Genomic DNA, 57,671 nt, shown 5'->3' on the forward strand with positions numbered 1-57,671 from the left:
CTATTCGCTGGCTGTAACCTTGTAGCTTCTCGCACCGCTTAGACCTGCTAAGCGGTGTGCTTAATGTTTAGTAATTTACTCCTGCCCCTTAAATATTACCAACCAGCCAACTGATTTTTAAAGTAAATAATATTTCTATAGGTATAATCGACACTTTATTTTATTTAAGGATTTTCATGAAGAATTTTGTCGTTATTTTATCTTTGTTGGCCTTGCTAATGACTGCAAGCTTTGATGCACAAGCACGTAAAAAGTTTGGTAGTAGCAAACGTGGTAAAACTCCAGCTACGCAACAAACCGCACAAAAGCAACAAACAGATACCAAGGCAGTTGCGCCTGCGGCAAAGCCAGCATCTAATAAAAAAGGCATTATGGCGGGTGTATTTGGTGGGCTGCTTGCTGGTGGCTTAATTGCTGCTATGTTAGGTGGTGATTTTGAAGGGTTTCAGCTGTTAGAGATGATTTTACTTGCGGGTGCAGCCTTTATAATATTTAAACTTGTTCGTGGCTTTATGCGCGCAAGGCAGTCGCCTCAACTAGCCAGTGCTGGCATGTCACAAAATGCATTTAAACAAGCACCTATTGAGCATGAACAAACAACAAGTACAGGATTTGCTAATAATACTGCACACGGCGACGATGTGCCTTTTAACTTACCGCCTGGCTTTGATACAAACGGCTTTTTACAAGGTGCTCGTGAGCATTACCACACACTACAAAATGCGTGGAACGAAGCTGATTATCACACTATGGCTGAGTATTTAAGCCCTGAATTAGTGGCCGAATTTAAAGCAGAGCGCGAAGCAATTACAAGCGTAGCTACTGAAGTGATGTTTATAGATGCAGAATTAGTACGCGCAGATACGTTGACTGACAAATGGCAAGTAAGCGTACGCTTTAAAGGTAAGTATCGCGATTTAGCAGATAAACAAGAACAACCTATTTTAGAAATTTGGCATTTAGAGCGTTTAACGCTTACTGATGCACCTTGGCTGATTGTTGGCGTTGAAGATTTAATAGACGCATAGGCTCTAAATACGAGGCAAAAATAAACCGCACTAACCTAAGGTTGTGCGGTTTTTTAGTTAAATAATTTAACTAACCTGAGCTCCGGATAATAAACTTATCTCAAGCAGCTGTTTTCAGTGCTAACTGCGTTGAATTTACTTGCAATAGGCCAGCTATTGACGCGTAAATTCGCCTTGTTTTCACTGAAAACCTCTGGCTAGAGAAAATAAAATTAAATATAACGATGATTCAATATGTTAGTAAATCTCTTAACCAGAGTTCAGGTTAACTATTATAATTTACATACGTCGGCAACTGCATTTGCAAAGTATTCAATATTTGCATCACTCACGCCCGCTACGTTTACACGACTTGAGCCAACAATATAAATGCCGTACTCTTTTTGTAAGCGAGTAATTTGCTCTTTATTAATTCCTAAGAAAGAAAACATACCGTGCTGACGCTCAATAAACGAGAAGTCTTGCGCTATGTCTTTAGTCGCTAGTGTTTCTTTAATTTGTGTACGTAAACCATTTATACGGCTACGCATTTCATCAAGCTCTTGATGCCACATTTGCGTAAGCTCAGTGCTGCTTAAAATTGTATTTACAATGTCGGCACCATGCGCTGGCGGCATTGAATAAATACTACGTACAACACTAAGTAATACTGAGTTTGAAATATCAGCAGTTGCGCTGTCTTTTGCAATTAGTGAACAAGCACCAATACGTTCGCGGTAAAGACCAAAGTTTTTAGAACATGAAGAACAAATAATTAACTCTTCAACTGCGTCAGCTAAAATACGCAAGCCACGTGCATCTTCTTCTAGTGAAGAGCCAAAACCTTGGTACGCAATATCAACAAGCGGCGTAAAGCCCACTTCTTTTGCAAGCTCAGCAACTACCTTCCACTGTGCTTCGTTTAAATCCATACCACTTGGGTTATGACAACACGCATGTAGTAAAACCACATCGCCTTTAGGCACTTGCTTAAGTGTGTTGATCATCTCATCAAATAATAAGTCTTTATTTTCGTAATCGTAATAAGGGTATTCTTTTACTGTTAAGCCCGCTGCTTCAAATAAGCTAATATGATTAGCCCATGTTGGCGTAGTTACCCACACTGTTGCTTTTGGATTACAACGCATAATAAATTCAGCAGCAACACGTAATGCCCCAGTACCGCCTGGCGCTTGCGCCGTACGTACACGGTTAGCTAGTAATGTTTTGTGCTCACCTAATAGTAAGCTTTCCATTTTTTGACAGTAATCTAAATTACCCGCTAAACCAATATAAGATTTGCTGGTTTCATTTTCTAAACGAAACGCTTCTGCTTTTTTTACCGCTTTAAGTACCGGTGTATTGCCTAGCTCATCTTTATAGACACCCACACCTAAATCAATTTTATTAGGGTTAGTATCTTGCTTATAGGCCGCCATAAGGCCAAGAATAGGATCTGTGGGTAATGGTTTTAATACTGAGAACATTGACTATCTCTTATCATTATTTAGGGGGTTGGTGTGAGCTTAAGCTTATCATAAAAACACGCTAGGTTGACTAGTGTTATTGGTACAAAAAAGTGAGGAATTTTAATACAGCATGCCATTAATACAGTTAATACCTTGTGCATGCAAAAAATCATTATTAAAAACCTCAACATAGTCTATTTTTGTTATTTAAACTAAAAATTGAGGAATTTTAATACAGCATGCAATTAGGACTGCGAGTACTTTTTCATCAAAAAAATCATTATGAAACGCCTCAGCATCAATAATTCCTACGCATTCACCACTCCTATTAAATAAAGGTAAGCACACCTCAGACTTAACCTTTGGGTCGCAAGTATAATACTCCCCTCCTTGGCTTAAGTATTGCTCAACATTATTAATAATACGGCCCGTTTTAGAGAGCGCAACTTGCACGTTGTTACTGCCCGCGGCAAAATCGGCTGTAAGCGGAAAAAGCGGCCTACTTGGCGCGCCATGATAAGCTAACTTTAAAAGCTGTTTACCCTGTGCAGTATCGTGAGTTTGATAAATACCATACCAATCAACCCCAGTTTGCTGCTGTATGTAGTTTACAATAGCCTGTAAGTTAGCAAGCTTAGTGTGCGTTTGCTCATTGTTAGTTACGTAAGTAGTTAACTTAAACGGTTCATCTTGCAGATAACCAAATAAACTACATGCTCCGCCCTCACCTAACTGTGGAATTTGATACTGCCAGCGAACTTCAGGCAAGCTAGTGCTTGCAAGTGCTTGCTCAAGCGCTGTTAGCTCTGCTGAAATTAAACGGGTGTCAGCACTGAGTTGTGCTTGTTGTAAATAGGAACTAATCATTTGGCCATCCATACTTCTATAGTGTGCAAATATTAGCATGGATTTTTTTACAGTGCTAGCTCAACTTATAACACATTTCAACTTGGTTCCCACTGCTGTTATAAGTCACTCTCTGTGCTATTTCGTCAAGCAGTGACAGCCCGCGACCAAACTCAGCTGCGTCATTAAATAGGGTATCTTGCTGGTGAGTGTACCCGCAGCCGCTGTCGCAAATAATAAAGTATAAGTTCAAGCTATCAGGGCAGTAACTTACCTCTATAGAGAGTTTTGCATTACTAAGTTCTGCAAGTTTTTTTGCGCGCAATTCATAATATTTAAAAAAGCCATCATCTTGAGTTTTTAATTGTGAGTCTAATTTAAGTACACCATGATCAAGCGCATTATTGTATGCCTCCGATAGGAGTAAAAATATATTCGCTCTATGTGCTTTTAAGCCACTAATACTGCTGAGCATATTTACTAAATCATAAACCGAATCGGTGTTTTTTATTTGCTTCGAATCTAAACTCAATGACATATTAAACGCTAATTTAGAAAATGCCTCTCTGGGTTCCGGCTTCACACTTAGTGGTAAACAATTGAGTAACACTATGCTTATATCGTCTTGTTGTTTAGTACCATCAGCAAACTGACTTACGCTATTAACGATGTTTTCGCTGCTGATCATCGGGTTCAATTTTAAGGTTTCGATAAAGCGTTGTTCACTAAAAAAAACACCTTGTTTATTCGTTGTTTCAATTATGCCATCGGTTGCAAGTACAAGCCGTGTTTGCTCATTTACTTCAAAGTGAATAACCTCATGTTCAAACTCTTGATTGTTTAATATACCCAATGCCATATGTTGCGATTCTAGCGTTTTTTTAAGGTTACCTTGCTTATCTATTAAGTAAGTATCGGGAAGCCCGCCTAGCCATGCCGATATACTTTTACCAGATGCACTTAGCTCTATAATAGTTGCAGCGCAAAACATATGTCCGGGCAGTAAATTGTATAATAATAAATTTAATTCGCGGGCAATGTCGTGTACCGCCATGCCTTTTTTAACCATAGTGTAAAACACACGCGATGCAGGTAAAGCGCCTATTGCCGCCGCTAAACCATGACCGGTAAAATCACCCAGCATACAATATAAATTACCTATAGGACTTTGCGCGACTAAAAACATATCGCCGTTAAACATGGTGGCAGGCGATAAATTAAAATCGAGGTGGGTTTTAAATTGATCTTGATTTTCGAGGGAGTTATTAAAAATATGCTCAATAATTTCATACTCTCGCTCACGCTGATTTTGATGCTCCTCAAGTAATATTTTTTGCTGGTTAGCCTTTTTACTTAATTCACGGGTTCTGCAGTGGGCTTTAATTTTGGCGTGTAAAATTACTTTTTCGAACGGTTTTTGAATAAAGTCATCACCGCCAACCGCTAAACAACGCTCAAAGCTGGCGTGATCATCCAGTGCCGTAATAAAAATAATAGGTAAATGAATATCGTTAAAGCGTTGTTTTATTATTTTTGCCGTTTCAAAGCCATCCATAATAGGCATTACTACATCAAGCAGCACAATATCAATTGGGGTTTGCGAGAGTATCTTTAGAGCGGCAACACCATTATACGCCAAAGAAACTGTATAGCCTTCTTGTGTTAATAGCCTTTGCAGTAATATTCGGTTAAGGGCTTGATCATCAACAACTAAAATATGCATCATTAGTTAATATCAAACTTCTTATCAAACCGAGATATTTGTAATATTTTTTTTAATTGTGGTTGGCAGTTGCTGATCTCAAATTTATTGACCTGTGTATCTATGCTTTTTTGCATATTTAGCAGCATACCTAATGCTGAGCTGTCCATGTAATCGGTTTCCCTTAGGTCGATAATTACTTTAGTAATGCTTTTGTCTATTTGCGCATACGCTTGGCGAAAAGATTGCACTAAATTAAAGTCAAACTTACCCTTTATATGTATTGTTAACGTAGCTGCATCGGCCGATATACTTTTAGTTAAACTCATATTATGTCCTATTAATATTCTTTGAATCAAATATAACTGTTTAAAACTAATTAGCAAAAATAAAAACATCAATACACAAATTTGCTATTATTTACGCCATTGTTTGATTCAATTTTTGTATAGGGTAATGATGAGCGATAGTCACTTAGTATATTCAACACAAACGGGGCGAATAGAGCAACCAAAACCAGAGAAAGAAGTTGCAGGTAAACTATTTAAAGACGGGTTTGTGCGTATTGAGCGCCAAACAAAAGGACGCAAAGGCAAAGGCGTTATGCTGGTAGTTGGAGTCGATCCTAAAGAGCATGATTTAAAAAAATTAGCTAAAACACTTAAAAGTAAAATGGGCCAAGGCGGCGCAGTAAAAGACGGTCTTATTGAAGTACAAGGTGATGATCGCGATAAACTAAAAGCTATTTTAGAAAGCTTAACCTTTAAAGTAAAAATTGCGGGTGGTTAAACCCGCAATTTAATTTTATTTTTCGTCCTTCGCCATTTGCTCCAATCGTTCAAAAAGCATGGGTAAATCGCGCTCTGCAATTGGCGGGCTAAAGTAATACCCTTGCACTATAAAGCAATTGTTATTTTTCAAAAACTCTACTTGCTCAACGGTTTCTACCCCTTCGGCAACCACATCGAGTTTTAGCTTTTGCGCCATGGCTATAATTGCCGCGGTTATTGCCATATCATTATTATCATCTGGAATATCTTTTATAAATGAGCGATCAATTTTAAGAATATCCACCGGAAAACGTTTCAAGTAACTTAATGAAGAGTAACCAGTACCAAAGTCATCTATAGAAATAGAAACCCCGAGTCCCTTTAATTCATGTAGTTGTGCTATAGCAGCTTCTACATTGCCCATCAGCATACTTTCGGTTAATTCTAAATGTAGGCTTTTAGCCGACACCTGTGTACTGGCTATTATTTTTTTCAGTGTAGGTAATAAGCTGGCATCTTTAAACTGTCTGGCCGATAAGTTAATCGCAATATTACTCGCTCTACCTTGGCGCTCTAACTTAACTGCAAAATTACATGCTTGGTGTAATACCCACTCTCCCAGTTCAACAATTAAACCGGTAGCTTCTGCAATAGGTATAAATTTAGTGGGTGCAATCGCCCCTTCTGTTGGATGAAACCAGCGTAACAATGCTTCGTAACCCATTACAAGCTGAGTGCGGCTATCAATCTGCGGCTGATAATAAACCGTGAGTTGTTTATCTTTTATAGCTTGGCGTAGCTCGTTTTCAATAAACAAGCGTTCATTTGCAGCAGTATTGAGCTCTTGGCTATAAAAATGAAAGGTGTTACGCCCTTTTGCTTTTGCTTCATACATGGCTAAGTCGGCATGCTTTAACAGTTGGTCTTCTTCTTGGCTGTCGTATGGGGCCATAGTAATGCCAATACTGGCACTAATAATAACTTCGTTACTGCCAAGTTGAATAGGCTCATTAAGGGTTTTTTGAATCGTATTTGCCACTTGAGTTGCATGCTCTTGATGCTCAATGCCACTGAGTAATATAGCAAACTCATCACCGCCTAAACGCGCAATAGTATCTTCGGCTCTTAGGCGTTGCTTTAATCTATTTGCAACTTCAACGAGTAATTGATCGCCTGCATTATGGCCTAAGGTATCGTTAATACGTTTAAATTCATCTAAATCAAAATAAAACAATGCAAAGGCATAATGCCCGCGTTCAGCGAGCGCCATCGATTTACGCAGCTGCATTCTAAAAAATGTTCGATTAGCAAGTCCTGTTAAAGTATCAAAATAAGCAAGCTGTTCCATTTTACGCTGGCTTTCTTTAACAAACGAAATATCCTGCGCAGAGGCTACGTAACTGGTAATTGTTCCGTCATCTTCGCGAATAGGTGAAATACTTAAAGAAACCCAAATAGGCGCTTTATTATTGCTTTCAATTAAGGTGTCGCCACGCCAACAATTACGACTGCGTAAATCAACATCTATATCATCAATTAATATAGCCATTTCGCTTGCAATAATGCTTAATAAAGGCGCTCGATTAAAATGTTCCTCTGAAAAGCTGGTCATTTCAAGCATTTTAGGGTTTACGTATTCAATGACAAAGTTTTTATCGGTGATCACCACACCAGTACCAGAAAACGCCACGGCTTTGGATAGTCGCCTGGCTGCTTTTTCTGCAATTTCTTTTTCAATAATACGCTGGTTAAGCCCATCTATTAGCTTTCTAATTTCAATGGTCATGTCTTTAAATGAGCCGTTGAGAGTGCCTATTTCATCTTTGTTTTCTTTTGGAAATTCTATTTGTAACTGGCCTTGACCAAAGTTTGTAACGGCATAAACCAAAGAATGTATACGCCTAAGTACTAACTGATAAAGTGCTTGATGTAAGAGTAAGGCGACTAAAATGGCATAGAGTATAAATAGCCCAAAAAACTTCATCTTTAAATCTGCTAATGCTGAGAATGTTGAAGAACGTTTTTTATATACCCCTACATACCAATCTAAGCCATCTATTTTATGAATATTAATAATATGCGCTTCATTATTTAATTTGAATGAGTCGGCATATTCAGACCGTTGCATTTTAATCGCATCATCTACAATTACTTGTAATGTGGGATCAATAAAGTCCTCAGGGAGTAGTTTTTTACCTGCTTTACCATATTGTGCATAACTTGATTGGGTTAAATTGGGGTGCGCTAATAACTGCCCTTGGCTGTCAAATACCACTAACTGTTTTTCTTTCCCGCCAATTGGCAATTGCGATATTAATGTTTTTAGCGCGATGTCACTGCCAGTAACACCTAAAAACTCACCCTCTTTATAAATAGGAACCGTTAAGCTAATAGCCCATTTATGCCATATAGTATCGTAATAAACTTTAGACCAAACAGGCCTATGTTGAGGATTAGTAAGCGCCTTAGCGTAATTAAAGCGCGTACTTTGCGTAAATGTATAATTAGCTGGCGCATTTAAAGCCTCGTTAGGCGGCGTTATGCGAATAAAGTTATCTTTAGTAATAAGGTAAAAATTAAAAAAATCTTGAGTCAGTGTTGGCGATATAATTTTCCAGAGCGTTTCAGAGTCTGATATTAATTGTTTATAAAAAGGTGAATAGCTAGTTTGTGGGATAAATGCAGCCGAAAGCCCATCAGTAGAGGCACTGCGTATCGTACCGTCATTATTTAATTGCAGTGTATTTACTTTATTACTTATTAACGATGACTGATCACTAAATAGCTGCTCACCCACAACTATATTTGCTTGCTGAGCAACTTTAATTTTAGTGTTTAGTAAGTTTTTGAATTGTTTTATAAGTAATTCGTTAGATTCTTTTAATACTTCATGCTCTTCAAAAACCAGTTGTTTTTCTTCAGATTTGAGCATTAACGCGGCCGCACACACTCCAGCAATTAAACATATTGCAGAAATCAACAATGACAACTTGACGCTAAGTGAGTTTATCCCGAAACGAGATGGGGGGCGTCGATACACCACAGGCTAACCTTTTTATTATTAATAATTATTATTATTTGAACCAGTAATTGAAATATACCAGATCCAAGATCATATTTATAAATTATTTGTAAACTATATAAAAAAAACAAAGGGAACAAGACAAATTTATGCAACAATCACGGCCTATTACAAGTAAATCCAACACAGTTAACCTTGAAAATAGCCACTAGTGATAGATTTATTTTTCAGAGCTTAAGTTATTTAACAAAAGCGCTGTTGACATTAACAGTAACTCTCCATACATTATCAGCATGAACATTACTTACGCAGTTACTTTTTTTTCGTTTTTTAGCTTCTTTATATAGAAGAGGCTGAACTGTTTGTGAGATAAAATCAATCGAATAGCAAAGCCTCCCAACCGGGAGGCTTTTTTGTTTTTGCTGTATGAACAGCATACTTTTGGAATGAGGAAAGCCAAATGAGCAATGATGTACTAAATACACTTCGACACGATATAAATGAGATAGATTCTGATTTACTGGTTTTACTAGCCAAACGACGTCGTATTAGCCATGGTGTGGTGGAATATAAAATAGCGAACAATAAACCGATTCGTGATGAAGCCCGTGAATTAGCACTTCTAGAAAAGCTGATAGGTTATGGGAAATCGTTAGGGTTAGACGCCTATTACGTAAATAATGTTTTTCAAACTATTTTAGAAGACTCTGTATTGCATCAACAAGCTATGCTGCAAAAAAACCTTAACCCGGATGCGTTAAGCGAAACCCATCGTGTTACGTATTTAGGTGGGCAAGGCTCATACAGCCAGTTGGCCTGTCATAAATACTTTAGCCGTCGCCCAGGTAAGTTAGTTGAAATAGGCTGTAGCTCATTTGACGAAATTACCGGTAAAGTAGAAAACGGCCAAGCCGATTTTGGTTTGCTGCCTATTGAAAACACCAGTTCAGGCAGTATCAACGAAGTATTTGATTTACTACAACATGCACAAGTGTCTATTGTTGGTGAAGTAACGCACAGTGTTGAACATTGTTTACTTGCCAACCCAGATACTGAGCTTAGCCAACTTACAAAAATATTTGCTCACCCGCAACCGTTTGCTCAATGTAGCCGCTTTTTACAAGGCCTTGGTGAGCTGCAACACGAAACCTGCGACTCAACTTCAAGTGCCCTGCAATCAGCACTAAATACGCCAAATAGTGCCGCTATTGGCTCTGCCCAAGCAGGTAAAAATGTAGGCCTAGAAGTGATTAAATCTAACTTAGCAAACCAAAGCGAAAACCACAGCCGCTTTATTGTTGTAGCGCGTAAGCCATTACAGGTATCAAAGCAAATACCCACTAAAACCAGTTTAATTATGGCCACTAAACAGCAGGCTGGTTCACTTGCCGATGCATTAATGATTTTTAAACAACATAAAATTAATTTGGTTAAGTTAGAGTCTCGCCCTATGCCGGGTAACCCATGGGAAGAAGTATTTTACGTCGACTTAGAAGCAAACCTTGCCGACAGCCAAGTAAAAAATGCATTAGAGGAGCTAAAAGAATACACCCAGTATGTACGTATTTTAGGCTGCTATCAAAGCGAAACGCTCCAAGCTGTGAGTGTAAATACGCAATAACGCACAGCTTATAATGTAAAAAGGGCTTAATTAAGCCCTTTTTTGTTTTTCTGTTTTAATCTAGCACTTTTGCGTCATTCGCTTTATTTAACAGGCTGCGACTTTGGGTTAAAAAGTGCGCTGTCGAATCTGAAAAATAAGCTTTTGCATCAGCAAAGGCATCAATAAGCGCGGGCTTATCTCCTGCTTTTAACTTTTTAAGTGTGTCTGCAAAAGTCTGTTGATACTGCGCCAGTAAGCTCTCTACGTTATCAAATTGCGCTAACATAATATCTGAATATAACTCTGGCGATTGCGCAAATAAGCGCCCAACCATCATTAACTCTAATTGATAGATAGGTGATGAACAGCTACGTAACTCCGCTAATGTATGGCTTTGTTTTGCTAAAAACTGCCCATATACAAAGGTGGTTAAATGGCGCATTACCTGAATTATTTGCATTGCTTCGTCATGTTTTTTCGCATCAAGTTCAACTAGCTGGCAACCCCACACTTGCAACTGTGCTAACAAGCCCTGTGCAACATCGTGGTCACGCCCTTCACACACCACCACTGTTTGCTTAACCCAGTGCGAAATATCTGGGCCAAACATAGGATGCAGACCTACAACTGGGCCGCTATGCGCTGCTTTTAGTGCTTTAATTGGCGCTTGCTTAACCGATGTTATATCTACCAATAAACAGCCTTCATCTAACTTAGGTAGTTCAGCAACTACAGTTTCTAACGCATTAATAGGTACACTTAATAGTACTAATTTAGCGCCTTTTAAAATTGCTGCAGCGTTTGCTTGATCTTGCTTATCAAGGGTTTTTACTTCGTAACCAGAGCGCTGAAATTGCTTAGCAAATAATTGCCCCATAGCACCTTGCCCACCCACAATAACAATGGGTGATAAATGCGGTGCAGCACATGCAAGTTTAGCTTGCTGATTCTGATATGCTTCGCGCATCATACGCCTAAGAATATCTTCAACTAACTCTGGGCTTACTCCCTGATTAATTGCTTCTTGGCGCCTTGCAGCTAATAAATCAGCTTCACGATCGGGTGCATGAAGTGGCGCTCCAGTTTGCTGCTTTATTGCGCCAATTTTTTGAGTAAGCGAATTACGCCTTGCCAGCAGTGCCACCAACTGTGTATCACACTCATCAATACCCACTCTTAACTGGGCTAAATCATTTATATCCGCCACTTGCATACCACCTTAAAAAGCAAAAACGACAACTTAAGTTTACATTAAAGTAAACTAATCAATACGATAAATACTAACAGGATCAATAGCCTGATAAAAGACTAAATAAGTAAAAGGTTAAATTGAAAAACAATACTTTGAGAAGCAACGAATACCTTTAAAGTAAATATTAATTATTTACCCTAAAAGCCGCAGTCAATAAAAGTAAATTAGCAAGCTAAAAAGCCTGCATTTGTTGCATAGTAGAGTTATCACGTTTATTCTTATATTATTCATATAGTAATTAAAATAAACAGGATCCATAAAATGGAAGAAGTTTTAGGAACAGATGTAGACGCTTCACAATTAATAGACCAAGCCATATCACTCGTTATGACTTACGCACCAAAATTTGTGCTCGCTATTATTACTTTACTGGTTGGCCTATGGCTGATCAACCGCTTTGTTAAAGTTTTAGATAACCGACTAGGCAAAAAAGATCCAACACTAAACAAGTTTTTATGTGGCTTAATTAGCGCTGTAGTGAAAATTATGCTGCTTATTTCGGTGGCCTCTATGGTAGGTATCGAAACCACCTCATTCATCGCGGTGATTGGTGCTGCAGGCCTGGCAATAGGTCTTGCACTGCAAGGCAGTCTAGCTAATTTTGCTGGCGGTGTGCTGTTGCTAATTTTTAAACCGTTCAAGGTTGGCGATACTATCGAAGCGCAGGGCTTTATGGGCGCAGTCGTCGAAATTCAAATTTTATACACGGTAGTAGATACCTTCGATAACCGCCGCATTGTTATTCCAAACGGTAGCCTATCGAATGCGACACTAGTGAACGTAAGTATTTATGACAAACGCCGCTGTGATATGACCTTTGGTATTTCGTATAACGACGACATAGATACGGCAAAAGCTATCTTAAAACGCCTGTTTGAAGAAGACGAGCGCTCTTTAACAGATCCGGCACCACGTATTTGTGTTGCCAACCTTGGCGATAACTCAGTTAATTTAATGTTTCGCGCTTGGGTTGCAACAGGTGACTTATGGCCTTACTACTGGGATATGCAAGAAAAAGTGAAAAAAGCGTTTGATAAAGAAGGTATTTCTATTCCTTTCCCACAACGCGATGTACATGTTCATAACGTTAAGTAATTTGTATTGTGCATAGGTTCAACTAGCCTAATAACTTAGTCGCGGTAAGGTCGTATAAAGCGCCCTTACCGCAATCCTTACTGCCCATCCAATACCCCTTCAAGTTATACCTAGTTACACTTGGCTCCACTTTTTGAGCTATTTTCATCACCCTACTTCCTTAAATAACCTGAGCTCAAGGTTAAATACTATAATTCATCTGCCAAATTTTTATTTTCTGTGCTTTATTTGGCTTAGGTATATTTAGCTTAAGTTTTGCTTGAGCAAAGTTATGCTCATACTGGCGTTAATTGGGTTATTACGTATTCTGCGGGTAAGTTGAAAAGGTGTTTAAAACACATATTGATAAAAATTTATCGAGGTGCACTTTGTGTTTAGCAATAAAGGAAGCCTAACTATACTGGTGAATATTACGACAGTGCGACTCCTAGTCCGACAGCTGTGGTTTAAGCTTTAGTATTTAGCCTGAAATTTTATGTTATAGAAACCAAAACGGGTTGCAACCCGAAGGATGCAACCCGTTTTTTTGCGTTGATAAACAGCGCGTATTAGTTAAGTTTTTCTCTAATACGTGCAGATTTACCAGAACGCTCACGTAGATAGTAAAGCTTAGCACGACGAACTGCACCGCGACGCTTAACTGTTACGCTATCAATAAGAGGGCTGTGCGTTTGGAATACACGCTCAACGCCTTCACCGTTCGAAATTTTACGAACTGTGAATGCTGAGTGAAGACCACGATTACGCTTAGCGATTACAACACCTTCAAAGGCCTGTAGACGCTCTTTAGCACCTTCTTTTACTTTTACCTGTACAACTACTGTATCACCAGCGCCGAATGCAGGTACGTCTGTTTTAAGCTGCTCATCTTCAAGCGCTTTAATAATATTTTGGTTTACTTTTGCCATTATGTTTCTCACTTTCCTAGGTGTAACTGTCTTCTAGCCACAAGCTTTTTGGTACTCTTGCTGAAATTTCGCGAGTAATACCGCTTGCTCCTCAGTCAGAGCTAGGTTATGCAACAAGTCAGGACGGCGTAGCCAAGTTCTGCCTAATGACTGCATAAGCCGCCATTTTGCTATCTCTTGGTGGTTTCCGCTGAGCAATACAGCAGGCACCTGTTTGTCGTCCAATGTTTCTGGCCGTGTATAGTGAGGACAATCTAACAAGCCATCCGAAAATGAGTCTTGTTCTGCTGATTGGTTATGACCTAATACGCCAGGCACTAATCGCGCTACTGCGTCAATTAATGTCATGGCTGGTAGTTCACCACCACTCAAAATAAAATCACCAATTGACCATTCTTCGTCAACGTATGACTCTATTATTCTCTCATCTATACCTTCATAGCGACCGGCAATCAAAATCAGTTTTTTAGAGCTTGCGAGTTCGCTAGCTCCTTGCTGATCTAGTTTGCGCCCTTGTGGGGACATATAAATTACTTTAGCACCATCACCTGCAGCTTTTTTAGCCTCGGCAATCGCTTTTTTTAATGGCTCAACCATCATTAACATACCTGGTCCGCCCCCGTAAGGACGATCGTCCACGGTTTTATGCTTATCTAAAGCGTAGTCTCGCGGATTCCAGCAGTTAAAATTAATTAATCCACTTTTTACTGCGCGACCGGTAACACCCTGGTCTGTAATAGCGTCAAACATGTCAGGAAAAAGGCTTATCACCCCTACCCATAATGAACTCGTTTGCGTCATTAAAACCCTGGATCCCAGTCTACGGTAATTTCTCTTGCGTCGTGTTTAACTTCGATAATAACTGTATCAGTTAAAAACGGAATTAAACGCTCTGCTTGACCAAATGCGTCTTTACTGTTTGCTTTAACAACCAGTACGTCATTTGACCCTGTCTCCATTAGGTCATCAACAATGCCTAAATCGTAACCTTTATCAGTTACAACCGACATGCCAATGAGATCTCGCCAATAGAACTCACCTTGCGGGAGTTCTGGTAATTGCGCTGAATCCATTGAGATTTCTGCGTGGGTATAAGCCACTGCTTCGTCTCGATCGTTTACTTGCGCAAATTTAGCGATAAAGCCTTTGTTGTGGCGACGCCAGTCGACCACTTCTAAGGTCTGCCATTTACCTTGCTGCCCTATCAACCACGGGCTGAAATCGAAGATCCCTGCGGGATCATCAGTAAATGAATGTACCTTAAGCCAGCCCTTTATACCATACGGGGCACCGAGCTTTCCTACGACAATTATTGATGAGGTGTTCTCTTGACTCATGGTTACACTTACGCCTATTAAGCCGCTTTACGAGCGTCTTTTACTAACTTAGCTACGCGATCTGAAAGAGACGCGCCCTGACCTACCCAGTGTTCAACACGTGGTAAATCTAAACGAATTTTTTCTTCTTGACCTGCAGCAATTGGGTTAAAAAAGCCTACTTTCTCGATGAAGCGACCGTCACGCGAGAAACGGCTATCCGCAACCACAATTTGATAGAAAGGGCGTTTTTTAGCGCCACCACGTTGCAAACGAATAGTTACCATACCGTCCTCTATAAAGATTGACTGTTTTCATTAATAAGATTTACTCCCCAGAATGGGGAGCTGGGGAATTGTACGAGTTTTTAGCAACAATGCAAGTAAGAAGTGATGCTAAAAGCCAGATTAGTAGGTTAAAGCGTGATCCCAACTTTAAATTAGCGTTAATAACGTTTAGCACGCATAATTTATTCAACAAAAAAGGAGCTATTTGCTCCTTTTTATATATTTTATATCGTTACGTTTAAGCTAACGCTAAACTCAACTTTAAAATTTAGGGCCACCGCCACCCATCATTCCCGGCGGTAACATACCTTTCATGCCGCGCATCATTTTGGTCATGCCACCTTTGCCTTTCATTTTTTTCATCATTTTTTGCATTTGGGTAAACTGTTTTAGCAGTTTATTAATTTCTTGTACTTGCGTACCAGAACCTGCTGCAATGCGTTTTTTACGTGACCCTTTAATGATTTCTGGGCGGGCGCGCTCTTTTTTTGTCATTGAGCTAATGATGGCTTCCATTTGAATGAAGGTTTTATCGCCCATTTGGCCTTTAACAGCATCGGGTAAGTTAGACATACCTGGCAATTTATCTAGCATCGACATCATGCCGCCCATGTTTTTCATTTGCTTAAGTTGATCCGCAAAGTCATCAAGGGTAAAACCAGCGCCTTTAAATACTTTTTCAGCGACTCTGGCAGCTTGCTCTTTATCTACTTTCATTTCGACTTCTTCGATCAATGAAAGTACATCACCCATGCCTAGAATACGTGACGCTATGCGGTCAGGGTGGAAAGGCTCAAGTGCATCAATGCGCTCACCCACACCCATAAATTTAATTGGCTTACCGGTAATATGACGAATAGATAAAGCAGCACCACCGCGTGCATCACCATCAGTTTTAGTTAATATAACACCAGTTAGCGGCAGGGCTTCGTCAAATGCTTTAGCTGTATTTGCCGCATCTTGACCTGTCATTGCATCTACAACAAACAAGGTTTCAATTGGGTTAATTGCTTTGTGAAGATTTTTAATCTCATCCATCATGTCGCTATCAACATGCAATCGACCTGCAGTATCGACTAATACCACATCAATAAATTTCTTTTTCGCATGAGAAATAGCTGCGGTTGCTATATCAACCGGCTTTTGCGAAATATCACTTGGGAAAAAATCAACACCAACTTCAGCAGCGAGCGTTTCTAGTTGCTTAATTGCTGCAGGGCGGTATACGTCGGCACTTACTACAAGTACTGATTTTTTCTTGCGCTCTTTTAAAAACTTAGCCAGTTTAGCAACACTGGTGGTTTTACCAGCACCTTGCAGACCCGCCATCATAACAACAGCAGGGGGTTGTGCATTTAGGCTTAGCTCTTCGTTGGCTTCACCCATGGCTTTTTCGAGTTCTTCACGTACTATTTTTACAAATACTTGGCCTGGGCTTAAGCTTTTTGTAACTTCAACACCTACCGCACGCTCTTTAACTTGTTTTACAAAATCGCGAACAACGGGCAACGCCACATCGGCTTCTAAAAATGCCATGCGCACTTCACGAAGAGTGTCTTTAATATTCTCTTCTGTTAGGCGGCCACGGCCACTAATGTTTTTTAAGGTTTTACCTAATCGTTCTTGGAGATTCTCAAACATATTACGGTTCCGATAAGACGTTTATACCAACCCAATTAAAGCGCCTTTAACTCTGTGCGCTGTATTAATAGAATTAATATTATTAAATTTCAATTAAAAGCAGTATACCGTAAATGGTGTCTTACAATACAGTGTTCAAGTGCAGCTTGTTGAGTTTCTTTTTTTAAGGTCTATGCATTTGCTTTGCTATAAAATACAATGGCTATATAACAATCATTAATTATTTGACTCAAATTAAGTGGCCCAAGCACAATGCTGATTATTAGCTTAACTATTATTGCCAGTTTATTTTATGTGTTAGCAACGTCTTACGTGCTCTCACGGTTGTTTCATCAACAAGGCCCTAGCCAAAAGCTAACTATTATATTGAGTACTGTGGCTATTTTGGCGCACATGCTGTTGTTAGTAAATTCGGTTTTTAGAGCAGACGGACAAGATTTAAGTATTGTCAATGTGGCGCTTTTAACCTGCTGGGTTATTGTGATTTCTGTCACTACGGTATCGTTAAAGTTTCCGGCGACCTTATTATTGCCGGTCGTGTACGGCTTTGCTGCACTACTAACTATGGCAAGCTTGTTTATACCACACCATATTTTACTGCAAAGTATTGATGTTGATGTGGGCTTAGTAACCCATATTTCGTTATCATTACTCGCTTACTGTATTTTAATTATTGCTACTTTATATGGCGTACAATTTTACTTTATTGATAAGCGCTTAAAGCGTAAAGATTTAGCTATTGTACACAGCCATTTACCACCACTAATGGTGGTTGAACGCCAACTGTATCAATTGGTTAACTTAGGTACTATATTACTCACTTTGGCACTATTGTCGGGATTTGTATTTCTCGATGGTATGTTCGCTACTCAATTTATCCATAAAACGATATTATCGCTTGTTGCATGGTGTATTTTTGCTGTGATTGCGCTTGGCCATATGAAAAAAGGCTGGCGTGGTAAACCTGTGGTTATTGCTATTATGGTTGCTGCTTTTATTCTTACACTGGCTTATTTTGGCAGTCGTTTTATACAAGAAGTTATTCTAAATAAATTTTAACTTGACTCTACTAACTCACTCTAGCCTAATACACGCTAGTTTATAATAAAAGGATCCATCGTTGGACGCCATATCGACCAGTACCTTGTTTATCATTTTAGGTTTTTTGGTACTTTTTTCTGCTTATTTTTCTGGCTCAGAAACCGGAATTATGTCAATCAATCGTATACGCCTGCGACATCTCACCAAAGAGAATCATCGCGCTGCTAAACGTGTCAGTAAATTACTTAGTCGTCCGGATAGGCTCATTGGTTTAATTTTAATCGGTAATAATTTAGTTAATATTGCCGCTGCACAAGTTGCTACTATTATTGGTATTCGTTTATACGGTGATTTAGGTATTGCTGTGGCAACAGGTGCGTTAACCTTAGTAGTGCTTATTTTTGCAGAAATAACCCCAAAAACACTTGCTGCTCTCTACCCTGAAAAAGTTGCCTTCCCAAGTTCTGTTGTGCTTAAAGGATTACTAAAAATCCTTTTCCCATTTGTCGTTGTTATTAACTGGCTAACCAACGGCATATTGCGGTTATTTGGTATTAGTGCGGCACAAATAGATGAGCACAGCATGAGTAAAGAAGAGCTAAAATCAGTACTTAATGAGTCTGGTGCACTTATTCCTGCGCGTCACCAAAGCATGTTGACCTCAATTTTAGATTTAGAACAAGTAACCGTTGAAGATATTATGATCCCACGTAACGAAATTGTGGCCATAGATATTAACGATGAATGGAAACTTATTAGCCGCCAACTGACTCATGCACAACATACGCGTGTATTGTTATATAGAGATAACATAGATGACGCGGTGGGATTTATTCATTCGCGTGATGCGCTTAGGTTACTTACAAAAGAGCAATTTGATAAACCATCGTTGCTACGCGCTGTACGTGAAATTTATTTCATTCCTGAAGGCACATCACTAAATACGCAGCTATTAAAGTTTCAGCAATCTAAAGAGCGTATTGGCTTGGTGGTAGATGAGTATGGCGACATTCAAGGTTTAGTTACCCTAGAGGATATACTTGAGGAAGTGGTAGGCGATTTTACCACCACCCAAACTCGTACGCCAAGCGAAGAAGTAACCACACAAACCGATGGCTCGTGTATTGTAGATGGCGGTGCTAACGTGCGCGACTTAAATAAAGAAATGGGCTGGGAGTTTCCACTCGACGGGCCTAAAACACTCAGCGGCTTAATAGTTGAGTATTTAGAAAACATTCCTGATGCCAATTTAAGTTTGCGTATTGCCGGCTACCCTATTGAAGTACTTGAAGTAAAAGAAAACATGATAAAGCTGGTTAAAATACAGCCGAAAAAACGTAAAAAATAAACTAAAAAGGAGCCAATTGGCTCCTTTTTTGTAGGCTAAATAAATACAACAGATGTTATTAGCCAAAAAACAAACGCTCTAACCACCCTTTATTTAAATCTGCTTCACAACGCTTTAACTGCGCACCATAACGGCTCGCACGGTGTTTTACTTTATTAGCCACACCCATTAACCATTTTTTCTTTTTGTAAGTACCGCGTTTGTAACCGCCCCACCCTTCGTGATAATTAAGATACTGACCGTAGGCATCCCATTTAGATACGCCGTTTATTTTATGGGTTTTATAAGCAAACCAGCCCATAAAGTCGATAGCATCATCAAAGTCGTCTCTATCGGCGCCACTATTCTTACTTTCACGAATATAATCAGACCAGGTCATCGTTTTTGCTTGTGAGTAGCCATAAGCAGAGCTTGCTCTACCGGTAGGAATAATCCATAAGAAATACTGCATTGGTGGAGCTGCGTCATGTTTAAACGAGCTTTCTTGGTACATCATGCTCATAAGTACGTGCTTGGGAGCGCCCCATTTTTCTTGAGCATCTTTGGCACCAAAGTACCAACTTCTTTTTTCTTCAAAAATTTTACAAATATCATCAGGCTGCTTTGGTGGAGCGGTGGCACAACCGGCTAAACTAAGCGCTAATGATAAAACAACTACATTTTTTTTCATTTGGTTTATCTCGCTGAACTTTTGCAAAAATCAGTAGTCTGATTTTAACAATGCAGCAGAGCAGCATTGTTTCTTCCCTAAAATAATTACGCAGCTACCTTGAGCTGCGTTTTTTTTGCTTAAAACTAACTATTTATTTAGGATCAAAATAAGCATTTAAAAATGCGGTAAATGATACTGAGTCACTTTGCTCAATAGCACGCTGAGCGTCGTTAGAGCGTGTAACTTGCTCCTCTAACCATTGCTTTGAAAACACTTGATAGTCTGCAGCTTGATGGCTTTGCTTATACTTTTCAGCAATTGCTAGCGCATAATGGCCGTTATCTAGCCCTGAAGCTTCTAACTCAGCTACATAACGCCCAGAATATGTAAGTTCTGGGTTATTAATCCAAGTTGCCATGCGCTCAATAGTACTTGAATAATAACTAACGCCGTAGGCAGTATCCATGTATTTTGCCACTTCACTTAATTGCGAAAATATATCTTCACCCCAAGATTGAAGGGTACGCGGTTGATTAAAGTAATTAAGTTCAAGGCCTTTTTCTCGCCCTTTATTTACTACTGTATCAAGATTTTCTGTGCTGCGTGTTTGCTCTTCCCAATCCATTGCCGGTGAGCTTTTTAATAAACAATAAGTTAAAAACACATCTAAAAAGTGGAACTGCTCTATATCTATGCCCACTTCACTAAATGGATTAACATCTAATGCGCGAATTTCGACATATTCAATACCGGCTCTAAGTAGTGCATCTGTTGGTGTTTCACCGTTTTTAGCATTACGTTTAGGGCGAATTGGCGAATAAAATTCGTTTTCTATTTGCAGAATATTCTTATTTAACTGTTTTGGATTTTCGCTGGTGTAATCGTCAAGGTTGCCGTAAATATCTGAAGGTGTGTTAATTGATTTTTTCAAACCAGCTACATATTCATCTAACGAGTTATACATTACACGCAGTGATGATTGTGCGCTATTGGTGTAACCTAAGTTACCTAAGCGCAGCGCAGTGCCTACTTCTAAATACAGGGTGCCTTTACCTAGTTTTTTAAATGGTAAATCGGTTTTTCTACCCTGTAAAAACGAACTACATAACGCAGGTGATGCACCAAATAAATAACTGATCAGCCATAATTCACGTTTAAAATTACGAATAAGCGCTAAGTAACCATCAGATATAAAATTCTCTAAACTAAGGTCGCTATTTTTTAGCGTATGTAATGACTGCCACAATGAATCTGGAAACGAAATATTAAAATGCACACCAGCAATAGCTTGCATCATACTGCCGTAACGGTTTTTTAACCCTTCACGGTAAAGCGTTTTCATTTGCCCTACATTTGAACTGCCAAATTGCGCAATAACTATGTCGTCTTGATGTTCAATAAAGCACGGCATACTAATAGGCCAAAGTAATTCGTCACCCATTTTTTCTAGGGTAAACTTTTGTAAGTCTTTTAATTGCTGCAGCGTTTGTGTGGACGATTCACTAACTGGGGTAATAAATTCAAGTAACGACTCTGAAAAATCGGTCGTAATTTGGCCATTGGTAAGCGCACTGCCCACCCCTTCTGGGTGTTTTTGTGCAGAGATAACGCCATCACTTTTAATTCTTAGTGACTCACGCTCAATACCACGTTTTATTCCGTTAATTGCATGTTTATGCTGCGTTACTGAAAGAGCGTCAAGCGCGTTTGTTAGATCATGTGTTGCCAAAAAATACTTCCTCGAGCCAAGTGGCTTAATCATAAGGTTATGGGGTCTAATTACCTATACTCAAGATAAATACTAAGAAAAAATACTATTTATAGTTCTATTGTATCTGCTTTGCTTTAAACACGCTTTATTTAACGCCATAAACGATAATCTTGCCATTGCTATACAAAATATACAATTGCTTTGCACTATTATTTATCTTATCAAAACAAAAGCTAATCGTACTAAAGTAAATAATTAGCTAACTATTAGCCGTATTAGTCCCATACTGGTATGTTATATATAGCTTATATAACTTTAATCTTGATTTAGATCACAAATACAGGCAATAAATAAACTGAGTGACCTTCATAATGGGATTACCCTACTACCGCTTTATATAAGCAAGTATAATAATAAGTATTACAAAGGATGATTAAAGAATAATATGCGTAGTAATCAAAGCTTAATAAATGAAGAAGTGACCTTCGAAGAACAACAAGAACTGGTATCAACAACTGATTTGCGCGGAGTGATCACTTATGCTAATCAAGCGTTTTGTACTATAGCCGGGTATGATATAGCAGAACTTACTGGTAAAAATCATAGTATAGTGCGCCACCCTGACATGCCAAAAGCTGCATTTAAAGAAATGTGGGAAACATTAAAGCAAGGCCACTCTTGGCGCGGCGCAGTTAAAAACCGTTGTAAAGATGGCCGCTATTACTGGGTTGATGCATTTGTAACTCCTATTTTTGAGCACAGCCAATTAATTGGTTATCAATCTGTAAGAACCAAATTAAGCCCACAGTTAAAACGCCGTGCAGAACTATTTTACAGTAAAGTAAATGCTAAAAAGTCATTCTTTAATTGGCGCGAACGCACAAGCTTAAGACAAAACTTAAGTGTATTTGCTTTATTATTTTGGTTAGTTGCAACTGCTGTATGGTCTTCATTTACTATTGCACTAATTAGCTTAGTGGTTTGCTTAGTTATACTTGCTTTAAATTATGATGAGCTAATAACAACGCCAAGAATATTAAAGCAGCAAAAACAACAGGCCGATTCTATATCTCGTTATATTTATAGTGGCCGACACCCTCACAGTATTAGTGATTACAGAGAGCAAATGCTAAGCGCTAAATTACGCACTGTACTGGGGCGTATGAAAGACTCTACCTTAAGCTTTAATGATATTGCTTTAAATTTAGATCAACAGTCAACGCTCACAGAGCAAGGTATTTCATCGCAAGGCTCGCAGCTTGAGCAAATAGCATCTGCAATGGCGCAAATGAGTTCGACTATAGGTGAAATATCAAGTAACACCTGCACCACTGCCGATAAAGTAAGTGTTACTTATCAAAGTTGCTCCGATATAAGAGTACACATTGCCGATAATAATGCCATGGTTTCTGATTTAGCCGTTCAAGTAGAGCAAGCAGCAACAACCGCTAACAGCCTAGCTTCAGAAGCCGATAAAATTGGCCAAGTAATGAGTGAAATTGAAGGTATTGCCGAGCAAACTAACTTACTTGCGCTAAATGCTGCCATAGAAGCTGCAAGAGCAGGTGAGCATGGCCGTGGTTTTGCTGTAGTTGCCGATGAAGTAAGAGCGCTTTCATCAAGAACACAAAATGCCACTGCGCAAATTCACAGCTCAATAAAGGAAATTCAAGACACCTTGTTTAGCTGGTCAAAAATAATGCAAAACACGAAGCAACAAGCCGACAGTTGTGTAAATACTACAACGCAAACACAGCAAGAGCTTGATAGCATTTTCACTCAAATTAGCGAAATAGCGCAACTCGCTACTGGTATTTCGGCTGCTGCAGAAGAACAACAAGTAGTGAGCCACGACATAGGTACTAATGTAGAGCAGATTAAAAACCTAGGTGATGATAATTTAAACTTAAGTTTTAATGTTGCCAGAGGCGCCGCTGAGTTAGTTGAAGGCTCAAGAAAGATCAACGACTTACTGCTTACTTTTAAAATTTAATTGTCAGCACAAATAAAAAAGCCGCTATGTTAGCGGCTTTTTCGTTTTTACTTTATAACGCTTAACGGCTTGAAAACACTAAACCGTCGTCATTTACATCAATTACAACAACACTGCCTGGTATATAATCACCATTAAGTAATTTTTGCGCTAATGGATTTTCAATCGTTTGTTGAATAGCTCGTTTTAACGGACGCGCACCATAAACCGGATCAAAGCCACTTGCGGCAATACGCTCTAAAGCAGCGTCGCTTATCTCGAGTAAATAACCCATTTGCGTTAAACGCTCACGTAATTTACTTAACTGAATATCAGCAATCTCTTTAATGTGCTCGTTAGCCAGTGGGTGGAAAACAACAGTTTCATCAATACGGTTAATAAACTCAGGTCTAAACTCATTGATTAAAACATTCATCACTTTTTCTTTCAAAGTAACGTAATCGTTATTGCCCGCTTGCTCTTGAATTATATCTGAGCCTAAGTTTGAGGTCATGATGATAACGGTATTTTTAAAATCAACCGTGCGTCCTTGACCGTCGGTTAAACGTCCATCATCTAAAACCTGTAGCAAAATATTAAACACATCTGGGTGTGCTTTTTCTATTTCGTCCAATAAAATAACTGAGTAAGGTTTACGACGCACGGCTTCGGTTAAATACCCGCCCTCTTCGTAGCCAACATACCCAGGAGGCGCACCAACTAAACGTGCTACTGAATGTTTTTCCATAAACTCAGACATATCAATACGCACCATGGCACTTTCGGTGTCGAACATATAGCCGGCGAGTGCTTTGGTTAATTCTGTTTTACCGACCCCGGTTGGGCCTAAAAACAAAAACGAGCCAATCGGGCGATTAGGATCGGCAAGCCCTGCACGTGAGCGGCGAATAGCATTAGCTACCGCTACAACGGCTTCATCTTGTCCGATTACTTTTTCATGCAGTTTTTCTTCCATCTGCAATAGTTTTTCTCGCTCACCTTGTAGCATCCGCGATACTGGAATACCGGTCCAACGCGAGAGTATTTCGGCTATTTCATCTTCGCCCACTTGATTTTTTAACAAGGTCATTTCTTGCATTTCTGCTTGCGATGCTAAATCAAGTTTACGTTCAAGCTCTGGTATGCGGCCGTATTGTAGCTCCGACATACGCTGTAAATCGCTGGCTCTTCGAGCTACATCCAAATCAAGTCGTGCTTGCTCTAGCTCAGCTTTAATAACCTGAGTGCCTTGTAAAGATGCTTTTTCGGCAGTCCATATTTCATCAAGCTCATTGTATTCACCTTCAAGCTCGGTGATCAGCTCTTGCATTTCAGTACGGCGTTTTAAACTGGCTTCGTCTTTTTCTTTGGCGAGTGCGTTGTCTTCAAGTTTTAATTGAATAATACGGCGCTCTAACTTATCTAACGACTCTGGTTTTGAATCTATTTGTAGACGAATAGAAGAGCCCGCTTCATCTATTAGATCAATTGCTTTATCGGGTAATTGACGGTCACTAATATAACGATGCGATAATTGCGCAGCAGCAACGATAGCAGGATCGGTAATTTCGACAGAGTGATGTAGCTCGTAACGCTCTTTTAAGCCACGTAATATAGCAATCGTGTCCTCAACCGAAGGCTCCTCTACTAATACTTTTTGAAAGCGACGCTCAAGGGCGGCGTCTTTTTCAATGTATTTACGATATTCATCAAGGGTGGTTGCACCTACGCAATGTAATTCGCCACGGGCAAGTGCCGGTTTTAGCATATTGCCTGCATCCATTGCGCCATCACTTTTACCTGCGCCTACAATAGTGTGTATTTCATCAATAAATAAAATCACTTGGCCTTCTTCTTTAGCCAGCTCATTTAATACTGATTTTAATCGCTCTTCAAATTCGCCACGGTATTTAGCACCGGCCACCAGCGCGCCTAAATCAAGCGAAAGTACCCGCTTGTTTTTTAATCCCTCGGGTACTTCACCATTAATAATACGCTGTGCTAAACCTTCGGCAATCGCGGTTTTACCTACACCTGGTTCACCTATTAACACTGGGTTGTTTTTAGTTCGGCGTTGTAAAACTTGAATTGTTCGGCGAATTTCATCATCTCGACCTATAACCGGATCAAGCTTACCTTGCTCTGCACGTTCGGTTAAATCTATGGTGTATTTTTCAAGTGCTTGGCGTGTTTCTTCGGCATTTGGATCATCTACCTTTTGCCCACCACGCACAGCATTAATGGCCGTTTCTATTTTTTCGGAGGTGATATTTAAGGTTTTAAAAATATTACCCAGCGGGCCTTTATCGTCGCAGGCTGCTAATACAAACAGTTCGCTAGAAATATATTTATCTTTACGCTTTTGCGCATACTTATCGCATAAGTTGATCAAGGATATAGTGTTGTTCGATAGCTGCACATCGCCGCCTACGCCTTCCACTTTAAATAGTTTTTCTATTTCTTGGGATAGCTTAGTATTAAGCTCGTCAGCACTAACACCTGCTTGCGCTAATAACGCGCGCACGCTTGAGCCGCTTTGCTTTAACAAAGCATACATTAAGTGTACCGGCTCAATAAATTGATGATCGCGGCCAAGGGCTAAAGATTGCGCATCAGAAAGCGCAGACTGAAATTTACTGGTAAATCTATCTAAACGCATTGGGGTTACCTATTAATAAAACTCATTGCTTAAATAATGGGTATGTTAGGGGGGTTGTTCAAGGTGTTGCAGAAAATATAATCATTATATTGATAAATTAGTTGCGCCAGATCAAACTTGCCATGCGTCCGGTTTGGCCGTCGCGTCGGTACGAAAAAAACTGTTCAGTTTGAGAAACCGTACAGTGCTCACCACCGGTAATATTTATAATCCCTAATTGACGCAATTGAATACGTGCAAGGTGATAAATATCGGCAAGGTACTTTTGGTTTGCACACGCTTTAAACGCTTTGGCAAACAAAGGGTTTTGGGCATTAAACAATACAAACACCTCGCTACCTACCTCAAATTTATCAGGCCCTATTGCGGGACCTAACCAGGCACTTATTTCACTTTTTTTGGCATTAAAGCAGTTTAGCGTATTTTTAATTACACCTTGCTCTAATCCACGCCAACCAGCATGTATGGCAGCTACTTCTTTGCCATCGTTACTGGCAAGTAAAATGGGCAAGCAATCGGCGGTCATTATTACCAAAGGCTGAGCAACTAGTTGTGTATATAGTGCATCTCCTTGATGGTGAGCGTTAAATTTAAATTGCTCATCAACAATGAGCACATCGCCACTATGAACTTGATCTATCCATACAGCACTATTTGGTAAATGCTTGTTCAACAAAGCACGATTTTTTAATACCTGTTGTTTATTATCACCAACATGCAGCCCTAAGTTTAAACTCTTAAACGGCGCTTCTGAAACACCGCCTACACGTGTGGTACTTAATGTACTCACACCTGTTATAGGGACTTGCCATGCTGCTGATAAAAACTGCATTATCTATCTATGTCAGGATTAGCTTTTGTGTCTTCACGCAGTGCCAGTGTCATAGCAACCATGTCATCTGGTATAGGTGCTTGCCAGGTCATCATTTCACCCGTAATTGGGTGCGCAATACTTAATTTAACTGCATGTAATGCTTGGCGTTTAAAGCTACGCAGTAACTCAAACAACTCAGGCGTTGCTCCTTTAGGTGGACGCGGACGGCCGCCATAAGACTGATCGCCAATAAGCGGGTGATTTAAATAAGCCATATGCACACGTATTTGGTGAGTACGACCGGTTTCAAGGCGTAAACGTAAACGTGTATGAGCACGAAACTTTTCAGCAACACGGTAATGTGTAATCGCTGGCTTACCCTGTTCATGTACATCCATATGCGTACGTTGCGTTGCATGGCGGCCAATAGGCTTTTCAACCATACCACCAGCGGTCATTGTGCCATTGCAAAGCGCTTCGTATTCACGCGTGAAATTTTCACGTTTTTGCAGTGCGGTTACTAAATGCGTTTGTGCCGGAATAGTTTTAGCTACCACCATAAGGCCTGTAGTATCTTTATCTAATCGGTGCACAATACCCGCGCGAGGTACATTAATAATTTCTGGGTGGTAATGTAGCAATGCATTTAGCACTGTGCCATCTGGATTACCTGCACCAGGATGAACTACCAAGCCCATAGGTTTATTAATTACCAAAATATCATCATCTTCATAAACAATGTCTAATTTGATATCTTGCGCTATGTATTCACGAGGTGCTTCAATGGTTGTTTCAACATTAAGTACTTCACCACCAAGCAGTTTAGTGCGTGGTGTGTTGAATATTTCGCCATCAACGGTGATTTTATCATCCAAAATCCACGTTTTTATCCTTGATCGTGAATAATCAGGGAACAATTGTGCTAATACTTGGTCTAGACGTTTACCACCTAAATCGGTTGGAACGTCGGCTTGAAGAGAAATTTGCTCTGACATTAGTAATTTTACCCAATTTACCAGTGCAAGCTTTGCTCGACTGGGTTAGAATCGCTTTTAATAAAAGCATAATATAATACGCATAGTTTACTCGGTTTTACCGACTTGGCCTAGCCGTAGACAACGAAGGTAACAAATAAAATGATAAATAAAATAGGGAAACGTGCATTCGCCATTGTTTTTTCAGTTTCAGTGCTTAGTTTAGGTGCTTGTTCGTCGGCTCCTGACCAAGAAGACATTCAACGTGTACCTAATAAATCGGCTCACGCTTTGTATGAAGATGCCAAGCAAACTTTAGATTCTGGTTTATATGCACGCGCAATTGAACTTTTAAGTGCTATTGACTCTCGCTACCCGTTTGGCCCATTTTCTAAACAAGTACAAATGGATTTAGTCTATGCGCATTACCAATCGGGTAATACCGAGCAAGCACTAGCAACAATCGACCGTTTTATTCGCTTAAACCCAAATCATAAAGATTTAGACTACATGTATTACATGCGTGGATTAGTTAACATTAAAGCCGATAAAAACGCATTCCAAGAATATTTTGGTGTTGATAGAGCTGACCGCGATGCTAACCGTACACGTGTGGCCTTTACCGATTTATCAACCTTGGTTAAGCGTTTCCCACAAAGTGACTACGCCCCAGAGGCAAAACGTCGTTTAGTGTGGTTGTTAAACCGTATGGCAAGGTATGAGCTAAAAGTGGCCAATTACTATTATGAACGTGAAGCCTACTTAGCAGCTGCTAACCGCGGTAAGTTTGTAGTAGAACATTACTCTCAAAGCAGCTACTTAAACTCTGCACTTGAAATGATGGAAAAAAGCTACGATAAGCTAGGCTTAAGTGAGCTTAGCGAAGACGCTAAACAAACACGAATTTTTAACAGCAGAAATAAATAATTAATTAAAAAGGCGCTTACTAACTTGAGTAAGCGCCTTTTTAGCGTACTTGTTGTAATAAAGCTTAAATCGCTTCTTCATCTTCCTCAGCGGTACGAATACGCACAACACGCTCAACCTCAGTGACAAATATTTTACCATCACCAATTTTTCCTGTTTGTGCCGTTTTAATTATTACCTCAATTGCACGGTCAACATCATCATCGCCCAGTACAATATCTAATTTAACTTTAGGTAAAAAATCAACCATGTATTCCGCACCACGATACAACTCGGTATGGCCTTTTTGACGCCCAAACCCTTTAACTTCAGTTACTGTCATACCTGTAATGCCTACTTCTGATAGGGCTTCACGCACATCATCAAGCTTAAAAGGTTTAATGATTGCTTCTATTTTTTTCATATTAATTACTTTTTAAAGCTACAGTTGCCTCGATTTTAGACAATCACAAGGCTCATAGCAAACAAAGTGACTGTATTACGGTGATAAAACAATCTGTCATGCTATGATTATGCTAATAAAAATAGCTATACTAAAACAATAAGTAACCTACGGGATCAATATGAAAAAAATACAATACGGATTCACTTTACTAGAGCTGATGGTGACTGTGGCTATTGTAGGCATTATTGCCACCATTGCATTGTGGAACAGTAGCGACATGCTAGAGGAAAACCGCGCCGAGAACTTTCTATTAGAACTAAAACGTAATATTAGTTATGCCCGCTCGCAAGCAGCTACTAACGATGAAATAGTTGTTGTATGTCCTGCCCCAAATAACGAAGTTAAAACCAGTAACGACAAATTAGCATGCCAAAGTGACTGGGGGTCCACTAATATGATTATCTTATTCGTAGATATCGATAACGACGGTGAATACGGCAAACTTCCCGATAATCTGTTACGAGTGATGGCTGCAATTCCTGCAAATGACACGTTAAACTATACCGGCAACATCAATAACCTAAGTTTTAACACTAGTGGCCGCATTACCACAAGCCCTGGGGATTTTATATATTGCCCTAATAGCGATAACAAAAATAATAAAGTACTTACCGTATCGCAATCTGGCACCGCTTTTTATCTTGGTGATGGTGATGGTACGCATGAATGCCTTTTAAAATAAACCTTACATTGTTATTTTTTGATTGTTTACTAACCAAAATAATCGCCTCTCCATTTAAGGCTTCAGGGATGAAGTTAATCGCATATTCAACTAAGCATAATGGTATAACCTTACTTGAGCTAATGGTAACAATTGCTATTGTGGCTATTACTAGTCAGTTTTCTATATGGTTTTTTCCTGATTTTTTTAGCGATAAACCGTGCAGACAACCAGGTTAATTTATTATATCGCAATATAAACTTTGCTCGCCTTTACGCCATAGAAAACGGTACATACGTTACTTTATGCGCGTTAAAAAACAATGAATGTCAAAAAGGTGATTGGGAGGAGCAAATATCGTTATTTATCGATAACGATGAGCTAATGCTAAGCACCTTTGAACACACCCATGAGTTTGATAGCTTAGAATACCCACGAGATGCAATTACCTTTAGGCCTGATGGCTCGTTAAATGGTTTTCAAAACGGCACCTTTATTTATTGCCCTAATAGCGATAAAGCAAACCTCGAAGGGCTTGCTTTATCGGTAAGTCAAACGGGTAGAATACGCATTAAATCAACTGACAAATGCCAGCAAAAACAAGCCGCTTACCTACCCCAGCAATAATCATTATCTGAGCCGCCTTTAGTCCCCTTAGCGCCTTTTAAACCTATGTCGGTAATGGACATTTCAGTACAGTCACCATCTCCTTTTACCGGCCCTGCAATAGGTTTTGCTGTGATTGTAAAAGTACTTTTATCAACTACTTTAATCGCTAATTCGAAATGCCCATTCTCTGTTTTACTTTGAATCCCTAAATCACTCGCTAATTCTGTATATTCTCTGTTATCTACAAAGTACTGCTCTTCTTTATTAGCTGCATCTAATAATGCAGCAACTGCCTCTGCACGCGAAGCACGCTTCACATACTCTGTATAATTAGGCAATGCAATTGCTGCAAGTATACCGACGATAGCAACTGCTATCATCAGCTCAATTAAGGTAAATCCATGTTGCTTTTTATTCATTTAAACCCCCTTAATCATCTTAATTAGATTTGATTTCGTCGTTTTCTTCGCGCTTATAAATGTAAGTTTGCTGGGTTTTAAAACCAAAACCGACAGACTCCTTATTTACTAATTGTATTTTTCCGTCTACTACTTTTAACCCCGGCCCAATAACATCCACTGGTCTCATTGGGTTTTGAGCATCTTTCCCTTTTATCCCAGGGCCAATTAAATAAAACTGACTTTCTCCAACTTCGTTCTCACCAAAGTATAACTGTGGTGTATCGGGTACATCGTAACTAGTAGCAAACTTCAGCTCATCGTACACCTTAGTGCCATAATGTAAATGAAACGCATACAGTGAGCCTCCACCACCACTAAGTGAACACTGATTTACTGTTGCTGTATCTGAAGCCGGAGTAAACGAGGTAAAATAAGCCACTCCACCCACAACTGTAGCTGCGGCAAGTGATTTTTCACCGGTTGCTAATTCATACCGCCAACCTTTAACGTTTGCTAAATCTGCTTCTAGCTCAACAAACTTCTCGACATTATCTAACGCATTACCGAATGGGTCATGGTTTATTTGCATTAAGTCTTCTTTTACAATAGTAGCTGGCGCTTTGGTTAAAAATGACTTAGTGACGGTATTTTCATCTCTAATCATAAATAACTGATCTTGCTCATTAGTATCAGTTGGCTTAGAGCGATTGCCACTACCTATAACTATGGCATCGTAAGGTGTATCTAAGCGCGTGGTAACTACTTCCCCTTTTTCGGTGGTTTGAGTTACTTTACTAAACATAGTGCGCGCAACTAATGGCTTGTAAAAAAAGCGCCTATCTTGGGTAGCACGTTCACTACCTAGCTCAGCTAATTTAAAATGGCTGAACTCACTAATATCACTGCCCGGCATATCAATCCGCCAAATATTACCACCTGTATCTGACGCATAAATACGATCTATATAACCATCGTAGTCAGAATCAAGCACGGTTACATCCGCTGCAATACTGTGTTTACCTTTAAAGCCGTTAATCTCTGGAGTGAGAGCCCACACACGCTTTCCGGTTTCCGCTTCAATAATATAAATACCACGGCCTTTAGTGTCTTCACTACGAATAGCCGCATCTTTGTTAGTGTCGTAACCTGCACCAAATACCAATAAAGGTTTATCACCAAACGCTTTAATATACGCTATTTGTGGCTTAGACCAACTTTGAGCAAGTTCAGTAAAGTCACCTTTCCCGCCTTCAATTGGTTTATCCCAGAGTTTTTTCGGAGCATTTGGTGCTGTAATATCTAGTGCATAGTAGTTTTTACCACCACGGCGCATTCCTGCAAAAGCCCATACTTCATCATCACTGCCTTCGCCTGCATCTATAATGCCGTCATTCAATCCTTCACTGTTTAAACTATTACTAAAATAAACACTGATTGCTCCATCCATGCCATAAACTTTAGTTTCAGCCTGGTTTTCACGCAGTGGTTTAATAATCTTGTATAGCGCAGAGGGAATAAACGCCCAACTCTCACTCACTGTATTACCTGCGTCTTTAAACATATGTAAAAAGCCAGCATTGGTGCCAATAAGCAAACGAACGTCATCATTACCGTAATCAATTGCTACAGGTTTAGAGTGCAGCGGATCGCCAAAAATATCTTGTCGTTGGTCTTGCTTTGAGCCGTCTCTGTCCTCATCATCAACATCAACCCCCATCGCCCATTTTATATCATCACTTGCTAAGCTAAGTGTATTATCTGGAGTAGTATTAAGAATATCATTTACTACTGTAGGACTAAATTTAACAAGCGCTCCTTGGTTCTCGGTGTATAGGTTACGGCTTTGGGTATCTAAAGTAGTTAAATGTAAATTAACCCCACCCTGCGCTACTGCGTTACCATCTGCAGGCTGATTACTTGGCAGCCAGAACGTTTTTGCATCTTTGCTAATTAAGCCATTATCATCCAGCGCTCCCTTAGCCGTTGAATCAACTATTTGATCACCCGAAACTTTTAATTTTTTTAGATTGCCACGCCAACGCGCACCGGTTTCGGGATAAAACATCGCAAAATAGATAGCATCGCGGCTACGGGTTTGATCTACGTTGTTACTTGCTACAGATGGCGATGAAAAGCTGTCGTTCACTTCGCGAATGCGCGAAATTGTATTTTTAAGTGCATCCGACAACTGCGCTGCAGTATTTGCATGCAAATATTGACCACCGCCATAATCAGCAGTTTCAGTTAGTAAATTTTTACCAGAATCACTCATACCCGTACCAAAGCCAATAGGGAATACACGGCCTATATCAAGTACATTCTTAGTGTTTTTATATAAATCGACTTCCACATCATCAGTACCATGAATTATTTTAGCTAGGGCTGCTAAATAACTATTACTAACAATAGGCGGGTTTTCAGAAAAATAGTCGCGATGAAGATCGTAAATATCATTATTTCTGTTGGAGTCATTACTTGGGTCTCCATCAGTCATTAAGATGATATTAATACTGTTATCACATCTAAGTGGCTCACCGGTAACTGGGATAAACGGCGATTTATAATACCCAGAAGATTCGGCTGTTTTGTCTCGGTCATTTGTATTATTACCGTAATATACTTTTTGGCCTGTTATGTATAAATAAGCTTCCCATAATGTTTCAGTCAAAGGCGTTGCACCGTTTGCAGGTAACTCTTCTATTTTCTCTAGCAAGGATTTTTTGTCGGCCCCTACTCTTGCTAAAACATAACCACCGTTATCCCCATCAAAGCGCATTAGTCCAAAATCAATATCTTCGTTGTCATTTACTAATTGTTTAATCGCATTTTGTGCAACCTGTAAGCGGCTATCTTCACATACAGGCTCTGCATATCCGTTCACTGATTTATAACACTGCTGGTACCAAGTGTAACTCGCTTTACTTTTAAAACACTCACTTTGATAGAAACCATTACTATTTCTTTTATAGCATTGCTTACCATCAGTAACGTCCCAGGCCATACTTCCAGATGTATCAAAAATCATCATGACCCGGGGTTTTTCTTTTGTCTCAACATTATAATTTACATAAAGCTCTATATCTTCAGCAATAACCGACATACTTATGGCCAACCCCACCAATGAGGCTAACACTGCATTTAATTTAAACTTCATTTTAAATTCCCTTACCTGTGCTAGCCATTTCTTGAGCTATACCTGTAACAATCGTCAGTGAATATTTCATCTCATTAGCCGGTGAATTTTTAATCTTGGGGCCATAGTCTATAGTGGTAGCTACTTGCACCATATTGCAGGATACTCCTGCGGTAAAATTAAATCGGCGCGGGCATTCTAAATTGAGCGCCCCTTTATTTAAGTTAATCATTTTACTTTTCATGCCATTATGGTTAGCTATTACCATGCCACTCTCATCGCCTGATGCAATGCTGGTTACTTCGTCTGGCGATAAAAAAAACTGATTGCCTGCTCCCTTATTTGCTTCGCCCGAAATCATCCGCTGCACTTCGCCAATTAACTCATTTTCAGCAACTTCTCGCTCTTGCGCTGCATTGGTAATTTTAATATCAATTGTACTACTGCTCATGAGGGTAACCGCAATACCAGTTACGGCTATTACCATAATTAATGCTGTTATAAGCACCACGCCCTGCTGTTTATTCGGTATATTTTTTAAATGCGCCATAAGTTAGCCCCCACATTATTTAAACGAATAGTGGTAGTAAATACCGTACGCCTGTAGTTATCGGTAAATGTTAGCTCTCGTTTATCGCTACCTTCACCCAGTATATATGTTTGATTTTTAATTTTAACTCCAGGATCGGGTTGCAACGCTCTAATCAATAAAAATAGCTGTACTGTTAAAATACCTTTTCGATTTTCCCAATCAGTAGGGTTCATGTCTTTAATGCTGCGGTAAGTATCTACTCGGCTATCATTGGTAGTGTCTAAGCCAAATACAAAGCGCATGTTTTCAACACCCTCCATAATTGTTTCTTCCTCCATGCTATCACCCACCAAACGTTGTCGTTTTAGAATGGGTACTTTAAATTTTTTATTGTTGACAACATATTCTTGCTCAGATATGTAATATACATGATGACTATAGGGCCACACTGTCGTATTTATATTTAATGCACCTGGTGTACCTGGTGTACCTGGTATACTACGAAAAAATTGTGCTTGCTCTTGTTCCGCGATAAAGTAATTTACGTTAGCTTGAACGTCGGCGAGGCTCCCTACTATTAGTTGCTTACCTTGTAAAAATTTTAGCTGTAAAATATCGGTATTTTTAATTGCATCTTCAATGCATTTAAGCTCTTTAGGATCTTTAGTGCCCTCTGCTTTTTTAGCATATATAGTTCTAAAATTGCTACTACTGGTTAAATCTGGGAAACTGCCGTTATTAGCCCCCTCAGAGCAATCACCTGTAGTCGTTGCAGAAACGGTTGTATTTGCTGCAGTGAACGAGTCATCATAAAATGTACCCCAAAAACCAATTTGCTCAATATCGCGCTGCATTATATTAATTGCTAAACGTCCTGACTCTTGAAGCTCACCAATTGTCATAGTGTCTTTTGTGGTTACTTTCATACTAATAAAAGTAAACATAACACCGCCGAGGATCAAGCCACCAATAAATAGTGAAATCATTACTTCTATGAGCGTAAAACCTGTTTGTTTCATGCTAGCTCCTCACATAAATATAGCTAGTTAATACCACTAATCGACGTTTATTGTTAGGGTCATCACCACAGGTAACTTTTCCTGTATCTGTGTTTGCTGTAAATTCTTGCCGCCCTTGCCATGATATAATTACCTCAATATTGAATCCTTTCCCGCCAGTGCCATCTTCTGAGGTAGACTTTATACATATGGTGGCATCATCTAAAGAGCCTGTATTATTACGTGCGCTAATAGCGCGCTTCCATTGCACGACATCCAAACCCACTATACCTTCGGAGCCACAGCTACTATTAAAGCAAGCTGATGATTCGGTCTCCTTGCTATCACTTTTTATTGCTTCCTTGCCGTTATAAGAACCATAAAGTTTAATAGACGTAATGGTATCGTTAGCACGGATACGCTGCACAATATCATTACCAAGTGCAACTGCAGCAGCACGCTGCATAGAGTCAAAACTGGCTTGTTTAGCTTTTGCTTGCAGTGCAACGGCACCTAATAAGCCAAAACTGAGGATGATAAAGGCAATAAGTACTTCTATTAAAGTGAAGCCTTTGCGTCGCTTAATTAGGTGTGAATACATAATAAAACCAAATAAATATTATCTGATTATAAGTGTATGCAATTAAAATATAGATTCAAGAACTACTAAGACTAACGGTTGATTTTGTTGATAAACGGTTAATAAACTCTGCATTTACCAAAGTAGCTTTTTAGTAAATGAGTTAACACAAGGTAGATTTAACTGTTTTTAACTCACGGCGGCTAACCACTAACAGCTCTTTGCAGTTTTGTAGTTCAATAGCATGGCTACCGCTACTTAATGAGTGCAGAGCAACCACCTTATTTTTATTTACTAACGTATTGCGGTGTACTCTTAAAACATGTGTGGGATAAAGGGTTTCTAATTGTTTTAAACTTTGCTCTATAAGCGCACTGCCCCCTTTAAATACCATTTTTGTATATTTTTCTTCAGCAGCAAAATAATAAATACACTCCATTTCTATACTTTTTAATGTGCCCGCGAGCTGATACGTAATTTTTGTTGTTTGTTGTTTTTGTATATGTACTTTATTTAAGCGCCCAAGTTGTTCAACTACTTTTTGTAATGATTGCGCCGATACAGGCTTTACCAAATAACCCGCCGCATTTAATTGCAATGCGTCTAGCGCGTGCTCAGGGTGGGCGGTAATAAATACTATGGCGGGTGGAACTGCAAGTTTGTTAAGCTCACTTGCTACCTCCAAGCCATTAATACCCGGCATATCAACATCTAAAAACACTAAGTCAGGCTGGTTTACTTTACTTAACGCAAGTGCTTCTGCACCATTGCTCGCTTCATTTTGTACAACTATATTTTGAGCCGCCAATAAACGTACTAAACGCGCTCTAGCTAAGGGTTCATCATCAACAATAATTACATTCATAATTGACTCTCAATATGTTTAGGGATCACTACTTTTACTCTAAATACGCCATTTTTATTAGCAATAGTAAGCTGCGCTTTACCCTTGTAATAAATATTAAGTCGTTGGCGAATATTTTCCAGTGCCATGCCGTTACTTGGCCGAGTTTTAGAGGTTGCCGCGGTTATTGGGTTAGTAACTATAATAGTTAAATAGCCACTTGTAACATGCAGCTCAACTTTAATTACAGCGCCTGTTTCGCTAGGCTCTACGCCATGGCAAACGGCATTTTCAATTAAAGGCTGCAAAGTTAAACAGGGAATATTAAGCGCAGGAAGCTCATTGGGTATTTGCCAATCGAGCTTTAAGCGGCTGCTAAAACGCCATGTTTCTAGTGCAACATATTGCTTGCTAAGGGTTATTTCGTCCTCTAATGGCACACTTTGCCCTGAGCGCATTGCCGCTTGCGATAAAGCTGCTAAAGCTAAAATAGCCTGCTCAGCTGCGGTTGCATCATGATGGGTAAGCTCTGCAGCGGTATTTAAACTGTTATATAAAAAGTGTGGGCGAATACGTGCTTGTAACGCATCAAGCTCTGCGCGGGCAAGCGCTTTAGTTTGCTGCTCTTTTTCAAAATGAATTAATAAAAACTGGACGAATAAAGCAGCCAATAAAGCCACTATAATACAATTACGAAGTGTGAAATAAATTAGGCTATTTGTATCATCTATATCAAAAGCAAAATGAGAAAATAAAATACTAAAAATGCATGTGAATAATAAAAACAAGACAAAAAACACACTTAACTGAAAAGTTTGAGTACGTTTTTGTAAAAAAAATCTACAGAAGTATAAAGAAGAGGTACTGACTAACACTATTAAGTGTAAAAATAAGCTTATTATTCCAAGGCGAAGCCAAATATCATCTTCTACATTGGGTGCAAAAGCCAGAACAATAGCAACAACTTGCGATACAACTAACGAGGCAAGTACGCCTCGCTCATTAAAAAGAGCCGAAAAAAGCAACCCATCCACTTGTGGCGATTTGCTCATAACGGCTCCCTTTTAAGCTAATTAATTAAATATATATTTAATTCAGATTAGCGCAGCTCAATAGGAACAGCAAATACAATGTTCTCTTCTTCGCCAGGATTTTCAGTAACTTGATTGCCACCAAGTTCTTTTAAGCGGGTTATAACCTGTTGCACTAACACTTCAGGTGCTGATGCTCCTGCGGTTACCCCAACAGCATTAATACCAGTAAACCATGACTCTTGCACGTTTGTGGCATCGTCAATTAAATAAGCTTTAGTGCCCATTTTATCGGCAAGTTCACGCAAACGATTTGAGTTAGAGCTGTTTTTAGCGCCAACCACTAACAACACGTCTACTTTGTCGGCTAAGTCGCGAACGGCGTCTTGACGATTTTGCGTTGCATAACAAATATCATCCTTGCGCGGCCCATCAATAGCAGGGAACTTAGCGCGCAGCGCATCAATTACATCAGCAGTATCATCTACCGAGAGCGTTGTTTGACTGCAGTAAAATAAGTTGTCAGCATTTTTTACATTCAACTTAGCTACGTCTTCTACGGTTTCTACCAGGTAAATACCGCCCTCGTCATTGCCATACTGCCCCATGGTGCCCTCAACTTCTGGGTGTCCTTGGTGGCCAATTAAAATACACTCTATGCCTTTGCGGCTCGCACGGGTTACTTCCATATGTACTTTAGTAACCAGTGGGCAGGTCGCATCAAATATTTTTAAGTCACGACGCTTTGCTTCGGTGCGTACCGCTTGCGATACGCCATGCGCACTAAATATAACTATGCTGTCGTCAGGTATCTGATCAAGCTCTTCGACAAATACCGCACCGCGGCTTTTTAAGCCGTCAACCACATAGCGGTTATGCACCACTTCGTGGCGTACGTAAATTGGCTTTTCAAAAATATCTAAAGCGCGCTCAACAATACTAATAGCGCGATCAACCCCTGCGCAAAAGCCTCGTGGGTTGGCTAGTAATATTTCCATTAACCTTGCACCTCAATAATATCTACTTCAAAGGTTAAACGCTGACCCGCTAACGGATGATTAAAATCAATCGTTACCGACTCGCCTTGCACTTCGCGTACTAAACCCGGAAGCTCGGTACCATCAGGCTGAGTAAACGCTATTATAGCGCCTACTTTAGCTGGGGTTTCTGGGCCAAATTTACTGCGATCAACATAGTAAATGTTATCTGGATTTGGCTGACCAAATGCATCTTCTGGTTCTAGCTCAAAGGTTTTGCTCTCACCTGCGTTTAAGCCTAATAAGCACTTTTCAAAGTTAGCTGTTAAGCTACCATCGCCCATAGTTAATTTAGCAGGCTTGTTATGCACTTTGGTTGAGTCGGCAGCAGAGCCATCTTCTAACTTAATAGAAAAATGAAAAATAACCTGTGAGTTTTCACCAATTACAGCTTGGCTCATGCTTTATGCTCCTTCGGACTTTCGCCTGTAAAGGCGTCAAATAATAATAATGCTGCACCAATACAAATAGCGCAATCTGCAACATTAAATACCGGAAAATGTGAGTTTTTATAAAATACGTGTATAAAGTCAATTACATAACCGTATGCAATACGGTCGTATAAGTTACCAATTGCACCGGCAAGTACCAATGAATAGGCAGCGCATAATACTTTATTAGTTGCTGGCAGGCGTTTTAACCACCACACCAGCAATCCACTAATAGCAATTGCAATAGCACTTAAAAACCAACGTTGCCAACCACCTGCATCACTTAAAAAACTATAAGCTGCACCGTAGTTATGTACATAAGTAATACTAAAAACAGGCAGTAAATTAATCGACTCTTGATAAGCCATACTACTTACAACAAGTGTTTTACTAGCAAAGTCTACTACTAACAGCAGTAGACTTAACCATAGCCACACTAAACCACTTTTTTGGGCTAGTTTGCTCACTAATTAACTCCTAAGCGAATTGACGTTGCTCGCCTTCACCGTCAACATTGCTTACACAGCGTCCACAAATTTCAGGGTGAGCAGGCTCAACACCTACATCAGCGCTATAATGCCAACAACGCTCACACTTTTGTGCGTCGGTTGCAGCAACACTAATATAAAGACCATCAATTTCGGTAGTTTGTGTATCTGCCGGCTGGCTATCAACTTCGGTTACGTTTACTGCAGATGTTAAAAATACAAAACGCAGCTCGTCGCCAAGTGCTAATAATTTAGCTGCGAGCGCTTTGCCTGTATATAAATTAACAGTTGCTTGGAGCGTTGCACCAATCACTTCTTCTTTACGTGCAGCTTCTAATAGGCGGTTTACTTCATCGCGCACTGTTAGAATTTCTAACCAATCATCGTTACTAAATTGGCTGTTAGTAGGAGCTTGTAAGCCTTCGTACCAGGTTGATGTAAATACGTAGTCACTACGCTCACCCGGTAATGCTTCCCAAATTTCTTGAGCAGTAAAGCTCATAATTGGTGCCATCCAACGCGTCATTGCTTCAGCAATATGGTACAGCGCTGTTTGACAAGAACGACGTGCGTGGCTGTCACTCTTAGCTGTGTATTGGCGGTCTTTAATTACGTCTAAATAGAACGAGCCAAGCTCACCGGTACAAAAGTTCATTAGCTTTTGCGTTACTAACAGCATTTGGTAGCTATCGTAGGCAGCTAAAATTTCTGTTTGTAATTGTGCTGCACGGCCAACAATCCACTTATCAAGCTCAACCATATCATTAACAGCTACTTGATCTGTTTTTGGATCAAAACCATTTAGGTTAGCTAATAAGTAACGACTAGTGTTACGAATTCGGCGGTAACGATCTGCTGAGCGGTTAAATATTTCATCCGACACCGTCATTTCTGCGGTGTAATCGGTAGAGGCAACCCACAAGCGTAAAATATCGGCGCCTAGTTTATTCATCACATTTTGTGGTGAAATAACATTACCTAACGACTTAGACATTTTACGACCGTTTTCATCAACGGTAAAACCATGAGTAAGTACTTGGCGGTATGGTGCATGGCCGTTAATAGCGACCGATGTCATCATAGACGACATAAACCAACCACGATGCTGATCAGAACCTTCAAGGTATAAATCGGCAGGACCAGTTAAGTCTTCACGCGCATCAACAACACACGCATGCGATACGCCCGAGTCAAACCATACATCGAGAGTGTCTTGCACTTTCATGTATTGCTTAGCATCTTCTTCACCTAACAGTGTCGCTGGGTCTAAATCGTACCATGCTTGAATACCTGACTTTTCAACCAATTGTGCTGCTTGTTCAATTAACTCTTGCGTATTTGGATGAATAGCACCGGTGTCTTTATCAGCAAACAATGCAATTGGTACACCCCAAGTGCGTTGGCGTGATATACACCAATCTGGACGGCCCTCAACCATGTTTGCAATGCGGCTTTCGCCCCACTCTGGTAACCACTGCGTGTTTTTAATTTCGTTTAATGAATCTTGACGCAAATTAGCCTGATCCATACTAATAAACCACTGTGGTGTAGCACGGAAAATAATTGGCGTTTTATGACGCCAGCAATGTGGATAACTATGCGTAATAGCATGGTGATGCATTAATGCGCCATGCTCTTTAAGCACTTCAACAATGCTCGCGTTAGCTTTAAACACATGCTGACCGGCAAATAACTCAGTGTCTGGTAAGTACACACCATTTGCGCCAACCGGGTTAGTCACTTCTAGTTTGTATTCAAGTCCAGCCACGAAATCTTCTTGACCATGCCCTGGAGCCGTATGTACAACACCCGTACCTGAGTCGGTCGTAACATGTTCAGCTACAATTACAGGAACACTAAAGTCATAAAAAGGGTGTGCTACTTGTAAATTTTCAAGCGCCGCACCTTTAACATAACCTAATACATGAAAGTTATTAAAACCAAAACGGTCCATGGCATCTTTAACGAGCTCAGAGCCTAAAATTAAGCGTTGCTGCTTACCTTCGTCATCAACTTGTACTAGTGCATATTCTAATTCTGCATGTACTGCTACTGCTCGGTTAGCAGGCAGCGTCCACGGGGTGGTAGTCCAAATAACAGTACCAACTTTACCTGTACCTTTATGACCATCGGCTAAATCAAACGCACTTACTACTGCGTCTTGGTCGTTAAAAATAAAGCGTACGTCTATTGCTGGTGATTGCTTATCTTGGTATTCAACTTCGGCTTCGGCTAAAGCAGAACCACAATCTGTACACCAATGCACAGGCTTAGCACCTTTATGTAAATGGCCTTTTTCAATAATACGACCAAGTACACGAATAGCATTCGCTTCAAAATCAAAGTTCATGGTTAAGTAAGGCTTATCCCAATCGGCAAATACACCTAAACGTTTAAAGTCGACCTTTTGACCTTCAACTTGCTTTTTAGCGTATGCACGGCACTTTTCGCGAAACTCGCTCGCGGTTACTTTAACGCCTGGCTTGCCAACTTTTTTCTCAACCATTAACTCTATTGGTAAACCATGACAATCCCAACCAGGTACTAATGGCGAGTCAAAGTCAGATAAGGTTTTAGACTTAACAATAATATCTTTTAATATTTTATTTACTGAATGGCCTAAATGGATATCGCCGTTTGCATACGGAGGTCCATCATGCAAAATAAAGGTTTTTTTACCTTTTTTAGCACTGCGAATTTGACCATATAGGTCGTCTTCATACCATGCTTTTAGCATTTTTGGTTCACGTTGTGCCAAATTGCCACGCATTGGAAACGGTGTTTCCGGTAAGTTCAAAGTATGTTTATAGTCGCTCATTAATCCTACATTCCGTATCTATCGGCTACCTAATTTAAACCAAAACACTGCTTAGCGGCGGCAACGTCAGTTGCTATTTGCGCCGTTAATTGTGTTAATGTCTCGAATTTTTTCTCATCGCGGAGTTTTTTAATCAACTCCACATGCATAAATTGTCCATAAATGTCTTGTGCAAAATCAAAAAGATGAACTTCTAATAAGGCACGAGTTCCATTAAAGGTGGGCTTATTGCCTATATTGGCAACCCCATAAACTTGTTTCCCTGCTATGGTTGCTTGCACAGCAAACACCCCATTTACCGGGCAAACTTGACGTTTAAGCGCTATATTTGCGGTTCTAAAACCCAGCTCTCGGCCACGTTTCCAACCATGTATAACACGCCCTGAAATGGCATAGTTGTGACCAAGCATTACCTTTGCAGTGCTTAAATCACCAGCGGCAAGCGCTTCACGAATTAAAGTACTGCTTACTCTAGCATTTAATTGGCGAAAACTCGCGGTGCTTTTAACATCCATGCTCGCTTGTTTGCCCATACTTACTAGTAAGTCAAAATTACCTTGTCGCTGCTTGCCAAATCTAAAATCATCACCAACCGTTAATGCTTTAACGCCTAGCTTTTTAATTAAAATATCACTAACAAATTGCTCTGCATGCATATTTGCAAATTGCTGATTAAAGCTAATACAAATAACTCGTTCAATACCTAACTCGCTGAGCAATAGCAGTTTATCTCGTAAGCGAGTTAAACGCGCTGGCGCATTACTTTTAGCAAAAAACTCTTGTGGTTGAGGCTCAAACAACATTACCGTACTAGGTAAATTATTTGCTTTAGCATCAATAAGTAAGCCTTTTAATACTTCAGCATGACCTAAGTGAACACCATCAAAATTACCAATAGTAAGCACACAACCAAAATGTTGTGAGCGAATATTGTGTATACCTCTAATTAACTCCATGCCACCCAATGCCTTTTTAAGCGAGTTATTAATTCACAACTCAAAATTGAATGAAGTTGCAGAGTTGCCGATTATAATCTTTTTTTTAGTTCGATTCAGTAATTGCTACACTTTTTATCGTATTTAGTCGCACACCCATCAAAAATAACAGCGTAAAGTAACTTAACCCTGCAATTGCTAGCAACACTAGGAGTAAAATAACCTGTTCGCTAAAGTGCCAAGTCGTCCAACTATACTGCTCGCTGGTAAACCAAACCAGTAACCCCATAACAATACTTGCAACAAAGCATTTAAGGGTAAAATATAAGCTCATTGACGAAAACTGATACACATTTTCTTTTTTAAGCTGCCTGTAAAGCAAAAATGCATTACAACTTGCCGACATTGAAGTAGCTAATGCCAATCCTAAATAACCAATAAAAGGCGCAAGCATTATATTAAACACCATATTAAGTACCAAGGTAATAATACCAATGCGCACTGGGGTTTTAGTATCTTGGCGGGCGTAAAATCCAGGGGCTAATACTTTTATTAGCATAAAGCTGACTAAACCAACCGAATAAGCCATTACCCCTAAGCTCACCGCTTTAACATGATCAATCCCCGCTTCTTTAAATGCACCATGATCAAACAACACAGTAATAATAAGTGGGCTAATAATCATTAACCCTATCATAGCAGGCAGGCCCAAAAATATTACAAAACGCACCCCCCAATCTAAGGTATGCTGAAAATCACTGCTTTTTTTACTACTGTGTAATTTTGACAGTGCCGGTAAAATAACCGTTGCTATACCAATACCAAATAATCCCAGCGGAAACTCTATTAAACGGTCTGAGTAATACAACCAAGCAATTGAGCCGGTCATGAGTAATGAAGCAATAACGGTATCGAGCAATAAGTTTATTTGGCTAATAGATACTCCAAACAAAGCAGGCAGCATTAATTTACGTACTTTTTTTACATTTTCGTCTTGCCAAGCCCAGCGCGGGCGCGCCAACATTTTTGCCCGATATAAAAAAGGCAACTGAAACAGTAATTGCACCACACCACCAATAAATACACCGATAGCTAATGCATATGCACCTACCGAAAATTGGTCATGTAAAAAAATAGCACACGCAATAATAGATATATTTAATAACACTGGGGTAAACGCAGCCACAGCAAAGCGGTTATATACATTCATAACCGCCCCACTTAGCGCCACAAGGCTTACAAAAAACAAATACGGAAATGTCAGCTTTAATAATGCACTGGCAAGTTCAAACTTTTCGCCATCAGGGCCACCTTGCCACCAATCTATAAACCAACCTGTGCCAAATAGTGCAGCAATAACCGGAGACGCAACCACACCTACAATTGTCACTATTAATAAAATAGTGCCTAAGGTTCCTGCTGCTTGCGCAACAAAAAGTTTAACCTTGTCGTCGCCTTGCTGCTCTTTTATTTCGCTTAATACAGGTACAAATGCTTGAGCAAACGCACCTTCTGCAAATAAACGACGTAAAAAGTTAGGAATTCGATTAGCAAACAAAAAAACATCGGCCGCAGCACCGGCTCCCAGGAGGTTTGCAACAACCGCATCGCGAACTAACCCTAAAATACGCGATATCATTGTCATACAACTAACAATCATACCGGAGCGAAATAAACCTTTTGACACCGCAAACCCACACTAAAAATCATTAAGATAAGTAATTATGCCATAGTCTTTTTTATAAATCGCTTTAAAGCACTAGGCTGAATCCTCATGCTTTGTTACAATGTCGATATTAACTGCTAGAGCGGCAAATTGATGTTCGTTATAAGGAGCAGTTTTTCTTGGATTGTCAAAATTAAATTGACATTCATGATAAAAACAGGCATATTCCACGGCCTTTAATTTAAGCTTTATTTAAGATTGTTAGGAGCAAACCTTGGCTAACATCAAGTCTGCAAAAAAACGCGCTATTACAAGCGAAAAAAACCGTCAGCACAACGCAAGTCGTCGTTCAATGATGCGTACTTACTTCAAAAAAGTAATCGTAGCTATTGAAGCTGGTGATAAAGAAGCTGCACAGCAAGCTTTTTCTGTTGCTACACCTATCCTAGACCGTTACGCAACTAAGGGTCTAATTCACAAAAACAAAGCTGCTCGTCATAAGAGCCGCATAGCTGCTAAAATTAAAGCACTATAATTTGTTTTTGCAAGAATATAAAAACCGGCCTTGGCCGGTTTTTTTTTGCTTTATATTTAATATTTACAGCATTAAACAGGTATGTAGCCAATTCATACAGCAAAATCATCACATATTCTTATTTAGGGCAGTTGCGCTTAAATAAGCGCTTTTAATAAAATGGCGCGTAAGTTATTAAACCCCTTCTAGCTCGGGATAAAACTTTTTCAGCATAGCTGCTATTTTTTTAGGAGAGAAAGGCTTTACCACAAAACCTTTAGCCCCTTTATCAATTGCATCTTTTACATTTTCAACCCCTGAGTGCGCCGACACCATAACCACGTTTGTTTCTGGGTTCAGTTGATTAATTTGCTCAATTAACTCTTTACCATCGCCATCAGGTAACTCTATATCTAAAAAAATCATGTTATAATTTGCAGCACGACACTCATTAATACATTGTGCGGCAGTTGATGCTTCTTTTACGTTTTCTATGCCTAAATGCATCAATGTTTGGCTTAAAAAGCTGCGCACAGTACTAACGTCATCAACGATTAAAATTGCAAGCTGCGTGTTCATATTTGATCCTTATAGGCTAAAAGCAATGTTTGCAAATGCTATCATTTGCTTTAAATACAGTTATTTATTATAGAGAACTACACCAAAAAGGCCAGATTTGCTTTATGTCTACAAATACAAAAAAACAATCATTACTAGGTAAAGCACCTAGAAGTACAAAAACAACAAAAAACAAGCAAAACCGCAGTACGGCTACAAAGCCTAATAATATTAAACAAAGTGCTAATACAAGCGCTAACAATAAAGCAGCGCAAAAGTCTAAAAGCAGCTTGCTGACCACGCTTGGACTATTACTATTTATAATAATTATAATCCCTAAGCCTACACTGCTTAGTTATCATAAATTAGGTATGGTGAGTAATAGCATTTATTGGCCTGGGGTATTTGGTTACGGCGCAACGCTCCTCGATTCAAACTTACAGCCACAGCTAGACAGTAAGCGTAAGGCACTTTATTTATGTACTGATACGGTTAACTCAAAAAGCTGTCAAAAATATAAAGTAATTGCCGATAATGGAATTATTGCGGCAATAAAAGCTTACTTTTAGCATTAAAAAAACTAATCTGAAAATTTAAAATTACTTGGTTGAAAGGTGTGCAAAAGATCAACATAATGGCGCTCCTTTTTTCAACAAATGAACTATTGAAACTACCATGCTGAACGAGCTAGATTGGCTTTTAAACACGATATTACTTGCACTAGGTTTAGGTGCATTCTTTATTAACCAACTCACATTACTGCGTATTGCCGCGGTTAGTGCCTGTGGTTTGCTATTTTTATCATTTAGCTTAGATCTTATGTCGTCGAGTATTGTTTCGAATATGAGTTTGGTGTTAATCAATACATTTTATTTGTTTAAAGTTTATACTTTTGGGCAATTTACTGTAACCCAAAATTAAGCACTTCTCCTTAGAATATTTTATAGCCCAGCTTAGCTGGGCTTTTTTTTGCCTAATATTTAACAACCAAGCTGATTGCAGCTACTGCTAACTCATTACGATAGTTAACTGCAACTGAATTAACGCCGTATAGTTACTACTTTACAACTAAAAAAGAGCCTAGTTGGCTCTTTTGCTGCTTAGCATCTCTATATTTTGTGCCTTAGCTTAATATAGGCGGCCTTTTATCTGCCCACGGAGCGGCTTGCTCTAATTGCGCGGCCAGCGTAAGCAACTGCGCCTCACTGCCATACGCACCGGCAAACTGCACACCAATTGGCAAGCCATTCTTATTCCAATGCAGTGGCACCGACATTGCTGGTAAACCTGTCATATTAAATAACGCTGCAATGGGTGATGCTTTTAATACCTGTTGCACAAATGAGTCGTAGGGTTGATTTAAACTAAGTTCACCAATTTTTGGTGGTGGCGCTGTGGTCACTGGCGTCAAAATAAAGTCGTAGTCGTTAAAAAACACGTCAAAAGCTTGCCCGCCTTGATCAAAGGCACTCCGGGCGGCTAGCATTTGCTGAGCTGTAAATTCTTTAGCCCGCTGCAGGTGTCCCCAAACAATGGCTTCAAATTCGTTTTCGCGTGCTGCACGCCCTAGTTTTAATTCTCTAGCTTGTACCGCATTAAGCATACCGCTTGAAGTGGCTATGCCCATGCCGTTAAACATTTGCTCAAGTGGCAAGGTTGGCTGTGCTACTTCAACAATATGGCCTAAACTAGTCAGTAATTTAACGGTTTTATCTAAGGCGTCGCTACAATCTTGATGCACAGGGTAACCAAACGGATGGCTTTGCATTAATGCTATTTTAAGAGGCTTTGGTTTGGCGTTAACCGCAGCTAACATATTATCGTTGGGCAGGGTAACACGCGACCCTGGCTCTGCCCCTTGTGTTAGCTGCAGCAGCAATGCACTGTCGCGCACACTGCGGGTAAGCGCATGATGAACCGATAACCCCATTGAGCTTTCTAAGTTAGTGGGGCCAGATGCCACCCGGCCACGGCTTGGTTTGAGCCCAAATAGTCCACAATGCGATGCAGGTATACGAATAGAGCCGCCACCATCGCTACCATGAGCTGCGGGTAAAATTCTCGCGGCAACCGCCACTGCAGAGCCTGCCGAGGAGCCACCACTGCTATAGCGGGTATCCCACGGGTTAAGCGTGTCGCCATGTAAGCTCGACTCACCTGTAGGCGTTTGACCAAACTCAGGACTGGTAAGCTTAGCCATAATATTTAGTCCCGCTGCTTGATAGCGATTAACTAAGGTTGAATTTTCAGCCACACGGTTATCTTTAAAAAAACGACAACCATTAGTGGTAATAGTACCGGCCATAGTTACGCCTAAATCTTTAAGCGCAAACGGCACTCCCAACAGCGGCGCGCTGGCCATTTTAGCTGTTCGCTGTGCAGTGCTTAATTGGTTTAACTTTTGTGCTTGCTCACGCGCTTGCTCAAAATGATTAACGGCTATCATATTAAGCGCAGCATTTGCTTCAAACCTTGCAATTGCACTGTCGGTTAATTCTAATGAGCTAATATCGCCTTGGCGTAATAAATCCGCCATGGTCGACATATCCCAACTGTCGTAGTCACCAAGCGGCTGTTTAGGAGTGTTTACTGTTGCAGCCGCCGATGCTTGACTTGCAAGTGATAAACCTAGCATAGACGCACCACCAATTGCGCCGCACGCCTGTATAAGTCGTCGTCTATCTAAATCTATCTTAGTCATTATTTACTACCCCATACCTTTTGTGGTGCCACAGCTTGGGCATTTAATTGATCAATCACGCCGGCAATTTCATTTACATTTAAGCGTGCGCCTTTATCAATAGTAGGCCCAGTGCGCCAGCCATCACATAATGAGATACGCCCGCCTTGCGTTTCAAATATTTGCCCTGTTACGGCAGATGATGCCTCACTGCCTAACCAAACAACCAGCGGCGCTACATTTTCCGGTGCCCAAGCATCAAAGCTATCATCTTCTGGCTTTTTCACTAGATCAGGCATTGCTGATTCGGTCATTGCAGTGCGTGCTGCCGGTGCCAATGCATTAGCAGTAATACCGTAACGCGCCAATTCCGACGCTTGTACTAAAGTAAGCGTAGCAACACCGCCTTTTGCCGCAGAATAGTTTGCTTGCCCTACCGAGCCTTGTAAGCCTGCGCCCGAGCTGGTGTTTATAATACGTGCAGCTACTGGGTTACCTGCTTTTGACTGATCGCGCCAGCGACGGCTTAAAATATTGGCTAAACAAAAGTGCCCTTTAAGGTGCACCCGCATTACCATATCCCAGGCGTCTTCATCTGAATTAACAAACATACCATCGCGCAGTACGCCGGCATTGTTAACTAGCACATGCACTTCGCCAAAAGCGGCAATGGCATCATCTACTATCTGCTGCGCCGTAGCCGTGGTAGTAATATCGCTGCTATTAGCAATTGCTTTACCGCCGGCAGTAATAATTTCATCAACCACTGCTTTTGCAGCATCAAGACGAATGTCGTTCACTACCACATTGGCGCCTTCTGCGGCAAAGGCAAGTGCATAAGCACGGCCTAATCCACCGCCACTTCCGGTAATAATAACTGTACGCTGTTGGCAAATACCCATACCTTTCTCCTTAATTATAATCGTTCAATGATAGTGACATTGGCTAAACCGCCGCCTTCGCACATTGTTTGTAGGCCATAACGCCCGCCTGTACGCTCTAATTCATGTAATAATCCGGTCATTAAGCGCACGCCGGTAGCGCCAAGGGGGTGGCCCAGTGCAATGGCACCACCATTAACATTAGTTTTTTCATGGCTGTAACCGGTTTCTTTTAGCCATGCCATTACTACAGAGGCAAACGCTTCATTAATTTCTACTAAATCAATATCATCAAGCGTAAGATTCGCTTTTTTTAATGCCGCGATAGTAGCTGGAATAGGTGCTCTAAGGTGCCAAATAGGATCATCTCCCAGCACACTAACATGATGAATACGCGCTCTTGGGGTCAGGTTATATTTTTTTAATGCGCGCTCAGACACAATAAGCATTGCTGCTGATGCATCACACACTGAGCTCGAAACCGCTGCGGTAATACTTGGGTAAGTAGGGTCAACCGGCTCAAGTTCTGCCATTTTAGCCAAACTACTTTCTCTAGGTGTTTCATCAAATGTTAATCCTTCAATCGCCACTATTTCGCGATCAAAGCGTCCCTCTGCTGCGGCTGCTAATGCACGGCGATGACTTTCTAGCGCAAACACTTCCATATCGGCGCGGCTTATACCCCAATGTTCAGCAATGCGCTGAGCGGCATAAAACTGATTTACCGGCGCATCGCCAAAGCGGGCATGCCACAATTTACTCTCTGCAAATGGCGTACTAAAGCCAAGTGGTTGCCCGGCAAGCATTGCTGACGAAATAGGAATTTGCGTCATTGTTTGCACGCCCCCTACCGCTATCACATCTTGCGTGCCGCTCATAATCGCTTGCGCAGCAAAATGCACGGCTTGTTGCGATGAGCCACATTGTCTATCAACCGTTGTACCCGGTACATTCATTGCTAGTCCCGCCGCTAACCAACTGGTGCGGGCAATGTTTCCTGCTTGCGAGCCGATCGTGTCTACACAGCCAAAAATCACATCATCGTAATCTTCTGCTGGTATGTTATTGCGCTCAACCAAAGGTTTTAATACTGCTGCACCTAAGTCTATGGCATGCACATGGGCAAGGCCCCCTTTGCGTCTGCCTGTAGGTGTACGCAGTGCGTCTACAATATATGCATGGGTCATAGTATCGCCTCAAAAGTTTTAGAAGGAGCCAAATCGACATCAGAGTTAAGTACATAATCTTGCACTCGTGCACGATGAAAAATACTGTCACCCCAGGTGTTGTTTAATGCCCAACTGCGTTTCATAAACATTTGCAGGTCTACTTCCCAGGTATAACCCATAGCACCGTGGATTTGAATCCCGTGGCGCGCTGCAAGTGCGGCTGCTTCGCTGCAAAAATTACGCGCTTGTGAAACATGCACGTCTGTTAAAGGGTGGTTATTTTCTAGTGAACACGCCGCGCGATACAGTACTGGTTTTGCAATTTCAATTTTTCCTGCTACATCAGCCAAATGGTGCTTAACAGCCTGAAAGCTACCAATTGCTTTGCCAAACTGTTTACGCTGTACACTATAATCAACGGTTAAATCGAGCATGCGCTGCGCTAAACCGAGTAATTGCCCAGCAACCGAGAGCGCCCCGCGATTAAGCGTGTCATTCCATATTTTTTTGCCCGCCTCGCCCTGTGCAATACAGGTTTCGGCTGTTGGCTGCCAAGTTACTTGCGATAAGCGGCGCGACGAATCAATACTTAAATTAACGACGTTATCCACTTGCTCACACGGTACTAAATGCACTTCATCAGCGTGTTGCATAAGTAGCACCTGCGCTAAATGTGCATCCGATACCAGCTCACTGCATTGATGGCCAATAGCTAAGCGCAGCTCACCATCACAAATTTTAGCTAAGTAATCAGCTTTACAAACCACGCTATCATCAAGGGCTGAAAATACGCCACTGCCTACATAAGCCGTATCGGCAAGCGAATCAGGAATAGCGTAATAACCTAGCTCTTGAGTCATTAATGACCACGCTATATCGCCCATTCCCAAACCACCAAACTGCTCCGGCACCGATAGCGCAGTAAGCCCTTGCTCTGCCATTTTATTTCTTAATTCGGGAGAGCGACCCGCGTCGGTTTCCCATATTTCGCGTAGTGTTTCTGGTGCTGCTTCAGTCATTAAAAAACGGCTGATAGCTTCACGAAACATTAATTGGTCTTCAGTAAAGGTAAAATCCATAGTTTCACTCGCTATCTAGGTAGGCCAAGCATACGCTCAGCAACAATATTTCGTTGAATTTCATTGGCACCCGCATAAATTGGCCCAGCTTGAGAGAATAAAAAGCCGTTTAACCAATAACCATGCTCCTCGGCAAGTGGTGCCGATGAGAGTAACTCACCACAAGTACCCAAAATATCCATCGCCGTTTGATGAATGAGCAAATCTAGCTCTGACCAAAACACTTTATTTAGGCTCGATTCAGCGCCAATTTTATCGCCATGACTAATACGTCCTACAGTGTTGTAAGCCGACAACGCATAGGCTTCTGCATCAGCCCAACATTTAGCCACCGCAGCACCAATGGCTGGGTCGCGATCGGCAGCCGCTTTGTTATCCCGGTACAGTTGTACTAGTTTGCGCACAGGTTGCTGAAAACGCGCCGGTGAGCGCAGCAACAAACCCCGCTCAAAACCTGCCGTTGCCATTGCCACATGCCAGCCTTTGCCTTCTTCGCCTATGCGGTGTTCAACCGGTACTTTGACGTTATCAAAGAATATTTCTGCAAAGGCATCTTCGCCATCCAGCGCTTTAATTGGGCGAATAGTTACGCCCTGTGCATCCAGCGGTACCATTAAAAAAGACAAACCATGGTGGCGCTGCGAACCTGCTTCTGAGCGAAACAAGCCAAATGCCCAATCGGCATAAGTAGCACGGGTAGACCAGGTTTTTTGGCCATTCACAATGTAATGGTCGCCATTAAGAATTGCTTTACTACTAATATTGGCCATATCTGAGCCAGCATTGGGTTCCGACCAGGCTTGCGCCCACATGTCTTCACTTGATGCCATACGCGGTAAAAAGTGCGCTTTTTGTTGCTCCGTACCAAATTCAAGTAAAGTAGATCCAAGTAATAGCTGGCCATTTTGATTTACTCGCCCAGGTGCACTTGCGCCGTAATATTCTTCTTCAAAAATAAGCCAGTCGATTAAGTTACACCCGCGGCCGCCATATTCTTTAGGCCACATAACCATAGAAAAACCCGCTTTATGTAGCTTGCGCTCCCATTGACGATGCAGCTCAAAGCCTGCTTTGGTGTCGTAAGTGGGCAGTTTTTCTGCAGGTACATTTTCTGCAAGCCACTGGCGCACTTCCATACGGAAATTTTGTTGCTCTGTTGTATAAGTTAGTTTCATAGTCGGCCTCAAAAATTCGCTTCGCGTTTGTCTACAAACGCGCGGCGGGTTTCAGCAGAATCTGGGCTGGTATAAGCTTGTAGCGTAAACCCTTGCTCCCAACGGTATTTAGCTTCTAGGTCACCGTCTTCAATACCATTTAGGCTTTCTTTAGCAATGCGGATCATATCGGAGCTTTTTGCTGCAATTTTGCTGGCAATTTCCAGCGCGGTATCGCGTAACTGCTCTTTAGGTACAATGCGTTCAATAAAACCATATTTATCGGCATCTTGTACCGAAATAGTTTCGCCAGTAAAAAACAAATAACGTACTTTTTGCACCGGAAATAAGCGCTGTAAATGCGCGCCGCCGCCCATAGCGCCACGATCTACTTCTGGTAGCGCAAAAGTGGTACATTCTGACGCCACCACAATATCGGCCGCACCAGTAATACCAATACCGCCACCCAGCACATAACCATGCAGTGCAACTATTACTGGTATTGGGCACAAATGTACCGCTTTAAACGTTTCGTAATTGCCAGCATTAACGCTAACAATACGCTCTGGGTATTGGTCCAACTCTTTAATATCAACACCGGCACAAAAACCACGCCCTTCTGAGCGAATAATTAATACCCGTGCTGCCAAATTTTTACCAATACTGTTGATCAGGTCGGCGAGCGCTTGCCATTCAGCACTGTCGAGTGCATTTACCGGTGCTTTATTTATAATTATTTCGGCGATACCGTTTTCGATATGGCTTTTAAATGCTGGGTTCATAGCTTAGGCCTCTTCTTCGACTGACCGGTTAGTCCGGTGGGTTAACAATTGCTCAAGGCAGGTGTCTGCCTCAGCGATAATTTCGTTTATTAGTGTCTCAACGCTAGGTAAGTTATTTATTACCGCCGCCACTTGGCCGCTGGGTAAAATACCTTCGTCGGGTTTACCTTCAACCATAGACTTTTTAATTAACACTGGTTGATTAGCCGACATTACTAATGTTGCTGCGGCTTTAGGATCTTCACGCAGACCATTAAAAAACACTTTGAGCATATGCAGCGATGTCATGCCGGTTTCTTTTTGCCAATGGCGCGCACTTTTTAGTGCCAACCATAAGCGCTTAACACCACCCGAGCGCTCTAAATCATCAATAAATGGCGTGTTGATCATCCGGTGACGCAGGCCATCTACCGCGGTAGAAATGCGAATATCGGCACTGTCTTTAGTATCAAGATAACGCTGCTGGGTGACTTTTGGCGTGGGTGCATCGCAGGTCAGCAAAAAGCGCGTGCCCATTGCCATACCTGCAGCGCCTGCGCCTAATACTGAGGCCAAACCACGCCCGCACGAAAAGCCCCCTGCGGCAATTACTGGTACCGACACCGCATTTAACACTTGCGGTAACAAAATAGTGCTCGGTACGCTGCCAGTATGACCGCCCCCTTCACTGCCTTGAATGGTGATCATATCGGCGCCCATGGCAACCGCTTTTACTGCATGCTTTACTGCGCCTACGGTGGGAATGCACAGCACACCTGCCGCTTTGAGTCGCTCAATAGTGGCTTTATCGGGGCCGCGTCCGTAGCTCACCGCACGCAATTTGTAACTAATAGCTAAATCAAGACATTGCTGCGCGTTTTCTTGAAACATATGAAAATTAAGACCAAAATTACTGGTCCCTGTGGCAGCAATTACTTTTTTTATGGCACTTTCCACTTCTTCAGTGTTCATCGTCGCGCCAGCTAAAAAACCAAAACCGCCCGCACGCGTTGTTGCTATTACTAAGTTTGCATCAGAGACCCAGCCCATCGCCGTTTGAATAATCGGATAACGACAGCCCAGTGCCTCTGTTAACGGCGTATTCCAGCGGCCATCGGCATTATTGTGCTCTGTGCTCATATTTATTTTTCCTTGGCTGCTGATTTATTGGCTTGAGCCATCGCTTTCGCGTCAAAGCCACCTAAGCGGTCACCCGATATTGTTTCGTTATGCGCATGCGCAAAATGATGCAAACCAAACGCCATATCCATGGTTGAACGTTTACCCATTAAATCTTCGGCGTTATTAATTACTTGCTTAGTTAATTGCAAACCCAGTCGTGGCATTTGTGCAATCTGATTAGCTAAAGTAAAGGTCGTCTCTTCTAAATTATCCCTCGGCACTACGCGATTCACCATGCCCATTTGATAAGCACGGTCTGCCGACATACGATCCCCCGTAAATAAAAACTCTTTGGCAATACGTGGATTAAGCTCGTGCACATGCGCAAAATACTCAACCCCAGGAATGCCCATGCGCACGACCGGATCAGAGAAAAATGCTTTGTCATCGGCAATAATTAAATCACATACCCACGCCAACATTAAGCCACCAGCCACACAGGCACCTTGTACCATAGCAATCGTTGGCTTAGGTAAATCGCGCCAGCGACGGCACATTCCTAAATACACTTCGTGCTCGCGGGCATATAAAAACTCACCGCCGGGCTTATTAGCGTGATCGTAAAAAAGGTTAGTACGATCAAAGCTTTTATCAACATCGCGCCCAGGGGTGCCAATGTCATGGCCGGCAGAAAAGTGCTTGCCGTTGCCGGCAAGTACAATTACTTTTACTTCGTCGTCGTTACACGCAAGCTGAAAAGCCTTATCTAGCGCGTAGGTCATTTGCGAGTTTTGCGCGTTGTTATATTCAGGACGATCCATGGTAATAACCGCCACTTGAGCGCGAACTTCGTATAACACTACGTCATCTATTGTTTGAACTTCACTCATTACGACTCCTCTGGGCGTACACCCGGTGGGTTGTCTTTTAGCTGTTTAGCTCTAATATTGTGCGGATCCAATTTAGCAATTAACGCTAACTGCTCAGCTGTAGGCGCTGGTGTGGTTGGGGTGTTTGCCTCAACGTGAATTTCAAAGCCTGTTTTTTCAATTACTTCTTGTACACTCACACCAGGGTGAACGCTCACTAAACGCAATTGATGCTCTGGACCTTGCCAATCCATTACACAAATATCGGTGATCACTAAACGAATATCGACATCCGATAGCTGATAACCTTTTGGCAAACGTGCTGGGTTGTAACCAATTGAGCACACCACATCACATTCTTGCTCTACAAATACGCGTTTACTGTGGCTTGGCACAAAAAACGAGTTAGCATGGCTAATTGAGTTACCCGGTAAACCACGTACGCCTAACATTTGTATTTTAGGTTTGTCGTAGTCGCCCCCCAGGGCTGAAATATTACTTTGCCCGTACTTATCAATTTGCGTTGGCCCTATCATGGCGTGGCGTTTACGGCTCCACACATTGTCAAAAATGCGTGAAAAACCCATCCATGTTTCGTTACGCTGTACAAAATCATCGCCACGTGCGCCAATCGGATTTGGCTCACTCAGTAAGTAGGCTTCTGAGTCTGTCATCATTAAATCTGGGTTGTTAGTACTCATAGAAATACTCGCCGCTAAACGCGGAATAACCCCAATGCCGGTGGCAAGCACTTCACCATCGTTATCAAATGCGGTTGCTGCGGCACAAATCATTAATTCTGCCAAGCTGTATTGAGTTGCTGTCATTTTAATGTCCTGCCTTAGTAACTTGTGTTAGGGATTTGACGGATCGCATCGATGCCGCCTAATTTAGCTTGATACTCTTGCTCTGATTTATTGTTAATAAATTCATCAAAGTAAGCACTAAAGCCGCCTTCTTTTGCGTATTTGTTATATTGCAGCAAATGTTTATTATCAATGCCGTAAAATGGCGGACAACTGCTTGGATGCGCGCCACCAGGTACTTCACTTACGGCTGTTGTTAAGCTGCGTTCCCAAAATACTTTATCTGCCGCTGTGCGATCATAAAAATGATCGCTGCTAACCAGCTTGTCGCAGGTGACATAGCTTTTATTTGCTGCGCGTACAAACCAATCGTCTAGGTAATGATCAGGACCTGAAATCTGGCAAACACCACGCTCATCAGCATGATCAACATGTACCAATGCAGCGTCGAGT

54 protein-coding genes and 1 pseudogene (2 of these 55 cut by a window edge) are annotated in these 57,671 nt (G+C 40.9%); 14 read left to right on the plus strand and 41 right to left on the minus strand.

Annotated elements, in window-relative coordinates:
- Nucleotides 1–17, plus strand: partial view of a DUF3379 domain-containing protein gene (locus tag J5X91_RS05715; RefSeq protein WP_011327647.1) — the end only. Its footprint begins 739 nt before the window's first position; only the last 17 of its 756 coding nucleotides appear in the window; its start codon lies off the left edge, out of view; the stop codon is at nucleotides 15–17.
- A 159-nt stretch (nucleotides 18–176) separates the two neighbouring features.
- Nucleotides 177–1,028 (plus strand): Tim44-like domain-containing protein, encoded by an 852-nt coding sequence (locus J5X91_RS05720; protein WP_192532362.1) that lies wholly within the window; start codon nucleotides 177–179, stop codon nucleotides 1,026–1,028.
- Between the two features lie 272 nt (nucleotides 1,029–1,300).
- Here the strand turns inward: J5X91_RS05720 and J5X91_RS05725 are convergent, their stop codons facing one another.
- From J5X91_RS05725 to J5X91_RS05740, 4 genes are all read right to left on the minus strand, one after another.
- On the minus strand, nucleotides 1,301–2,494 hold the full coding sequence (locus J5X91_RS05725) for an amino acid aminotransferase (RefSeq protein ID WP_192532363.1): 1,194 nt from the start codon (nucleotides 2,492–2,494) through the stop codon (nucleotides 1,301–1,303).
- 189 nt (nucleotides 2,495–2,683) lie between these two features.
- A complete protein-coding gene (locus J5X91_RS05730; protein WP_208834219.1) occupies nucleotides 2,684–3,343 on the minus strand; it encodes a GAF domain-containing protein in 660 nt (219 codons plus the stop codon).
- 55 nt (nucleotides 3,344–3,398) lie between these two features.
- On the minus strand, nucleotides 3,399–5,048 hold the full coding sequence (locus J5X91_RS05735) for a fused response regulator/phosphatase (RefSeq protein ID WP_208834220.1): 1,650 nt from the start codon (nucleotides 5,046–5,048) through the stop codon (nucleotides 3,399–3,401).
- Nucleotides 5,048–5,353, minus strand: coding sequence for an STAS domain-containing protein (locus J5X91_RS05740; protein WP_011327642.1), 306 nt, complete (start codon nucleotides 5,351–5,353; stop codon nucleotides 5,048–5,050). The genes J5X91_RS05735 and J5X91_RS05740 overlap by 1 nt, the downstream gene beginning before the upstream one ends.
- A 130-nt stretch (nucleotides 5,354–5,483) precedes the next feature.
- Here J5X91_RS05740 and J5X91_RS05745 point away from each other — a divergent pair, with 130 nt between their 5' ends.
- Entirely contained in the window at nucleotides 5,484–5,813 is a 330-nt protein-coding gene (locus J5X91_RS05745; protein WP_011327641.1) for a translation initiation factor, read from the plus strand.
- A 15-nt stretch (nucleotides 5,814–5,828) separates the two neighbouring features.
- On the opposite strand, the gene J5X91_RS05750 is transcribed toward J5X91_RS05745, so the two are convergent.
- Nucleotides 5,829–8,837 carry an EAL domain-containing protein gene (locus tag J5X91_RS05750; protein ID WP_208834221.1) on the minus strand — a complete coding sequence of 1,003 codons (3,009 nt, stop codon included), beginning with the start codon at nucleotides 8,835–8,837 and terminating at the stop codon, nucleotides 5,829–5,831.
- Nucleotides 8,838–9,276: 439 nt separating this feature from the next.
- Between J5X91_RS05750 and J5X91_RS05755 the strand changes: the two genes are divergently transcribed.
- A complete protein-coding gene (locus J5X91_RS05755) occupies nucleotides 9,277–10,437 on the plus strand; it encodes a chorismate mutase (RefSeq protein ID WP_086997942.1) in 1,161 nt (386 codons plus the stop codon).
- Nucleotides 10,438–10,492: 55 nt separating this feature from the next.
- Here J5X91_RS05755 and tyrA read toward each other — a convergent pair whose 3' ends face one another.
- Nucleotides 10,493–11,626, minus strand: a complete 1,134-nt coding sequence (gene tyrA, locus J5X91_RS05760; protein WP_089368941.1) for a bifunctional chorismate mutase/prephenate dehydrogenase — start codon at nucleotides 11,624–11,626, stop codon at nucleotides 10,493–10,495.
- Between the two features lie 306 nt (nucleotides 11,627–11,932).
- On the opposite strand from tyrA, the gene J5X91_RS05765 reads away from it, so the two are divergent.
- Nucleotides 11,933–12,766: a mechanosensitive ion channel domain-containing protein gene (locus tag J5X91_RS05765; RefSeq protein ID WP_208834222.1), complete on the plus strand. Its 834-nt coding sequence runs from the start codon at nucleotides 11,933–11,935 to the stop codon at nucleotides 12,764–12,766.
- A gap of 548 nt (nucleotides 12,767–13,314) precedes the next feature.
- Here the strand turns inward: J5X91_RS05765 and rplS are convergent.
- The 5 genes from rplS to ffh all read right to left on the minus strand — a co-directional run bounded on the left by rplS (nucleotide 13,315) and on the right by ffh (nucleotide 16,918).
- Nucleotides 13,315–13,674, minus strand: a complete 360-nt coding sequence (gene rplS, locus J5X91_RS05770) for a 50S ribosomal protein L19 (protein WP_011327636.1) — start codon at nucleotides 13,672–13,674, stop codon at nucleotides 13,315–13,317.
- Nucleotides 13,675–13,707: 33 nt separating this feature from the next.
- A complete protein-coding gene (gene trmD / locus J5X91_RS05775) occupies nucleotides 13,708–14,475 on the minus strand; it encodes a tRNA (guanosine(37)-N1)-methyltransferase TrmD (RefSeq protein WP_208834223.1) in 768 nt (255 codons plus the stop codon).
- A complete protein-coding gene (gene rimM / locus J5X91_RS05780; RefSeq protein WP_011327634.1) occupies nucleotides 14,475–15,011 on the minus strand; it encodes a ribosome maturation factor RimM in 537 nt (178 codons plus the stop codon). The genes trmD and rimM overlap by 1 nt, the downstream gene beginning before the upstream one ends.
- A 17-nt stretch (nucleotides 15,012–15,028) precedes the next feature.
- The gene (gene rpsP, locus J5X91_RS05785) at nucleotides 15,029–15,277 is read right to left on the minus strand and encodes a 30S ribosomal protein S16 (RefSeq protein ID WP_011327633.1); all 249 of its coding nucleotides are present in this window, start codon (nucleotides 15,275–15,277) and stop codon (nucleotides 15,029–15,031) included.
- Between the two features lie 261 nt (nucleotides 15,278–15,538).
- Nucleotides 15,539–16,918, minus strand: a complete 1,380-nt coding sequence (gene ffh, locus J5X91_RS05790; RefSeq protein ID WP_011327632.1) for a signal recognition particle protein — start codon at nucleotides 16,916–16,918, stop codon at nucleotides 15,539–15,541.
- 252 nt (nucleotides 16,919–17,170) lie between these two features.
- Between ffh and ccsA the strand changes: the two genes are divergently transcribed.
- Both ccsA and J5X91_RS05800 read left to right on the plus strand, forming a co-directional pair.
- Nucleotides 17,171–17,977, plus strand: coding sequence for a cytochrome c biogenesis protein CcsA (gene ccsA, locus J5X91_RS05795; RefSeq protein WP_011327630.1), 807 nt, complete (start codon nucleotides 17,171–17,173; stop codon nucleotides 17,975–17,977).
- A gap of 61 nt (nucleotides 17,978–18,038) precedes the next feature.
- Nucleotides 18,039–19,307 (plus strand): CNNM domain-containing protein, encoded by a 1,269-nt coding sequence (locus tag J5X91_RS05800; protein WP_140391177.1) that lies wholly within the window; start codon nucleotides 18,039–18,041, stop codon nucleotides 19,305–19,307.
- A gap of 58 nt (nucleotides 19,308–19,365) precedes the next feature.
- Here J5X91_RS05800 and J5X91_RS05805 read toward each other — a convergent pair whose 3' ends face one another.
- The gene (locus J5X91_RS05805) at nucleotides 19,366–19,977 is read right to left on the minus strand and encodes a hypothetical protein (protein ID WP_058372888.1); all 612 of its coding nucleotides are present in this window, start codon (nucleotides 19,975–19,977) and stop codon (nucleotides 19,366–19,368) included.
- A 133-nt stretch (nucleotides 19,978–20,110) separates the two neighbouring features.
- The gene (gene gshA / locus J5X91_RS05810; RefSeq protein WP_208834224.1) at nucleotides 20,111–21,688 is read right to left on the minus strand and encodes a glutamate--cysteine ligase; all 1,578 of its coding nucleotides are present in this window, start codon (nucleotides 21,686–21,688) and stop codon (nucleotides 20,111–20,113) included.
- Nucleotides 21,689–22,115: 427 nt separating this feature from the next.
- On the opposite strand from gshA, the gene J5X91_RS05815 reads away from it, so the two are divergent.
- Nucleotides 22,116–23,663 (plus strand): PAS domain-containing methyl-accepting chemotaxis protein, encoded by a 1,548-nt coding sequence (locus J5X91_RS05815; protein ID WP_208834225.1) that lies wholly within the window; start codon nucleotides 22,116–22,118, stop codon nucleotides 23,661–23,663.
- 61 nt (nucleotides 23,664–23,724) lie between these two features.
- On the opposite strand, the gene clpB is transcribed toward J5X91_RS05815, so the two are convergent.
- The 3 genes from clpB to rluD all read right to left on the minus strand — a co-directional run bounded on the left by clpB (nucleotide 23,725) and on the right by rluD (nucleotide 28,110).
- Nucleotides 23,725–26,301: an ATP-dependent chaperone ClpB gene (clpB, locus tag J5X91_RS05820; protein WP_208834226.1), complete on the minus strand. Its 2,577-nt coding sequence runs from the start codon at nucleotides 26,299–26,301 to the stop codon at nucleotides 23,725–23,727.
- A 97-nt stretch (nucleotides 26,302–26,398) separates the two neighbouring features.
- The gene (gene pgeF, locus J5X91_RS05825) at nucleotides 26,399–27,133 is read right to left on the minus strand and encodes a peptidoglycan editing factor PgeF (protein WP_208834227.1); all 735 of its coding nucleotides are present in this window, start codon (nucleotides 27,131–27,133) and stop codon (nucleotides 26,399–26,401) included.
- Nucleotides 27,133–28,110: a 23S rRNA pseudouridine(1911/1915/1917) synthase RluD gene (rluD, locus tag J5X91_RS05830; protein ID WP_011327623.1), complete on the minus strand. Its 978-nt coding sequence runs from the start codon at nucleotides 28,108–28,110 to the stop codon at nucleotides 27,133–27,135. The genes pgeF and rluD overlap by 1 nt, the downstream gene beginning before the upstream one ends.
- Before the next feature lie 141 nt (nucleotides 28,111–28,251).
- Here rluD and J5X91_RS05835 point away from each other — a divergent pair, with 141 nt between their 5' ends.
- Complete coding sequence (locus J5X91_RS05835) at nucleotides 28,252–29,016, plus strand: outer membrane protein assembly factor BamD (RefSeq protein ID WP_182678528.1); 765 nt, start codon at nucleotides 28,252–28,254, stop codon at nucleotides 29,014–29,016.
- A 64-nt stretch (nucleotides 29,017–29,080) separates the two neighbouring features.
- Here the strand turns inward: J5X91_RS05835 and glnB are convergent, their stop codons facing one another.
- Nucleotides 29,081–29,419 carry a nitrogen regulatory protein P-II gene (gene glnB / locus J5X91_RS05840; RefSeq protein WP_011327621.1) on the minus strand — a complete coding sequence of 113 codons (339 nt, stop codon included), beginning with the start codon at nucleotides 29,417–29,419 and terminating at the stop codon, nucleotides 29,081–29,083.
- Nucleotides 29,420–29,579: 160 nt separating this feature from the next.
- Between glnB and J5X91_RS05845 the strand changes: the two genes are divergently transcribed.
- Nucleotides 29,580–30,143 carry a GspH/FimT family pseudopilin gene (locus J5X91_RS05845; protein ID WP_208834228.1) on the plus strand — a complete coding sequence of 188 codons (564 nt, stop codon included), beginning with the start codon at nucleotides 29,580–29,582 and terminating at the stop codon, nucleotides 30,141–30,143.
- Nucleotides 30,144–30,211: 68 nt separating this feature from the next.
- Nucleotides 30,212–30,749 (plus strand): annotated as a pseudogene (locus J5X91_RS05850) (GspH/FimT family pseudopilin).
- On the opposite strand, the gene J5X91_RS05855 reads toward J5X91_RS05850, so the two are convergent.
- The 13 genes from J5X91_RS05855 to murJ all read right to left on the minus strand — a co-directional run bounded on the left by J5X91_RS05855 (nucleotide 30,731) and on the right by murJ (nucleotide 45,646).
- Nucleotides 30,731–31,150, minus strand: coding sequence for a type IV pilin protein (locus tag J5X91_RS05855; RefSeq protein ID WP_208834229.1), 420 nt, complete (start codon nucleotides 31,148–31,150; stop codon nucleotides 30,731–30,733). The pseudogene J5X91_RS05850 and the gene J5X91_RS05855 overlap by 19 nt on opposite strands.
- Before the next feature lie 19 nt (nucleotides 31,151–31,169).
- The gene (locus J5X91_RS05860; protein ID WP_208834230.1) at nucleotides 31,170–34,286 is read right to left on the minus strand and encodes a PilC/PilY family type IV pilus protein; all 3,117 of its coding nucleotides are present in this window, start codon (nucleotides 34,284–34,286) and stop codon (nucleotides 31,170–31,172) included.
- Nucleotide 34,287: 1 nt separating this feature from the next.
- Nucleotides 34,288–34,815 carry a pilus assembly protein PilX gene (locus tag J5X91_RS05865; protein WP_208834231.1) on the minus strand — a complete coding sequence of 176 codons (528 nt, stop codon included), beginning with the start codon at nucleotides 34,813–34,815 and terminating at the stop codon, nucleotides 34,288–34,290.
- Entirely contained in the window at nucleotides 34,803–35,816 is a 1,014-nt protein-coding gene (locus J5X91_RS05870; RefSeq protein ID WP_208834232.1) for a PilW family protein, read from the minus strand. Before J5X91_RS05870 ends, J5X91_RS05865 begins: the two co-directional genes overlap by 13 nt.
- 1 nt (nucleotide 35,817) lies before the next feature.
- Nucleotides 35,818–36,396: a type IV pilus modification protein PilV gene (gene pilV, locus J5X91_RS05875; RefSeq protein ID WP_208834233.1), complete on the minus strand. Its 579-nt coding sequence runs from the start codon at nucleotides 36,394–36,396 to the stop codon at nucleotides 35,818–35,820.
- Nucleotides 36,397–36,538: 142 nt separating this feature from the next.
- Nucleotides 36,539–37,240, minus strand: coding sequence for a LytTR family DNA-binding domain-containing protein (locus J5X91_RS05880; protein WP_208834234.1), 702 nt, complete (start codon nucleotides 37,238–37,240; stop codon nucleotides 36,539–36,541).
- Nucleotides 37,237–38,271 carry a histidine kinase gene (locus tag J5X91_RS05885; RefSeq protein ID WP_208834235.1) on the minus strand — a complete coding sequence of 345 codons (1,035 nt, stop codon included), beginning with the start codon at nucleotides 38,269–38,271 and terminating at the stop codon, nucleotides 37,237–37,239. The genes J5X91_RS05880 and J5X91_RS05885 overlap by 4 nt, the downstream gene beginning before the upstream one ends.
- 47 nt (nucleotides 38,272–38,318) lie before the next feature.
- Nucleotides 38,319–39,248: a 4-hydroxy-3-methylbut-2-enyl diphosphate reductase gene (gene ispH, locus J5X91_RS05890; protein WP_086997376.1), complete on the minus strand. Its 930-nt coding sequence runs from the start codon at nucleotides 39,246–39,248 to the stop codon at nucleotides 38,319–38,321.
- Nucleotides 39,248–39,688: an FKBP-type peptidyl-prolyl cis-trans isomerase gene (gene fkpB / locus J5X91_RS05895; RefSeq protein WP_011327610.1), complete on the minus strand. Its 441-nt coding sequence runs from the start codon at nucleotides 39,686–39,688 to the stop codon at nucleotides 39,248–39,250. Before fkpB ends, ispH begins: the two co-directional genes overlap by 1 nt.
- Entirely contained in the window at nucleotides 39,685–40,185 is a 501-nt protein-coding gene (lspA, locus tag J5X91_RS05900; protein ID WP_011327609.1) for a signal peptidase II, read from the minus strand. Before lspA ends, fkpB begins: the two co-directional genes overlap by 4 nt.
- Nucleotides 40,186–40,195: 10 nt before the next feature.
- On the minus strand, nucleotides 40,196–43,024 hold the full coding sequence (ileS, locus tag J5X91_RS05905) for an isoleucine--tRNA ligase (protein WP_208834236.1): 2,829 nt from the start codon (nucleotides 43,022–43,024) through the stop codon (nucleotides 40,196–40,198).
- 29 nt (nucleotides 43,025–43,053) lie between these two features.
- The gene (ribF, locus tag J5X91_RS05910) at nucleotides 43,054–43,980 is read right to left on the minus strand and encodes a bifunctional riboflavin kinase/FAD synthetase (RefSeq protein WP_011327607.1); all 927 of its coding nucleotides are present in this window, start codon (nucleotides 43,978–43,980) and stop codon (nucleotides 43,054–43,056) included.
- Between the two features lie 85 nt (nucleotides 43,981–44,065).
- Nucleotides 44,066–45,646, minus strand: a complete 1,581-nt coding sequence (gene murJ / locus J5X91_RS05915; RefSeq protein WP_254910748.1) for a murein biosynthesis integral membrane protein MurJ — start codon at nucleotides 45,644–45,646, stop codon at nucleotides 44,066–44,068.
- Nucleotides 45,647–45,899: 253 nt separating this feature from the next.
- On the opposite strand from murJ, the gene rpsT reads away from it, so the two are divergent.
- Complete coding sequence (gene rpsT / locus J5X91_RS05920; RefSeq protein ID WP_002958225.1) at nucleotides 45,900–46,160, plus strand: 30S ribosomal protein S20; 261 nt, start codon at nucleotides 45,900–45,902, stop codon at nucleotides 46,158–46,160.
- A 174-nt stretch (nucleotides 46,161–46,334) separates the two neighbouring features.
- Here rpsT and J5X91_RS05925 read toward each other — a convergent pair whose 3' ends face one another.
- Complete coding sequence (locus J5X91_RS05925; RefSeq protein ID WP_011327605.1) at nucleotides 46,335–46,718, minus strand: response regulator; 384 nt, start codon at nucleotides 46,716–46,718, stop codon at nucleotides 46,335–46,337.
- Nucleotides 46,719–46,822: 104 nt separating this feature from the next.
- Between J5X91_RS05925 and J5X91_RS05930 the strand changes: the two genes are divergently transcribed.
- Nucleotides 46,823–47,266 (plus strand): hypothetical protein, encoded by a 444-nt coding sequence (locus J5X91_RS05930; protein ID WP_041454670.1) that lies wholly within the window; start codon nucleotides 46,823–46,825, stop codon nucleotides 47,264–47,266.
- 106 nt (nucleotides 47,267–47,372) lie between these two features.
- The gene (locus J5X91_RS05935; RefSeq protein WP_011327603.1) at nucleotides 47,373–47,618 is read left to right on the plus strand and encodes a hypothetical protein; all 246 of its coding nucleotides are present in this window, start codon (nucleotides 47,373–47,375) and stop codon (nucleotides 47,616–47,618) included.
- 202 nt (nucleotides 47,619–47,820) lie between these two features.
- On the opposite strand, the gene J5X91_RS05940 is transcribed toward J5X91_RS05935, so the two are convergent.
- The 10 genes in view from J5X91_RS05940 to J5X91_RS05985 are tightly spaced (at most 14 nt apart) and all read right to left on the minus strand, a layout consistent with a single transcriptional unit that may run on beyond the window.
- Nucleotides 47,821–49,398 carry an amidase gene (locus J5X91_RS05940; protein ID WP_208834237.1) on the minus strand — a complete coding sequence of 526 codons (1,578 nt, stop codon included), beginning with the start codon at nucleotides 49,396–49,398 and terminating at the stop codon, nucleotides 47,821–47,823.
- Entirely contained in the window at nucleotides 49,398–50,279 is an 882-nt protein-coding gene (locus J5X91_RS05945) for an SDR family oxidoreductase (protein WP_089367919.1), read from the minus strand. The genes J5X91_RS05940 and J5X91_RS05945 overlap by 1 nt, the downstream gene beginning before the upstream one ends.
- 14 nt (nucleotides 50,280–50,293) lie before the next feature.
- Entirely contained in the window at nucleotides 50,294–51,445 is a 1,152-nt protein-coding gene (locus J5X91_RS05950; RefSeq protein ID WP_011327600.1) for an acetyl-CoA C-acetyltransferase, read from the minus strand.
- A complete protein-coding gene (locus J5X91_RS05955; protein ID WP_208834238.1) occupies nucleotides 51,442–52,506 on the minus strand; it encodes an acyl-CoA dehydrogenase family protein in 1,065 nt (354 codons plus the stop codon). The genes J5X91_RS05950 and J5X91_RS05955 overlap by 4 nt, the downstream gene beginning before the upstream one ends.
- Before the next feature lie 11 nt (nucleotides 52,507–52,517).
- A complete protein-coding gene (locus tag J5X91_RS05960) occupies nucleotides 52,518–53,681 on the minus strand; it encodes an acyl-CoA dehydrogenase family protein (RefSeq protein ID WP_208834239.1) in 1,164 nt (387 codons plus the stop codon).
- Between the two features lie 8 nt (nucleotides 53,682–53,689).
- The gene (locus J5X91_RS05965; protein WP_208834240.1) at nucleotides 53,690–54,442 is read right to left on the minus strand and encodes an enoyl-CoA hydratase family protein; all 753 of its coding nucleotides are present in this window, start codon (nucleotides 54,440–54,442) and stop codon (nucleotides 53,690–53,692) included.
- Nucleotides 54,443–54,445: 3 nt separating this feature from the next.
- Entirely contained in the window at nucleotides 54,446–55,561 is a 1,116-nt protein-coding gene (locus J5X91_RS05970; protein ID WP_208834241.1) for a nitronate monooxygenase, read from the minus strand.
- Nucleotides 55,562–55,563: 2 nt separating this feature from the next.
- The gene (locus J5X91_RS05975) at nucleotides 55,564–56,433 is read right to left on the minus strand and encodes an enoyl-CoA hydratase (protein WP_011327595.1); all 870 of its coding nucleotides are present in this window, start codon (nucleotides 56,431–56,433) and stop codon (nucleotides 55,564–55,566) included.
- Nucleotides 56,433–57,239 carry an acyl CoA--acetate/3-ketoacid CoA transferase subunit beta gene (locus J5X91_RS05980; RefSeq protein WP_011327594.1) on the minus strand — a complete coding sequence of 269 codons (807 nt, stop codon included), beginning with the start codon at nucleotides 57,237–57,239 and terminating at the stop codon, nucleotides 56,433–56,435. The genes J5X91_RS05975 and J5X91_RS05980 overlap by 1 nt, the downstream gene beginning before the upstream one ends.
- A gap of 14 nt (nucleotides 57,240–57,253) precedes the next feature.
- A protein-coding gene (locus J5X91_RS05985; RefSeq protein WP_208834242.1) for a CoA transferase subunit A crosses the window boundary here: on the minus strand, nucleotides 57,254–57,671 show its end. The gene runs 458 nt beyond the window's last position; the window shows 418 of its 876 coding nt (coding positions 459–876); the start codon falls outside the window, past its right edge; the stop codon is at nucleotides 57,254–57,256.

It is taken from the genome of Pseudoalteromonas sp. K222D, from assembly GCF_017653575.1.
GTDB classification, from domain to species: domain Bacteria; phylum Pseudomonadota; class Gammaproteobacteria; order Enterobacterales; family Alteromonadaceae; genus Pseudoalteromonas; species Pseudoalteromonas nigrifaciens.

Bases quoted from the DNA above. Each gene is read 5' to 3' on its own strand.
- J5X91_RS05720 (WP_192532362.1), top strand. From the start codon at position 177: ATGAAGAATTTTGTCGTTATTTTATCTTTGTTGGCCTTGCTAATGACT.
- J5X91_RS05725 (WP_192532363.1), bottom strand. From the start codon at position 2,494: ATGTTCTCAGTATTAAAACCATTACCCACAGATCCTATTCTTGGCCTT.
- J5X91_RS05730 (WP_208834219.1), bottom strand. From the start codon at position 3,343: ATGATTAGTTCCTATTTACAACAAGCACAACTCAGTGCTGACACCCGT.
- J5X91_RS05735 (WP_208834220.1), bottom strand. From the start codon at position 5,048: ATGATGCATATTTTAGTTGTTGATGATCAAGCCCTTAACCGAATATTA.
- J5X91_RS05740 (WP_011327642.1), bottom strand. From the start codon at position 5,353: ATGAGTTTAACTAAAAGTATATCGGCCGATGCAGCTACGTTAACAATA.
- J5X91_RS05745 (WP_011327641.1), top strand. From the start codon at position 5,484: ATGAGCGATAGTCACTTAGTATATTCAACACAAACGGGGCGAATAGAG.
- J5X91_RS05755 (WP_086997942.1), top strand. From the start codon at position 9,277: ATGAGCAATGATGTACTAAATACACTTCGACACGATATAAATGAGATA.
- J5X91_RS05765 (WP_208834222.1), top strand. From the start codon at position 11,933: ATGGAAGAAGTTTTAGGAACAGATGTAGACGCTTCACAATTAATAGAC.
- rplS (WP_011327636.1), bottom strand. From the start codon at position 13,674: ATGGCAAAAGTAAACCAAAATATTATTAAAGCGCTTGAAGATGAGCAG.
- trmD (WP_208834223.1), bottom strand. From the start codon at position 14,475: ATGACGCAAACGAGTTCATTATGGGTAGGGGTGATAAGCCTTTTTCCT.
- rimM (WP_011327634.1), bottom strand. From the start codon at position 15,011: ATGAGTCAAGAGAACACCTCATCAATAATTGTCGTAGGAAAGCTCGGT.
- rpsP (WP_011327633.1), bottom strand. From the start codon at position 15,277: ATGGTAACTATTCGTTTGCAACGTGGTGGCGCTAAAAAACGCCCTTTC.
- ffh (WP_011327632.1), bottom strand. From the start codon at position 16,918: ATGTTTGAGAATCTCCAAGAACGATTAGGTAAAACCTTAAAAAACATT.
- ccsA (WP_011327630.1), top strand. From the start codon at position 17,171: ATGCTGATTATTAGCTTAACTATTATTGCCAGTTTATTTTATGTGTTA.
- J5X91_RS05805 (WP_058372888.1), bottom strand. From the start codon at position 19,977: ATGAAAAAAAATGTAGTTGTTTTATCATTAGCGCTTAGTTTAGCCGGT.
- J5X91_RS05815 (WP_208834225.1), top strand. From the start codon at position 22,116: ATGCGTAGTAATCAAAGCTTAATAAATGAAGAAGTGACCTTCGAAGAA.
- clpB (WP_208834226.1), bottom strand. From the start codon at position 26,301: ATGCGTTTAGATAGATTTACCAGTAAATTTCAGTCTGCGCTTTCTGAT.
- pgeF (WP_208834227.1), bottom strand. From the start codon at position 27,133: ATGCAGTTTTTATCAGCAGCATGGCAAGTCCCTATAACAGGTGTGAGT.
- rluD (WP_011327623.1), bottom strand. From the start codon at position 28,110: ATGTCAGAGCAAATTTCTCTTCAAGCCGACGTTCCAACCGATTTAGGT.
- J5X91_RS05835 (WP_182678528.1), top strand. From the start codon at position 28,252: ATGATAAATAAAATAGGGAAACGTGCATTCGCCATTGTTTTTTCAGTT.
- glnB (WP_011327621.1), bottom strand. From the start codon at position 29,419: ATGAAAAAAATAGAAGCAATCATTAAACCTTTTAAGCTTGATGATGTG.
- J5X91_RS05845 (WP_208834228.1), top strand. From the start codon at position 29,580: ATGAAAAAAATACAATACGGATTCACTTTACTAGAGCTGATGGTGACT.
- J5X91_RS05855 (WP_208834229.1), bottom strand. From the start codon at position 31,150: ATGAATAAAAAGCAACATGGATTTACCTTAATTGAGCTGATGATAGCA.
- J5X91_RS05860 (WP_208834230.1), bottom strand. From the start codon at position 34,286: ATGAAGTTTAAATTAAATGCAGTGTTAGCCTCATTGGTGGGGTTGGCC.
- J5X91_RS05865 (WP_208834231.1), bottom strand. From the start codon at position 34,815: ATGGCGCATTTAAAAAATATACCGAATAAACAGCAGGGCGTGGTGCTT.
- J5X91_RS05870 (WP_208834232.1), bottom strand. From the start codon at position 35,816: ATGAAACAAACAGGTTTTACGCTCATAGAAGTAATGATTTCACTATTT.
- pilV (WP_208834233.1), bottom strand. From the start codon at position 36,396: ATGTATTCACACCTAATTAAGCGACGCAAAGGCTTCACTTTAATAGAA.
- J5X91_RS05880 (WP_208834234.1), bottom strand. From the start codon at position 37,240: ATGAATGTAATTATTGTTGATGATGAACCCTTAGCTAGAGCGCGTTTA.
- J5X91_RS05885 (WP_208834235.1), bottom strand. From the start codon at position 38,271: ATGAGCAAATCGCCACAAGTGGATGGGTTGCTTTTTTCGGCTCTTTTT.
- ispH (WP_086997376.1), bottom strand. From the start codon at position 39,248: ATGGAAATATTACTAGCCAACCCACGAGGCTTTTGCGCAGGGGTTGAT.
- fkpB (WP_011327610.1), bottom strand. From the start codon at position 39,688: ATGAGCCAAGCTGTAATTGGTGAAAACTCACAGGTTATTTTTCATTTT.
- ileS (WP_208834236.1), bottom strand. From the start codon at position 43,024: ATGAGCGACTATAAACATACTTTGAACTTACCGGAAACACCGTTTCCA.
- ribF (WP_011327607.1), bottom strand. From the start codon at position 43,980: ATGGAGTTAATTAGAGGTATACACAATATTCGCTCACAACATTTTGGT.
- J5X91_RS05925 (WP_011327605.1), bottom strand. From the start codon at position 46,718: ATGAACACGCAGCTTGCAATTTTAATCGTTGATGACGTTAGTACTGTG.
- J5X91_RS05930 (WP_041454670.1), top strand. From the start codon at position 46,823: ATGTCTACAAATACAAAAAAACAATCATTACTAGGTAAAGCACCTAGA.
- J5X91_RS05935 (WP_011327603.1), top strand. From the start codon at position 47,373: ATGCTGAACGAGCTAGATTGGCTTTTAAACACGATATTACTTGCACTA.
- J5X91_RS05940 (WP_208834237.1), bottom strand. From the start codon at position 49,398: ATGACTAAGATAGATTTAGATAGACGACGACTTATACAGGCGTGCGGC.
- J5X91_RS05945 (WP_089367919.1), bottom strand. From the start codon at position 50,279: ATGGGTATTTGCCAACAGCGTACAGTTATTATTACCGGAAGTGGCGGT.
- J5X91_RS05950 (WP_011327600.1), bottom strand. From the start codon at position 51,445: ATGACCCATGCATATATTGTAGACGCACTGCGTACACCTACAGGCAGA.
- J5X91_RS05955 (WP_208834238.1), bottom strand. From the start codon at position 52,506: ATGGATTTTACCTTTACTGAAGACCAATTAATGTTTCGTGAAGCTATC.
- J5X91_RS05960 (WP_208834239.1), bottom strand. From the start codon at position 53,681: ATGAAACTAACTTATACAACAGAGCAACAAAATTTCCGTATGGAAGTG.
- J5X91_RS05965 (WP_208834240.1), bottom strand. From the start codon at position 54,442: ATGAACCCAGCATTTAAAAGCCATATCGAAAACGGTATCGCCGAAATA.
- J5X91_RS05970 (WP_208834241.1), bottom strand. From the start codon at position 55,561: ATGAGCACAGAGCACAATAATGCCGATGGCCGCTGGAATACGCCGTTA.
- J5X91_RS05975 (WP_011327595.1), bottom strand. From the start codon at position 56,433: ATGAGTGAAGTTCAAACAATAGATGACGTAGTGTTATACGAAGTTCGC.
- J5X91_RS05980 (WP_011327594.1), bottom strand. From the start codon at position 57,239: ATGACAGCAACTCAATACAGCTTGGCAGAATTAATGATTTGTGCCGCA.